Below are 42,152 nucleotides of genomic sequence, written 5' to 3' on the forward strand. Positions count from 1 at the left end.
AGCTTTCACGCAAGACAACAGGGCAAACACTTTACATTTTGGACGAACCAACAACGGGTCTTCATTTTCACGATATTTCTAAGCTTCTTGAAGTGCTCCATGAACTCGTTGAGCAAGGCAATACAGTTGCAGTCATTGAGCATAATCTTGAAGTCATAAAAACAGCCGACTGGATTATTGACTTAGGACCAGAAGGCGGAGATAGTGGAGGTGAAATCGTTGCAATTGGGCGACCTGAAGATATTATCAATGTTCCCGCTTCCTATACCGGAAAATTTCTGAAAGAAATTTTGCTACGCCGTCCTTTATGTAATTCTAACTCTTAAAAGAGTCCTCAAATTACAAAATACATACATATCTTTATGGTATAATGAGAAAAAAGAAAGCCAAAAATCTCTTATTGTATCATTTTAGTATTTTACAAGCCTTGCATCCTTTTCCCCTAAAACAACATCACTCCATATCTATACGACAAAAAAATCTTTTCAAAAAGAACACAGGAAGTACATAATTTTTGACTTTTCCGTGTAGAAAGTATCTGTTGGCACATATCACTGTTGTCAATATAATGTGGTGCAGTCTAATAAAGAAAAATAACGTTGGAGATAATTTCAGTATGAAAAAAATTGAAGCCATTATAAAACCTTTCAAACTTGATGAAGTGAAAGAAGCGCTTCAAAAAATTGGATTACATGGTCTTACCGTAACAGAAGCAAAGGGTTTTGGTCGTCAAAAAGGACATACAGAACTTTATCGCGGTGCTCAATATGTTGTTGATTTTCTACCCAAAGTAAAAATTGAAATTGTTGTTGCCGATGAAAAATTGGAAGAAGTCGTCAACACAATACGTAAAGCAGCTCAAACAAAACATATAGGAGATGGAAAAATATTCGTTTCCTCTATCGATGAGGCTATTCGTATTGGTACTAGCGAATCCGGCATTGATGCCCTTTAATATCCACAAATGTTTTTCACCCTTTTTATCCACTCAGTCCAATAAGGAAATTCAATATGACAACCGCATCAGATATTCTCAAACAGATTGCAGACAATGACGTACGTTTTGTCGATTTGCGCTTTACTGACCCACGAGGAAAGTTGCATCACGTTACAATGGATATTGCGGAAATCAGCGAAGATACATTTAGCGATGGCGTTATGTTTGATGGTTCTTCAATTTGCGGATGGAAAACAATTAATGAATCCGACATGGCATTGATGCCAGATCCAGAGACAGCCCATATTGACCCTTTTTTTGCTCAATCTACTTTGGTCATATTTTGTGACGTGCTTGATCCTGTTTCTGGAGAATTCTACCGCAGAGACCCTCGTTCTATTGCTAAAAGGGCTGAAGTTTATATGAAATCTTTAGGAATTGGAGATACAATCAATGTAGGTCCGGAAGCAGAATTTTTTATCTTTGATGATGTGCGCTATAAGACTGATCCTTACAACACCGGATTTAGACTCGATTCAAGTGAACTTCCATCGAATGATGACACTGAATATGAGAGTGGCAATCTGGGTCACCGTCCGCGAATGAAGGGCGGTTATTTTCCGGTTCCTCCGATTGATTCCTGCCAAGATATGCGCTCTGAAATGCTTACAGCACTAAAAGATATGGGGGTTCAGGTTGAAAAGCATCATCATGAAGTGGCAGCAGCACAACATGAATTGGGCATTCGTTTTGATACTCTCATTCGCGAAGCTGATAAAATGCAAATTTTTAAATATGTTGTGCATCAAATAGCAAACAGCTACGGAAAAACAGCAACGTTCATGCCAAAACCGGTTTTTGGTGATAACGGTTCAGGTATGCATGTACACATATCCATTTGGAAAGATGGCAAGCCAATCTTCGCTGGAAATGAATATGCCGGTCTATCGGAAACCTGTCTCTTCTTTATTGGTGGTATTATTAAGCATGCAAAAGCAATCAATGCCTTCACCAATCCATCCACCAATTCTTATAAGCGCTTGGTTCCTGGTTATGAAGCTCCTGTCTTGCTTGCTTATTCTGCACGCAATCGCTCTGCCTCTTGCCGTATTCCAATGAGTTCTTCACCAAATTCAAAACGCGTAGAAGTGCGTTTTCCAGATCCAACAGCAAATCCGTATTTGGCATTTTCGGCCCTCTTAATGGCTGGCCTTGATGGCATTAAAAATAAAATTCATCCTGGACAGGCTATGGATAAAGACCTTTATGATCTACCCCCCAAAGAACTCAAAGAAATCCCTACAGTCTCAGGAAGTCTACGCGAAGCTCTTGAAGCGCTTGATAAAGATCGCAGCTTTCTTAAAGCTGGGGATGTCTTTGACGACGATCAAATTAATTCTTTTATTGAATTGAAAATGCAAGAAGTTTTGCGCTATGAAACAACCCCACATCCTATTGAATTCGATATGTACTACTCTGTTTAGAAAATAAGCTATTCTTTTCAATTTAAAAATGGAGATTCTTCATCTCCATTTTTTTGTGTGGTATTCTCCCCCCCCTAAAAAAGCCCAATGGGCATTTTTCCGATGTGCTTTTATAAATTTAGTTGACTGTATCCAAAACAATAAGTTTCCAAGGCTATAAATTCGCCTCCTTTTACCCTCTTTTTATGCCATGCCTTTAAATATATCAGCAATGCAAACCATAGAGTCACCAATTAAAAACTTATATTCCTTGAGAAAATACCATCTGCTTTGTTTCAAGGTATCGATGCAAATACCATTTTAAATACTTATGCCTCCCCCAATTATTACGTCGATAGCCTAACTTTCCAAAAAACCTCAGTAAATCAAAATTCTAACCAATTATAAAAAGCCAAGGAGCCGCATTGGCAAAAAATTGTAAGATTGAAGGTATGCAAATCAACCAAAAGAAAAAAGCAGAGGCAAACCCGATAATGATATACTCCCTAATTTTACCCTAAAGAGTCGATAACCACTACAAATGCTAGAAAAAATACTCTATTGAAAGCGATAGTGCTCTTTTTTACAACCATCAATAGTATTTTATTTACGATCATATGAAGCATATCTTAAACATAACCGGTGGAAGGATTTCCTAGAGTTGAAAAAATAAAAATCAATCCTCCTAAATCATAGAAATACCGTGATTTGGCAAATGAGTGCGCATGCATAAAAAATGAAAAATTTGACTTTACAAAGTATGTTCATCGCAAAAACTCATCTTAGATGCGATAAAAAAACTACAAAAATGCTAGATAATGACTAAAAACAACGTAAATGAATCAATAATAAAAACATCCCTTTTTTTAAAATAAGTTATTGATTCAATTGTTATTTATTCCGACAAAAAAGTCGTAATAATTACAGCTGCAGCATTAAAATCAGCTTGCTTATGCGCTCGGCGCGCCATTGCTTCTTCATCAATTCCCCATTGTTCCATCATCCAATTTTCATCCAAATGCGCAATATTCCAAGCATGATCGGAATTTATTTTCCCAGCAGTAAAAGCGAGAGCAATGAGAGCTGATCCTGTTAAAGTTGTCATCGTATGAAGTGCGGCAAGCATATAAGGAGACTGTATTGTACGTAAATAATTGCTCACAGCTTGAATAGCTTCACGTGGTTGTTCAATATGCATAAGGCCTTCTGTCAAATAAAATCGTGAACCAAGTTTTTCTTCTGCCCAATCCAGTAAAGGATCCCAATTTTTACACTGCCGCTGTACCAGTTCTTTTGGTGTTTGTGCACGATAAAAGATCATATCGCAGGCAACAAAACGCAACAAGTCTTCGAAAATAACTTGCATATCATCAGCTACACCATCAATAACAGTGTTAACAAGACGCGTAATCGGCATTTTTACTGGATCAATAACTTGCTTTTGACTTTCAAATTCCTGTGCTACTAATGCAGCACATGCTTCTTTTGGCACGAGAAAAGGACGTTTTGCCGGCGTTTTAACTGGATATCCATCTAACAAGAGAGAAAAGCCCCCCTCCTCACAAGCGATCTTCACTTCTCTATAAAAGCGTTTAGGGAGTGACTGGTATGAAAGCTTTTGCGTTTTTTGAACGGAATGATTTTTCTTCAACGGCATATCAAAATGATTCAAAATTTCACGCATATCGTTTATTATTTACCTCTGCTATTTTCAAAAAATCGATTTTTTTCAAGGTTTTGTGTATTTCAATGAAGTTTAATTTGACCTCCTTCCCCACTCTAAAGAAAGAAAAAATCTTACCTGCCCTAATCTGATTTAAAATTACATTTTATGCCTATTTTACAAACAAGACAATGGCAATGCCTTGTTCTATATTTTAAACAACAACTGTCAGAATATTTTTTAAGTACTGAACTTGATTTAAAAACTGAATGTGTTGAATTTAAAGAAATTTTCCATTCCTTCTGCTGCCCACAGTGTTCGCGAAATTTTAGAAAACCGCATTGAAGCTCCATCTGTATTGATGAGATTTATATCAAAGTTAAGGGCAAGGAAAATATCTCTATTAAGCTATTGCTCAACGTGGCGTTTCCATATGATGCTTAAGGTGTCATCAAGCCATTTATGGTAATCACAAGCTTCTTCGTTTGAGGAATGAACAGAGAAAATAAAACCAGGATATCCACCAAACGCTGGTGGAGGTGGTGAAATATGATCGGTTTCAAAGAAAATTATGGTTCTAGCAGTTAATGGATGCTGTGCAACCTTATCTAGACCTAAAAATCCAGAAAACCGTCCATGACCACGAAGAGGAATGATGTAATTTGCCGCCACTTTTTCAGCTGGGAGTATATTGGGAAGATCTAAGTTTTGTTCAGCTAAAGCAGCATTCATACATAGTTTTCCAAATGAAATCCCTGTACCTTGCTCCACAATAAAATGGGAAACACCTGCCCCACCTATACGAGCACCGATCTCAATTACATAAGGTAAGTTATTGGCATCTAAGCGTAGCTCTACATGGGCAGCTCCCATGTTTATACCAAGAGCTTTAACCCCAGAGCATGCAGCCTCACATAAAGCAATAATTAAAGGATCGTCTATATCACGACGTTGACGATAAATTGTTTCTTCGAACCATGGTCCTTCAGGTTGTCCCTTGTCTCCAACGGCCAGAACGTGCACACCTGCTGTATCGACAAAACATTCCACAACAAACTCTTTTCCTGGTAAATACTGCTCTACGACTAAACCTATAGATTTATTGTTATAGCTGAAACGTGCCATATCTTTATGCTGAATATTCCATACCGCTTTGATGAGATCAGGAAATTCTTCAGAATTTTTAGCTAACATTACGCCCATACTACCAGCTCCAGAAACAGGTTTAATGACTAGCGGCCAGCCTAAAGTATGGGCTTGTGATAGATCTTCTGGATTATCTATATAAAAAAATCTTGGTGTTCTCAGCCCTGCTTTAACAAAAGCTTGACGCATGAGATATTTGTTTCTGGTTAATGCCGCTACTTCTGGCTCAATACCGGGAGTATTGATTTTTTTTTGCAGCTAACGCTGTCCAGATGATGGCTGCTTCGCAAAGGGTCATAACTCCGGCAATATTACGCTCTTTTACTCCGGCTACAAAAGCGTCTAGAGCTAACTTTGGATGATCAAAAACAGGAAGTTGCCAAGTTGAAGTTACTGCAGCAGGAAGCTGAGTAGGTGCACTTTCAGCGATATCATAAATCATGACTAATTCGATGTTAGCTGCTTTCGCAGCTTCAAATATAAAGGGGAGTTTTGCATCGCGCTGACAAACTAACGCCAGTTTTTTCATTTTATTTTCTCCTTATAATGTGGAATTTTGAGAACGGTGTTTCAGTTGCCATCTAGATACCTTTGATGCATCTATAAATAAGAGTATCATCCCTATAGCCACTGCAATCATAGCAATTACTTTGATAGCACTTAAAGAAGTGCCTGGGCCGATTATCCATTCACATGCTACGACTGCAAAAGGAGCTAATACGCCGATAGTATTGGCGTATAATACGCCTCCTTCGGCTAAAACTTTTTGCTACAATACGTAACCTGGTGCCGAGCAAACAGCTCCTAAAATCAATAATCTTAAATATGTCTTCTAACTTAAGATGTAATAGTGGGGTAGAATCAAAAATGAATAATGGCATAAATGATGCAGCAGAAATTGTAGTAATCCAAGCCTGTGCGCTTAGTAAAGGCAAATTTTTAAGATAACGTTTAGACAACAAGCCATAAAGAGAATAAGAAAGCGCTGCTGTTAAAGCAAGACCTCCCTAATATCCATCCTCTATACTGTTTATATTGAATGCTACAACTGCTACACTACAATTATCACACCGCTAAGCTTCAGCCATGAGAATACAAAACTATTAGTGAGTGTCCCCAATATATATACTTGGAATAGTAGCGAACACCATAAGTTAAATCACTGGCTTTAAGCGACTTTAATGCACCAAAGCTACATTACAAAATACAGCGAGAATCCTAAACACTGATAGAATTAAAAAAAGAAGGTATCATTGAAAGCAACGGTAGTGATCTTAAAACAGCTCTCTCACGAAACACTGCGATCAACCATAAGGCTGCAGAAGTAGCACACAACCTAAGTCCAACGGCATGCATTACCGGTATACTACTAACCACCAAATTCTTAGATAATAACCAACTTATGGAAAACAACGCTAGAATGATAAAAGTAAATAATAATAACCGCCCTTAAAAAAAACTCAATGATTCAATCTCCCAATCACTCGCCGTGCATAATATGATGTTGAAAAATCAAATCGTGACTTCGGGGGTTGCGGTTTTCCAAGATTATTTTGGATATAATCTTTAGCACCTGCTAAATAAGCATCCTCATCTAATGCTTCAAGTACTTCTATATCTAGGATTATCAATGATATTATTTCTTTAAGACGCTCCAAATCAAATTGAAGATAACCTCTCCCTGTTTCAATCAATGCTTTGTTACGCATGAATATTTCAAAAAGTAAGATACCTTTACCAACATCGAAAGTCATATGCTGATCAGAGTCTTTTGAATAACGAAATATGCATTCTAATAGGACAAACTCAGATATTTCTTTCCAAAACTTTGGACGATTTTGTAGCATAATACGCACTGTAATTAAGTCCACTTTAGTTTCTTCTAGAAGACCTGCAAACCAATTTAATTTTATATAGAGATTCTTATCTAATGGCCGCGGTCCAGTATGATGTGCATAGTCATGATAATACCCCCACAAACAGCGAACATCATCTTTAGATAAGTTACGACTACTTAATTGACCGAATAGAAATTCACTATCTAGACCGAGCAAACGTTCAGCTTCCACAATTGTCTGCTCATTGTAAATATCAAAGAATTTGCTGAAAAAAAACAAAGCAAATGTTTGCTTATCAATTTTTTTAGCAGTAGCCACAGACTCTGGAAATAGAACAATACAATTACCCTCTGAAAATCCCCTTGATGCTATTCCCATTTTTATACATTGAAACGGTGATACATAATTTTCTGTATATTCTGAAGCGTCTGTAAGATAGGCTGTTTCATGACGGGAACCTGTAACTAATTCTAGCCGAAATCCTTCTGGATCAGGCCCATTAGTTGCACGCATTGGAGCTAAGAAAAATAGGGGAGCATCCGGTAATGGCGCTTTGAATGCAGCCAAAGTGATATCAAATTTAGGGGGAGTATTTAAACCACTGAGCACCCACTGATTAAAATCATCAGAAGTAGCAGCTAAAAGTTCTGGAGATAATCCGTCAATAATATCTGCATAATGATTCAACGGAATGATTAATTCATTGATCATATCACTATCTGCTAAAGTTGGTTTTTTAATACTATCATCTAGTTCTTGGCGCACGCGTAGTTTGTCAACTAAGTTGACAATAGAAAGAAGTGCTTCAGATTGTTTCATGATAAGCTGACTTTAGCGAGTGGTGCAAGAAGGCCATTGGCACTTGCCCAAAATTTTTGACAATATTCAACGCGTAGCGCTTTGCAGCAATCGACGTCGTGATACAAGCATCTGCTCTCTCAGCTTTACAAAGAACCGCTGCGTCAGCATTACTGTTGGCAAATATTTTGTCGTACTGATAAGCCACCAGAGATTGCGGAGCAAGATGAGTAGCTACAGTTTTAATTTCATCAGAGTTATTGCGTTTAGCTAAAACCATAGGATGAGTAGGCATAATAAAGCTATCAAATAATTGCATATCACCTAAACGAGTGAATATGAGTGTATGCAAATCGGGGTAAGCAGCACAGCTCAGGCAATAACCACCCTTTTGCTGAGCGAGTTCATCAAAGGTTTCTTCAAAAGTTGCGTATAAGATAATACGCGATTTTGAATCAGCGGAAGAAATATTTTGATTATGATTGTCAGATTACCATTAAACTGCAGCTGCAGAGCCAAGTGTATAAAAAGTATTATTTTCAGGTTTTATGATACCTATTCTTTCAATTATGTGACTAAATTACTAAAACATGCAGAATAAAATCAACAATAATGAATAGAGTTTTAATTTTTATATTTATAATTAAAATTATTATTTTAAAGCAATATAATATGAATGAAAATTTTAAATATAATTCAGACTTAACAAAAAATATAAAAAATTGAAACTATGTTTTTCTTATTTTAAAGAAGTGTTCATTTCTGTTGGCTAAAGATATTAATCAAATTAACTATCCACCTAAAACAGAAATATCTATAAGTGTCAATAACTTAAAAGGTATTTCTAACAGAATGCTAAAATAGAAAAAAACTTATCAATCAAAGAAAGTTATGGAGCAATAACCTTTGATCACCACGCTACTTTGCGAGTAGCTGTAGAGGCACGCCAATTGACATTATTCGTCAATATATCCAACAACAAAATACACCTGATGTATGAAATTTATATTGTCTTATATCCTCTTAAACAATGATATTTTACGGCATAATAGAATAAAGAAACTGTAGAAAAAATTGTAAATGATATTCGCCAAATTCATAACTAAAAAACATAATTTCTAATGGCGAGCAAACTTAGCAAAAGCCCTCTTCATAACAAGTTACACCTTACAAAATTATACAAAATTTGACAGGTTAAAAAGAATAAACTGTGAAAGTTTTTCTCTTATTCTGTCTCACTATCATTCTCATTAAAAGCCAAAAGATTAAAACTTTGTACCATATGAGGAGGTAAAGGTGCGACAATATCCAATATCCCTCCTGAAGGATGAGGAATACGAATACGGCGTGCATGAAGGTGAAGTCGATTTTGAATTCCCCCTGGTAATTCCCAATTACTATCAGAAAAAAAATATTTTGAATCGCCGATGATAGGATGATTCATATGAGCAGCATGCACACGGAGCTGATGCGTTCTACCCGTATAAGGCTCCATTTCAAGCCACGAAAGAGTTCGCCCTCGGGTATCTAAAACGCGATAGTAGGAAACTGCATGGCTAGAATCTGGCTCTCCATGTTCACAAACACGCATTTTATCACCTTGCGCAGTGATATCCTTGACCATCCATGTTGAAATTTTATCCTGTTTTTTTGGAGGCACTCCCCGAACCAACGCCCAATAAGTCTTTTTCGTTTCCCGTGTTCTAAAAGCAGCCGTTAAAGCCTGCGCAGCTCCCCTTGACCGTGCAACAATAAGCACACCTGATGTCTCACGATCAAGACGATGAACCAACCTTGGCTTTTCACCTTTTTTATTGCGCCACACCTCAAGCATACTATCAACATGGCGGATCAAGCCAGATCCACCTTGTACAGCTAAACCCGCAGGCTTATTAAAAACAAAAATTTTGGGATCTTCATAGAGCAGCATTTTTTTTAAAACGACTTCATCATCCTGTCCACGGAGTGTTTTATCCGTCAAAGGAAAATTCTCCTTGTCATTCACAGGCAAAGGCGGCACACGAACAGACTGCCCCATGAGAAGACGCGTATCGGCTTTAACACGCCCACCATCAATCCGTATTTGGCCAGAACGCAATAATTTTTGTAAATATCCAAATCCAAGTCCTGGATAGTGCATTTTAAACCAGCGATCTAAGCGCATTCCGTTTTCATCTGTCTCAACCTTTTTTATTTCTATACCTGCCATCAGAGTTCCCTTATTAATATAATTTTATTTACCAATTTTTTTGCCTCTATCTTTTTAAACACAAAGCGTCATATCTTATATAGAGTTGCTTTTATCACGCCATATTACAATCAGTATCCAAAATTGCATTTTCTTACCGTTCAAATTTTATTAGCTCAAAGCTTAGTGATTCTAAGAATCGACAACCTATACTTGCAATAGCTAGTGGAGATAATCACCAGTGTCCTTATTCAAAACGTATGCTCGTGTCCTCACTTATCTAAACAAAGAAAAAAATGCATCTGTTTTAATCTGTACTGCTAATGTTATGTTGGCTATTATTACCATTGCAGAACCTATTTTATTTGGACGCGTCATTGACTCCATTGCAGAAAGATCAGCTATTATCCCTCCCCTCACAATTTGGGTATCTTTTGGGCTTTCACATATCATTGCTTATGTCCTTGTTGCCCGTGGCGCTGACCGCTTAGCACATAGGCGCCGCTTAACTGTTTTAATTGAATCTTTCGAGCGTATCATCGCCATGCCCTTAATTTGGCATCAACAGCGCGGAACTTCTAACGCTCTTCATATACTTTTGCGCGCTGTAGACTCTATGTCAACCATATGGCTTGATTTTATGCGTCAACATCTCTCAACTCTTGTTGCATTATTCGTTCTCATTCCCATAGCTTTTAACATGAATTGGCGTCTTTCAACAGTCTTGCTTGTGCTCGCTATCATCTATGTATTAATTGCACGTTTAGTGATGCGAAAAACAAAAGAAGGACAAGCCGCTGTAGAATGTTATCATCACAACCTTTTTAAACATATCAGTGATTCAATCTCTAACGTTTCCATTGTACAAAGCTATAACCGAATAAAAGAAGAAACTTCTATATTGCATCAGCATACAAATGAGCTTCTGAAAGCGCAAAACCCTGTTCTCAATTGGTGGGCTCTTGCGAGTGGCTTAAACCGAATGTCCTCAACCATTTCAATAGTTTGTGTCCTTCTACTTGGGGCTTTTTTTGTAGCAAAAGGTCAATTGCGTATAGGTGAAGTTGTTGCTTTTGTCGGATTTGCACAATTAATGATTAGCCGTTTAGATCAAATGAGCAGTTTTATTAATTTAACCGTATCCTCCCAAGCAAAACTACAAGAATTCTTTGCAATGGAAGATTCAACCCTTCATATCAACGAACCTGAAAATTTACCTTCTCTCAAAAATGTTAAAGGTGCAATAGAATTTCATCACGTTACCTATAAATTCCCAAATTCTTCTCAAGGTGTTTTTGACATTTCATTTAAGGTTAAGACAGGGCAAACTGTTGCGATTGTAGGACCAACAGGCGCTGGCAAGACAACATTAATTAATTTGTTGCAGCGTGTGTATGATCCTACATTTGGTCACATCTCCATTGACGGAATAAATATACGCTCGATTAATCGCGAATCCTTACGTAAATCTTTAGCAACAGTGTTTCAAGAGGCAGGCCTTTTCAATCGCAGTATTCACGACAATATCTCAATAGGAAAAGCAACCGCAACAGATGAGGAACTTTATCAAGCAGCAAAAATAGCAGCAGCCCATGATTTTATTCTGAAAAAATCTGATCGTTACGATACACTGATTGGCGAGCGGGGTTCTCAATTATCAGGTGGAGAAAGGCAGCGATTAGCAATCGCACGCGCTGTTTTAAAAAATGCCCCCATCCTTATTTTAGATGAAGCAACAAGCGCTCTTGATGTCGAAACAGAAGAACGCATTAAAGATGCCCTTGAGAGTATAAGTCACAACCGCACTACTTTTATTATAGCACATCGCCTTTCCACAGTACGCAATGCCGATCTTGTGCTCTTTTTGGAACATGGTCACTTAATTGAAAAAGGAAGCTTTCAAGAATTAATCGAAAGAGGCGGCCGCTTTTATAGACTCTTAAAAGCCGGTGGTTTGACAATCAATCAACCAGCGATAAAAGAAGAGAATAAAAACGTAATCCCCTTGCATGAAGCCATGGCATCATAGAGTCAACACCCCACTTTAAGGAAGAATTGCATTGAAGCCACAAAGCCTCCTCTCTTTAAGAGATCTAGGTTCAGTAATACAAATAATAAAAAAACAGATTATCCTTCAAGAAAAGCTTTTAGTGCCGCAAGTGCCTCATCGGCCTTATTTCCTTGAGGACCACCAGCTTGCGCCATATCAGGACGACCACCACCACCTTGACCTCCAAGAACACCTGAAAGAATACGAACAAGATCAACAGCATTCAGCCTATGAGTTAAATCATCCGTAACACCAACAACAGCATTCCCCTTACCATCCTCTGAAACACCGATGAAAGCAACCACTCCAGAACCAATTTGTTTCTTTCCAGAATCCACTAATGCTTTCAAATCCCGTGGTAAAACATTTCCAACAACCCGTCCCATAAAAGAAACACCATTGATGACGGCAATATCCTCTTGACCACTCTTCATGTCCCCACCATTCAGAGCAATTTTCTTGCGTGCATCACTCAACTCTTTTTCAAGTTTACGACGATCATCAAGTAAAATACGAACACGTTCTTCCACCCCAAAAGCAGAAGTTTTTAAAAGATTAGCAATTTCATGAATTCGCTCATCTTGGCGGCTAAGATGCAGGCGCGCGGCTGTTCCTGTTAAAGCTTCAATACGACGAACTCCAGCTGCCACAGAACTTTCAGAAATAATATGAATGAAACCAATATCCCCTGTTCTCTCTACATGTGTGCCCCCACAAAGCTCAATTGACCAATGTTTTTTTAATCCTCCCTGCTTACACTGGTTTCCCATAGAAACAACGCGAACTTCATCACCATATTTTTCACCAAATAACGCCATTGCTCCTTCAGAAATTGCATCATTCACGCCCATGAGACGCGTTGCTACCTTACTATTTTGCAAAACAATATCATTTGCTAAATTTTCTATTTTTTTCAATTCTTCTGAAGAAACGGGTTTTGAATGAGAAAAATCAAAACGCAACCGATCCGGCGATACAAGAGAACCTTTCTGTGTAACGTGAGATCCCAAAACTTGACGCAAAGCTTCATGTAATAAATGGGTAGCAGAATGGTTTGCACGAATTTTCTTACGACGAACAACATCAACGGTTAATTCTACACAATCAGATGTCTTTGCCTGACCAGATTTCACTTCTCCAATATGAACAAAAACACCATCACCCTTTCTCTGGGTATCATGAACTTCAAAAACAAAATTTTCACCAGAAATAATACCGCTATCACCAATTTGCCCACCAGATTCGCCATAAAAAGGTGTCTGATTCACAACGAGAATAGCTTTCTGCCCTGAAGAAATACGATCAACGAGTTTACCATCACGCACAAGAGCTGTAAGAATGCCCTCAGTCTTTTCTGTTTCATAACCTAAAAATTCTGTAGCCCCCACTTGATCATGAACAGAAAACCAGATCTTCTCTGTTGCAGCCTCTCCAGAACCAGACCAATGAGCACGCGCTTCTGCTTTCTGCCGTTCCATCGCTTTATCAAAAGCATCAACATCAACAGATATCCCACGACACCGAAGGGCATCTTGCGTCAAATCAAGCGGGAAACCATAGGTATCATAAAGTTTAAAAGCGATTTCACCATTAAAACAATCCCCCTCCTTAAGATCGTTACTCGCGTCATTCAACAAACCAAGTCCTCGTTCAAGAGTTTTTCGAAAACGTATTTCTTCTAACTTCAAAATTTCTGAAATTAAAGATTCAGCACGTACCAACTCAGGATAGGCTTGTCCCATTTCACGCACTAAAGCAGGTAAAAGACGCCACATTAATGGCTCTTTAGCACCAAGAAGATGAGCATGGCGCATAGCACGACGCATAATGCGACGTAAAACATATCCCCGACCTTCATTGGACGGAAGAACACCATCAGCAATCAAAAATGCCGATGAGCGAAGATGATCCGCAATCACACGATAGCTCGCAACAAAATCACCTGTTGCCTTAACCCCTGTTATCTCTTGCGATGCACTAATTAATGCACGAAAAAGATCAATGTCATAATTATCATGAACACCTTGTAAAACAGCGGCAATGCGCTCTAATCCCATACCTGTGTCAATAGAAGGATGAGGCAATTCAACACGCTCTCCCTTAGCAACCTGCTCATACTGCATAAAGACAAGATTCCAAATCTCAATAAAGCGATCACCATCTTCTTCCTCACTTCCAGGTGGTCCTCCCCAAATTTGAGCACCATGATCATAAAAAATCTCTGAACAAGGACCACAAGGACCGATATCTCCCATCGCCCAAAAATTATCAGACGTCGCAATACGAACAATTTTTTTGTCAGGAAGACCTGAAATTTTACGCCATAATTCAGCAGCAACATCATCACTATGATAAACGGTCACCAACAACTTTTCTTTTGGAAGACAAAATTCCTTTGTTAAAAGATTCCATGATAAAAAAATGGCTTCTTCTTTAAAATAATCACCAAAAGAGAAATTACCCAGCATTTCAAAAAATGTATGATGGCGCGCCGTATAACCAACATTGTCAAGATCATTATGCTTTCCACCCGCACGGACACATTTTTGTGCTGTTGCTGCCTGCTTATAAGGGAGCTGTTCAAGTCCAGTAAAAACATTTTTAAACTGCACCATTCCTGCATTTGTAAACATGAGTGTGGGATCATTGCGTGGAACAAGTGGACTAGAAGAAAGAACTTTATGTCCATTAACACGAAAATAATCCAGAAAAGTTGACCGAATATTATTGACACTATTCATTTTAATACCTGTAGAGTATAGCGCAAAACCATAAAAATCCCCTCGTTAAATATTCTCTTTGCCATGCGTAGAGTCAATTTAATCAAAGAGTAGAATATTTATTCTAAAAAAATTGAAAAGCAGATGATCTCAATAATTTAAATCTTTAAATAAAAAACAGAAAAAATTTTAAATGAAGGAATTGCAAGCAAACAAACATTCCAATCAAATTTCCTCATCGCTTTCTGTATTTTCCGACCCTGCATTTTCTAACAGTTCAATCGCAATCAAACCAGCATTTTGACGCAAAGCCGTCTCAATCTCTGTAGCTATTTCTTCATGTTCACGTAAAAACTGCTTTGCATTCTCACGTCCCTGTCCCAAACGCTGAGAATTATAAGAAAACCATGCACCAGATTTTTCCACAATGCCAACTTTGACACCCAAATCAATCAGCTCACCTACTTTGGAAATGCCTTCACCATAAATAATATCAAACTCAACCTGTTTGAATGGAGGAGCCAGTTTATTCTTCACCACTTTAACGCGCGTCTGATTACCAACGATCGCATCCCTATCTTTAATGGATCCAATACGGCGAATATCTAAACGAACAGAAGCATAAAACTTTAAAGCATTTCCACCTGTTGTCGTTTCAGGAGAACCAAACATCACACCTATTTTCATGCGAATTTGATTAATAAAGATCACCATACAGTTAGAGCGAAAAATCGCTGCTGTTAATTTTCGCAACGCTTTACTCATTAACCGAGCTTGCAACCCAGGTAAAGCATCCCCCATTTCACCATCAATTTCTGCCCGTGGTGTCAAAGCCGCTACGGAATCAACAACAAGCACATCAACCGCACCGGAACGAACAAGTGTCTCGGTAATTTCCAATGCTTGTTCACCAGTATCTGGCTGAGAAATGAACAAATTTTCTAAATCAACACCAAGTTTACGTGCATAAATAGGATCAAGAGCATGCTCTGCATCAATAAAAGCACAAATTCCACCACTCTTCTGTGCCTCAGCAATAGCATGAAGAGCTAATGTCGTTTTTCCAGAACTTTCTGGTCCATAAATCTCAATAATACGTCCCTTCGGTAACCCACCAACACCTAAAGCAATATCCAAAGATAACGAACCGGTTGGAATTGTTTCAATTTCAACAACCTGCTCTTTTTGCCCAAGACGCATAATTGAGCCTTTACCGAAAGAACGTTCAATTTGTGAGAGAGCAGCATCGAGAGCTTTTGTTTTATCCACGATTATATCCTTGACCGATTCATAACAACCAAATATTCAGTGTACACTGTTCTTTTAATGTAACCAAAGCCCTGAGTTTAAATTTTCACAGACTATTTCTATTACGATACGATGTCCATAACATCTCATAAACATGCGTAAATTTCCTCTTTATCTTACAACACAAATACACTTCAATAAAATACCTTCCCATAAAGGAGAGAATAATGTATTTATATCTCTCCTCCAGAGTGATAAACCTTCTTTTTATCCATGTAGCTTACTGTATTTATATATCATTTTTACGGTTCGGGATACCAAAATAAAAGTTTGGCAATAGGATTTTTAACATTGCTCTACAGCAGTAGCGTTTTCTTTTTGTTTCGTTAATCATCTCTAATATACATTTGAATCCTTCTAACTCATCTTGTGAAAGAGTATTTAGGGTTCTAGAAAACATGCCAATAATTTCACGATTCAATGGACTGGAAGTCTTTATTGTAAAACTTGTGCGGCAAGCATCTGCTTCTTTTCTCAAAAGTTCTGCTGCCTCTTGATCTAAAGCATACAACTCTATGATCTTTTCTTCCATGCCAACAGGTACAGACTTTTTGCCAATCTCAACAGAAGATAAAAATGCTACAGATATGTCTAATTTCTCAGCCATATCTAAAAGGCGTTCTGCATGATTAATGCGGAGTTTCCGTAAGGTTTTACCAAGGGTGTTAGCATCTAAAAAAAATCCTGTTAGAAGAATAATTATTTCATTGTGATTCTAGCAAAATTTTTCAGACTTTCATCTATAAAGCATTACAAATCAGGACTTTTTAACTCTTTGTTATCCACTTTTTGAAGTGTGAGAAGATATTGTCTAGCGCGTCTATAATGCGGGCAAAGTCGATAATGAACATAAAGATAAAGAAGGCGCTCCACTTCGTGAAGTGTGACATCATCTTTACACCTTTATGGTGTTAATTATTTCATGAAGCTGTTGTTCTTCTATTGCCATTTGAAAAAATTGCCCATCCTAAAATGAAATTGCTGATTTAAGCAGAATTCTCGAATAGTCGAATAGAAAGTGGATTCGGCATTATTTTTGATTGGTTTTCAAATAATTTTATTAAAAATGTTTAGAAACACATTTAAATGATTGACCTTTTGCAAGAACTTTGTAAGAAAGCATACTCAGTTTGGAGGGGTGGCCGAGCGGTTTAAGGCACCGGTCTTGAAAACCGGCGTGCAGGAGACTGTACCGTGGGTTCGAATCCCACCCCCTCCGCCACAGCACTTTTATCGTGCTATAACTTATTGATTTTGTAGGTGTTTTTTTAAGGTGCGGGATAAATAAATAAAGGTTCGGGAATAGGATTTTGCAACGTGCCTTTACAGAGCACATCTTTTTTTGCCAACTTTCTCCAACAATTTTTTCAATCTTTCTAAGTCTTGTTGTGAAAAATTCTCTAAGTTTCTGACAAACATGCCAGCAATTTCACGCCCAAATGAATCAGAAGGTTTTATTGTGAAACTCTTACGGCAAGAATCAGCCTCTTTTCTTAAAATGCATGCTGTTTCTTGATCTAAGGCATAAAGCTTTATGATCTTTTCTTCCATACCAACCGGTACAGACCTTTTGCCAATCTCGACTGAAGATAAAAATGCTACAGATATATCTAATTTTTCAGCCATGTCTAAAAGACGTTCTGAGTGATCAATACGAAGTTTGCGTAAGGTTTTGCCAAAAAATGTAAGCATTCTAAAAGTCCTGTTAGAAAAAAATATTTTTGTGATTCTAACAAATATTTTTGAGACTTTCTTCAAAAGTTGTGAATAAGGACTTCCTTTCGAAGTGCTTTTTTAGCTATTTTGAGAAGAAATTTGATTCATCTAATTTTTGGTGAACCACTGTTTTAAATGTGCAATGACATTATCTATCGCATCCATAAGACGGGCAAAATCAAGGATAAGCAAAAAAAGAAAAAATGCTATCCATTTCATAAAACGCGACATCACTTTCACACTTTGGTAGGTAATAATCATTTCTTGAAGCATTTCTTTTTCCGCTTCTGTAAGCTCTGTGTGTTTTGTCGTTTGTTTTCTTTCCATGTTTCCACCCACACAAGCGTTCACCTTGCTTATTATGTTTTAAGATCTCTCTTGCTAAGTTTGAACTGATGACCTGAACATCTCTCTTGTCTAAATAAATGGGCAACCAACCAACACAAGAGACATGTTTATTTATCGCGCACCCAACGAGAAAGTTCAGAGCGCACATCAACATCACTTTTCCGATTAACTTCATTTTCTACCTCAAACCGTGTGATTGCTGTCTTTAAAGTATTCTCTGTTTGTTTTTGCTGTTCAGCCTTTTTGCCAAGTGTAAAAACTCTCGCTAAAACTATAAAAAAAGCGGCTAAAGCCGCACCTGTTAGCATCAGATTTTTTTTTATCCATAAGATCATAAACAATGCTCCTGAAAACGTTTAGCAACAAAAAAAATACCAGCACCTGCTGCTAAAACCATAATGGCAGCGAGAGCCCATTGCACTGGACCATTGCCTGCTAAAAAACCACCAAGACCTGAGAAAGAACCAATAATGGGTGCCAATGCCTCTGCTTTAAAAAGACCTGTTGCATCCTTTGTTTCCACGGTTTGATAATTAGAGGAAACATAAGCGCCTTTCGCCCATAATCCTGCTTCTGCTGCACGCCGGTGGACAAGACCTTGTAAACGCTTACCACCTGCTTTGGTCCATTTTTGCAATTCGGCAGGTATCGCTTCATAATCACCTTTGTTGAGTCTTTTAAGTAATGTAGAATTTTGAAAAGCTGGAATGCCTACATTATAACAAAAGGAAACAAGAGCACCAAATTGCTCGTCATTTAAAATCACACCAACTGCTTTTTCTACAGCTTGTTCATATTGCCGCAAATCTGCTAAAAGCATGGTTTCAGCTTTTTTTTCTGTAATCACCATTCCCTCAATAACTGTTGGTTTGCCAGCTTTTCCCGTATGTCCATAGCCAATCGTCCAAACACCAGAGATATCTTGATAAGCCTGCAAGCGCAAACCTTCCCATCTTTTTAAACAAGCAAGACAATTTTTATTTATTTTCCGTGCCATTATTCAATTCACCTTATAAATATACCTTTATGAGTATTGCACCATCTCCACCATCGCCGCCGACTTTGTCGCCGCCGTGTTTCCCGTCGAAATATCCACCGCCACCGCCTCCACATTCTTTGCCACCTCTCCCTCCGTTACCACCTTTATAACTTTCACCACCTTGCCCCATGATAGAACCCTTGCATTGACCACCACCGCCTCCACCGCCGCCAAGAAACGAACTTCCACCAGTACCGGCTCTTTTTCCGTCAATTCCACTTCCTCCACCATTCCCACCAGAAAAAATAAAGCTCTCACCACTAATCCCCCCTCTGTTTCCTCCTCCATCCCCGCCTTTTCCTCCAAAGTTAACTAAAGACATAGAGACGGAATACCCTCCTTCTGCAGAAAGAAGTCCTTTGATAATTGTTCTGCCACCATTGCACAAAATGTTACTGTCATTGCCTTTGCCGCCACGACCAATGTAAACTGTTTTTAATTTATCTAAATCAGAGCCTTTTATTTTGATATGCACACATTGACCGCCGCCGCCGCCGCCATCTTTAACGCCTCCACCACCTCCACCCCAAGCCCATATTTCAATATCAGTGTCATCCTTGATTCCTTCTGGCCAAGGGATATCGCCACTTTCTGTCATGAGAATTTCAATGGGTTTGTTCCCCCCGCCACCATTATTGCCGCTACCACTATTGTTTGAGCTATTGGCTTTAATCGAAGCCATGAGGTCGGCAGGTGAGATAAGCGCATCTCTTGTTTTTGTGCCATCAATCCAGTCTTGTTTTTCAAGAGGTTGAATGAGCTCAACTTTTTCCTGCACATTGCGTGCTGTGTCTTGGGCTTTATCGGCTATTGTTTGCGCCTTAGCAGCAATAGCTTTTGCATCCGTAGCGCTTTTTTGTGCAACACTTGCCTCAGCTTGTGCCCTTTCTCCTGTTTTTTGTGCTGCATCAGCCGTTGTTTTTGCATCTTTCGCTGTATTTAATGCAACATCCGAAACATTTTTTGCTTCACTTGCAATATGAATCCCTTGTTGTGCACTTTCCTGTGCATGTTGGACATCATTTTCAACTTTATCAATTTTTGCAATTTGTGCACGCTCTTGAGGGGTTAAAATAAGATGCTCGCTTCCTTCTTTCATATTCTCCATATCAAATGCATCTTTTGCTATTTGATCTGGATCATAGACTAATCTTGACATACCAAAAGATTTTGATGCTACAAAATAGTGAATGGTATTTTTGAGATCTGCCGGAGATATAGGATAATAAGCGCCTTCACTTCCCTTATGCCACTTTTCTATTGTTGGCTGGGTAGGACTTAGCCACTGTAGCTTTGATCTTTCCTCTGTTGTCAAAATCTTTTTGGTAGGACCCTCATGCATATTTTCCATGGAAAACACATTTGATCTTACATTGTCGGGATCATAAGTAACCGCACTCATATCACCAATTCCTAAAGGTGATATTTTTATCCAACCATCCCCTGATAAAATCGTATTTTCATGAGGTTCTCCACTTGCTTCAATATCACAAATTGTGACCTTATCTTTGTAAGCAAGGGCTCCAATATCTCTTTTAGCTACCGCATCATCGGCTTTTTTTCCTTGAGCTGCCGTTGCAAAATATTCCACCCCATAAGCGGCTGCGCTGCCCACTGAAACGGGTGCAAGCGCCTTACTGTCTAAAACACCTTCTTTGACTTCTTCTTTTGTTGCTGGTTCAAGCTTAAAGATATGCGTGTGATAGGGTAATGGCATGGTCTTTCATTCCTTAATCCGTTTGTTCGTGAGATTGTGTGTGGAGAGTGAGATACTGTAAGCGCAAAGCATCAATGGTTTTTTGCATGATCTCAAGACGTTGTTCTGTTGCTTTTTGATACTGTGTCAAAGCGCTTAAAAGATCGTTCTGTAGGTCGTTTTTGATAAGATCAATGACCTTATTTAAAGGTGCGTGAACCATTTGATTGCTTGCATAAAAAAGGACGCGGATTTGTTCCGCGTCCGCAATATTATCAATAGCGGCTGGGTGATTGATCATCTAAAGAACTCACGATTTTATGGCATAAACAACTGTTGTATTCACAGGGCGTGTTTCGCTTTCACCTGTTGAAGATATGGTTACCTTATGGGTGTGTGCTCCAGCAGGCTCTGTTACTCCTGTGGTGTAATCGGGATCATAATATGGGTTTCTTCGACCAACTCTATTGGCTGGCCATCCGAATGTTTGATACCGAAAGTTGTGGGTATGTTCCCCCGCTTCTTCAATGGTTGCAGTGTGTGTATGTGTTTTGATAGCATCATACTGCGTTTTTGCAAATTGCCTACTTCTGTCTAAGCCGCGACCATTATCAAAGCCGCGTAAAAACATTCCTCTCAAATCTGGAACTTTAAAAGTTGTATCGCTGTCTTTTCCCCATTTATCGCCTATTGCCTTGAACAATTGCGGATACTCTTTACGTTTATAGGTTGCTCCATCACATAAAAGCCAACCATTTGGTAGTTCTTGCATAGCAAAGGTTGCAATAAACCCGCAAGGGAAAGTTTCGATCTTTGGAGGTGGAAGTGGGGTGGGATTTAAGAGATACCAACCTTCCTGTGCTTTTGTTGATACGCCATCATTATAGACGATTTCATAGATACCACCCGTTTGTAACTCACCGCCCTCTAAGGGCACTATTCCCATATTGCTTGCTTTATAGAGTGGCTTTTCGCCTATATTATTCACATTTATTGTTGCAGATCCCACATTTGTCCCACGTGCTTTAAAGCGTAGCATGATATCATTTTTATATTTTGCTATAGGTGAAACCATCGTTAACGTTATGGCTGTTGTTTTGTCTTGTCCATTCACCATAAAGTTTGCATCAAGAGAACCACCATTATCTGCAAGATATTCACGTACACGCTGCATCATGACCCGCGCACTATCATTGACAGAACTGGGTGGTTGTCCTTCTGCCCAATTAATCATGGTATCAGAATGGGCATTTTTATCAGCCATTAACGACCAATCATAAATATCAGACATTATAAACCCCCGTTCTTCTTAATAACTCTTCTCGTAATTGTTGCTTTTTTTGCTGTCCATATGAACGAACAGGATTTCTTCTTGACGGATCAATTAAGGGAGTTAAGTCTATCGGATGTGCACTTGATTGTGAAAACCCCGCCATCATTGGTTGCTGCATCATTTGTTGATGTGCCATTTGTGTTTGTTTATCTTGTGCATCTGCATTACGCCTGATCAAATCAACCAAATTCATCACACCCTTTTTAAGAGTACCAGCGTCAATGCCTTGCCCCTGCAATGGTGTATTTTCATGCAATGGCGTATTATACGCCATCAATGGTTCTCTCGCTTGAACACCTTGAATCGCCCTTTGAAATCTCTCAACACCATGCAATGGAACCTCTTCATTTGCTCTGCTCTGCCTATTGCCCCAGCTTTGTTGTGTCATACCATTCGAAGCATCTTGCGTGTTGTTGTAAAGCCCATAAATATGATTCATAAAATCCCCTGCGGTTGCTTCCAGATTTCCTCCGTTAAGGACAACTGCTTGACGCCCTAAAAGCTGGCTTGCTGGCATCTTTGGATTTTTGATAAGCTTTACAGCCCCTGCGGGTCCTTGTTGATGTGCCAGATAAAGTTCCGCTTCTGATGGTTCTCTGCCTAATGCTGTGGCTAAATAACGCGTGTTGTCTTTTGTCAATCGTGCCATAGCATCAGTTGCTTGAAAGGGATCAAACTTATCATTGAGTTGATATTGCTTTGCTGTTGAATCGAGAAATTGATACAGCCCCCCTGCACTGCTTTTGCTGTTTTTTGCATTTGGATTGCCATTACTTTCTATCATGGCTACCCGTTCAAGAAAGCTTTCTGGCAAACCATATTTTTGTGCTGCCTGTGAGATGGCATGCTTCACATTGGGATGAAAATTGATCATTAGTTCATAACCGTTCTATCAACACTACTATTCAAAATAATGCCAATAAAATTGATGAATTTTGTGTGATCTTCTTTGGTAATTAAGCGTTTCTTTTCCGCTTCATGAAACGTCTTAATTAATTCTACTGCTTTTTCTCTTGCCAACCCAAAATCTCCTTTTTCTCGTGCTGTTATGAGAGCTGCAATATCTCTTTCAGTATCTCTACGGACTGCTAAGATTCTACGTCCCCATTTTCCTGATAAAGTTTTTATAACCGCCTTGATAAGGTGAAGCTTTCCTCCACTCACAGCTTGTTCTACTGCCTTTTCTTCGACTTCACCCATATGGTTTGGCAATCGTGCAAAAAGCTTTGTTCTTTCCACTTCTGGGCGCAACACTTTCATAAGCTGTTTTGCTTTATCCTCACCAAAAATCTGCTGTAATTTTTCTTGACCATTTTTTGTGTCAAACAAACTCAAAAGACTGTGGTCAAAATTTTGTGCATTACCTGCTGCATGTTCTACTTGTGATCGCACACCCTTTTGAAAAGCCTCTTTTTCCATTAACCCCAAATCTGAAAGTTGGCTGTTGATTGTATCAAGATTAACGCTCTTCTTCAGTGCTTGCTCTCCTTGCTCTAAGGCATCACCGATAGTACGCTCGTCATAATAAATTTTTCGTGCCTTCGCATAATCTGGAGATGACGTATCCAAAATGTCCAGAATGCGTTGTTTAAAATCAGTCAAATCTCGAGCATACCCTCGTTTTCCTTTGATATGAGCAGCGTTAATTTGATCATCCAAAACCTCTTTCATTTTATGTAAAATCCGCATATTCAGCTTTGGATATCCGTTGCTTCCTATAACGGTTGCATCCACTTCATTTGGCATTTGTGCAATTGCTTTTTTGTATGCTTTTTGGAATGCGGGGGTTTCTTGCAAGCGCGATAAATCTTCACGAACAGCATTTGAAATAGGAGAAGCTTTTGCCCTCTCATAAAATGGTTCAGCCTTTTTCTGTGCTTGCTTAATAATTTCTTCTTTTAAATTGAGCGTATCGACCTTTGGACCCAACACCTCTGTCAAGGCATCACTTACTCGCTTATCACTGGCATATTGTCTTTCATTCAAACGATTACTTATGAGTGAATAGGTATCAGGATCTTTTTTTGCCGCCCTAAAAGCTCTTGCAGCAAGCCCATCATGAAGATCAATAATCATTGAATCAGGACCACGCTGCCTTAATGCTCTCTCCAGCTTATCAACCCCTTCGTCCCCTAAAGTACGACTTACATCTCTAAGCGCTCTATCGCTTATGTGAAATGCCTCTTTTTCTGGCATTTGCGCTGCTTTTGCCGCCATTTCAGCTGGACTTATAGGTCCTCTCAATACTGCTTTAAGTGATTTTGTCATAAAAGGTGTTACTTTGGATACCCCACTGGCAACAAATGGCGTTGCACCACCTAGCCCTGCACCAAACAGTGTGGTTGCTACAGTATCCTCTAACCCCTCCCCCTCACCACTGCCTGCTATCCCCCCATAAATGGCTCCGGTTTTTGCTGCACGCCCCAAGCTAAATTTTGCTGCTTCTTTGCTTGCAGCGGCTTTCATTGCCGCTTCACCTGCCGCTTTTGCCGCTGCCCGCTCTGCCCCCTCAGCCAAAGCAGATTGTACCGCCCTTTCTCCTGCTGCTAAAGCTTTACTGGTTATTTGTGCTCCTGCCAGACCTGCTCTGCTCCCCAAGACAACATCAGCCCCAATTGCTGCACGAGCTGACGCCGTCGCAGCAGCAGCCCCTCCCGCAGGAGGAAAGAGCACAGAAGCAATTATGGGTGCCGCAGCACCCGTTAAATTCCCCGCAAGAGATGCATAAAAATGATCTCGGTTTGCCGCTCTTTGATAATTTCGCCATCGCTTTGTTACTTCATTATATTTTTTGACTGCCTTATCTGTTCCATTCCACAACCCCTCCCAAAGTGCTGATGCCAACCCTGCTGCTTCATCATCATAGCCTAGGGTTAACCCATGAAGAGCCCCCCAGCCAAAAGCACCAGCCGTACTTGGATGTGGATCATCTTCTTCTGTGATCGCATTATTTTCTGCAAAAGAACCCTTTAGCCTTTCTTTATTCTTCGAGAAAAGCTCTTGCAGTTGTTCTGGTGTATAATCACTCACATGCCCTATGACTCTTGTATTTTTTCTATGAATGAGAGGGGGTATTAATTCAGCCATTGGTTTTTTCCTTAATGCGTCCATCTCGATCTATAAACAATATGCCTTCCGGCAATGCTTCTATCTGTTTTTCTAGTGAATCATTTGACTGTGCATGATTTCCCTTATTCCCCTTATAAGCATCTTCCCCATAAGCAGCGCGAACGAGTTCGCTTGTTGCCTCTGCACCACCAAAAAGGATTGCCCGCGTTGCTGCATTAGATTTATTAAAAGTCTCAATAACTGTTGTTAAAGACTCTTTCATTTGCTCTGATGAAAGATCTTGATTGAGTGCTGCTACAGAATTTTGCAATGCTTGCAATTCCATATTAGACAAATTCCCAAAGCCAGATGCACCATTTGGTGAAAATGCTTTTGCTTTTCTTAAAGCGTCAAGACCGATATTTGCCTTCAATGAATCGAGCATATGCCCAAATTGTGCAGGCCCTGTTCCAGGAATTTTTGCGAACCAATAACCAATCTTACCAACAGTGTGTGGACTTTCATCAATTATTTTTCTTAATTTCTCTGCCGATGAGATTGCCAGATTTGCTCTGGTAAGCTGGTCCGTAATTTGCAATTGTCTTTGCTGGTCTTTAATTTCCTGTTCGCGCTGCTCTTGAATTAATTTATGTTCTGCACCACTGCCTGTAATTGGCATCGCACGTACACCACCAAGAGCATTTTTATCCTTAACATACATATAGCCAGCTTCAGGCTTTGACAGCATGCTACTCATATCCCCTCCTAATCCAGAAGCAGTGGAACGTTGCCCCCCTTGTACAGGTATAATTTTCCCTGTGCTTGTTGAAACTTGGAAAGCCATATCCTCTGGCAATCCCTGTTCTGCCTTTTCTTCTGCTGTGAGTGTTCTATACCCTTCTTGAGGACTTAACGTGCTCCCTATGACCTTCTGAGCTAAATCTGGATATTGCGCAACTGCTTTTGCGTCTTCATCACTATATCCTTTTGAACGCAAGAAATCTAAAGTTTGCTGACTAGAACCTGTCTGAGGGCTTAATGTACTGCCAATAATTTTCATGGCAAGATCAGGGTATTGTACAATTGCTTGTACATCTTTATCGTTATACCCCTTTGAGCGTAAAAATTCAAAAATTGGTCTATTTTGTGCACGTACATTATTGCCTTGCCGCATAATGATCGCTGCATTTGAAAAGCTTTCTTGCGGTGTTTTTCCAGAAGCCAACCCTGCAAAAAAATCCATGAGATGTTCGGAGAATTCTGATTTTCTAAAACGCTCCCATAAGCTGCTTGGATTTGCGTCTTTATGGATAAAATTTCCAACGGCGTTTACATAATCTGTTGCCTGATTAGAAAGATCATCGGATTTTAAATATTTTTCTTCCGGCAAGTGTGCATTCAAATGTTTTTCTTCTCGTATTGGTGCCTCAAAAAAACTTTTTTCATCATTTTCTGAATCGTTTTTCAAAGGTTTTTCTGCCATAGATTTCCCATTAAATTGAGCAAGATAATCCATCGCCTCTTTTTGCTGTCGCCCTGCCTCATTCCCATCAGATTTGTCTATGTTCGCACCAAAGGAAGATTGAGAAGGCAATGTTTCAACGACTTTTTGCTCTGAAATGCCATGCTTGTCTTGCTCTACCCCCTCTTTCGCTTTGACAAAATAATTTGAATAATCCGGCAAGGGAGGCATTTGGTTTTTTAAATCATCCGTAGACATAATCAATTCTGCTGGCGTTTTTTTTCCAACTTCTCCTCCTCCTGTTTGAGCGCCACGAATAAGTCCACCAAAATTGACTTTTTCTGGATTATCAGACTCATCGCTCGCATCAAAAGGGGTTGTGCTAAAAGCAGCACGTTCTAAAAAACTAGGCTTGTATCGTCCTTCAAATGGCGTAGTTGGGGGCGTAGAATGTTTTTGAAAAAGATATTTAGGTAACTGAAGAAGACCCTGATATATTAAAGGGCGCAAAACTTTTGGATTCGTAAATAGTGATAAAGTATTAAAGCTGTTCTGTTCCATCACTGCACCCTTTCCATTTCAAATCCAAGCTTGCCATAATCAACATGTAAAAAGCCTGTGGTATTATGTAAAAAAACGGCTTCGGGCTTTAACTTCAAAACATCTTGTGCCATCACCCCGCGATAACGCTCTGGGTAGCCCTTATAGTTGTATTCATAGAGTTTATAGCCATTTTTCTGCCCTGCATCTGTGATGTTTTCTTTCGCTCTGATGTCGCTAAGTCCAGCAAAAGTACCAAGAATAGTTCCAACATTCCCAACAATTTCCCATGGATTAGGTTTTGGTTGCGGAGTAAATAGGGTTTGTTGTCCCGTTTGCATTCCGTAATTTCCAGCAGAAGCCGTACCAGCTGCAAGCAGCTTACTTAACTGGTCCCAATCAAGATTATTCTGCTGTTCCCATTTTTGTCGCTGTTCGTCTAATTGTTGTTGATGATTGGCATCAAGCAAACCGCTGCCTGCCAATGCATTGATATTTGCCTGACTTTGACCTTGAAAAAAGTTATTAGCACCAGCCAACTGATTTTGATTGGCTTGATCAATAAGACTATTGGCATTCATCATATTATTGACGTCTTGGTTATATTGCTGTGACAACGCCCCTGTTGCTATACCACCTAACTCATCTGCCAAAACACCCGTGTGCGCACCAGAACCATAACGCCCTGCACCCGCCAATGAACTATTAATTGTGTTCGTCGCTTTATTTAATGCATTTTGCAGCGCTTCGTTAAAGTAAGGATTATTGCCTATCTCGTGACCAGAAGCCATGTTTTTTAAATTTTGGCTGGTTGAATTTTGCCCTGTAGCTAATCCATTTAAAGTACTGTTCTGATAATGAGAAGCAACGTTGTTAAGCCCATTAATCGCATTTTTTGTTTGATCACTTAAACCTGCAACACGTTCACCATCATAAACGGCTTTTCCGCTGCCTTGATTATAAAACTTCATGGCATCTTGAGCTGCACGTTCAAAGATACCCTTTGCCCATTCAGGTGGTGCATTTGTTTGCGTGGTATTTTGCGTCGTTTGAATTGGTTTTGAACTTTTTCCCATGTTAAAGCTGCTTTCTATATTCTAAAAGATTCACGAAATAGCCATGCGATTTAAGGGATTTTTCCCAGCCACGCCGACCGATAATGATAAGTTCTTTTGCCCCTTTTTCTTTGTAATAGGCTTCAATTTGGGGAATAAGCTTCGTTAGGGGCGCTCCTCCTTTTCCCCCCAATGTCACAATCACGGCCCGCAAAGCGCCTGTGACAAGTTTTTGTAATTCTGTTGTGACATGTGCCAGGAAGTTTTCCTGCTCATCCACAATAATCCAGAGCAGTTTTTCTCCTTTCAAAATATCCTTTAAAATCATTTCGATCGTATAATCATCAGGGAATTTTTTCTGAAAATAAGATATTGATTTTATAACCTTATCCAAATAGGGCGCCATTTGTTCAGCACTCCATTGTTGCGTGTTATAAATTCTAAAATTCATCTTATACCTGCAGGTTTTAGTGTCACATCAAAGCCTGTTATATGAGTCCATGGTGTGCTTTCTGGTATTCTCAGTCGCAAAGCATGATAACGAGCGCGTGAGCGAATATTGTACATCCCGCTGCTATAGCCAGCGTAACGTTCTTTTGCCCAATTTAATTGATTTCTATCATCAATGATAAAAGCAGCTCCAACGCTTAAAAAACCATTTGTCGTATCTGCTTGAACAAAAGCCTCACTCATCAAGTTGATCTGCCTGCCTGTATCGCCTACAGTTTGTGAAGCAATGACAGCTTCCATAGGAGGACCAGCAAAAAAACCAAACCTATTGTCTGGAGTAAACGCTCCCAACATTGGCGCCCCATTTTGCCACATTTTACTATCAAGAGAAGCGTGTAAATCTTTCAAGCATGCTTGTACTTCGTCTAAGCCTTCTAATGTATAACCTGCCGCAAAGAGGGGAAATAAGAGAAGTGTCTCGCCTTTAATGACGCTCCATATTTGCAAGAGCCAATCATAAACATAGATATTCAAGCCCATCATATCGTCATTTATAGAAAAATAAACACGCGAATAGACTGGATCAATACAAGCTTTCATCTCATCAATGGCAAAGTTATTGTAAAGCGTAAAGATAGTTTTATCGACTTTGCCAAACCCAATAGGTAACATCTCACCTGCATTGTTGATTTGATAAAAACCATCATCAGAGACAAAAAAAGTATAGTCACCACGACTTGCAATTGCGCTGCTGCTTTTTGCTCCTATTTTGTCTTTTATTTTTACAAAACTAAATATTATTTTAGACCCTGGAACAAAGGTTGCATGATAAATGGCAGAACGCATAAAAATCAGCGGATTGGTTGCTTGTGTAGACCCTTGAACAAACTCACCATCGGGAAAATCTTGATAATCGCAACTTTTCTCACCAACCTTCCAATGTGTTGCATCATTAAGACCGGACCAGTGAACACGATTTGGTTTATCTGTTAATTTCATCAAACAGACAAAATCTCCCCAAATACGAACAAGTCCAGCACGCGGGGGATTGCCTCCTAAATCATCAAATCTATCTGCTGTTTTTAATGCCAGTATTTGCGGCGTATCATTGTTATTAACAGCAATGATGTAATCACCAAAGACAGCAAAAGACCAAGGGGCTGTTTCATTAGCATGATAGGGTTCGCCAAACTTGCTCACATCTTTCCAGCCGCGTGTGCTGTTATCATATTCATAAAGCTTTGTTGATGTTCCTACAATGATACGCACACCACTCAATGAGCGTACTGCATAGACCCCTAAAATAACATCCGGAAAAGATTCTGAAACCGGTGCAACTTTGGGAACTGGAATATAGGAATTTTGTGCAGGCAAAACGTTGACGATCTCACGAGAATAACCCGTATTAATAAATGCAACATCTGGTCTAAATTCAGCAATAGGAATAAAAGTCATCAGAAATCCGTATGTTGAATTTTCAATAAATTCTTGCGCCGTGAGGTCTCAATTTGAAGCGCATCGAGTTGCTCTTGAAACATAGCAAAAGCTGCCGCTGCCATCTGTGGTTCTTTAATAATATTCGTATAAATTTCATATTTTGCACGTGTTTTAATCAGTTCATAGGCTTCCAAAAACCATATTGAAGCTTCTTGTACACTCTCAATATCTTTTATTCTGATAGGATCAAGAAGTAGCCTGATAGAATAGATACGGTCTGGAGTTGGATACAAAATAAGCTTTTGTTCAAAATAACTGTATCGCGTAGGCATGCCATGGTTACAATCATTCTCAAGGTTCTCAATCACGAGTGGATCTGTATGCAAAAGCTTTGATTTGCTGTGATTATCCTCATAAATGTAAGCATCAACAATGCGAATAGCCGCCGGAATAACTGGATTTTCCTCGGCTCCATAACGGCTTTTCCCTTTGAGAGTGGTCAAAACAACTTCGCGACTTTCATTAAAATAAAAAGGCCATCGTTCACAAAACCGAATGGCTGAAAATATCGCCTTTTGAACTTGATCAACATATTCATCTGTTTGATCATCTATTTCATCTTGGATATCATTCACCATCTGAATGAAATTTTTGTCGTGAGGAACAAGGGTCTGTTTGTCGCCAATCGGACCACCTGTCTGTACTATTATTGTCATATTATTTTCTTCCAAACATGAGGGGGCGTGCAAAAAACAAACGTCCCCTTATGCCTTTAAATTTGTGCCTTTAACGATTGGTGTAAAACTCAACAATCACCTCAGCATCACCTTTGGTGCTTTTCTTGTCTCGTGTCATATAAATCGTATTTTCAGCTTCTAATGGAACATCTCGTACTTCCATGGGCACATACACATTGCCATCGCTAAATTGCGAAAGACCACTTGTTCCATAATCATTACTATGAGGCTCTTTTCCAAATATAGCTGTTACATCTTCAAAATTTGTTACGGCATAAACTTTAATGCTTTTGATAAAAGCCCCTCGGGGTAGAACACCAATTTTTGTGATCAACCCTTGGTCTGTACATTTAACACGTGAGCGTAAAAAACTCACCTGCTGCGTACAATTGTTGCGTCCTTGCAAAACAGGCGGCAATCCCTCATCTATCATGGCAACAGGTTCAACAGCTTCAGAAATTTCATCATTTTCCGTTGTAATGGTAGAATTTTCTGCCATCATTATCATCCTTTCATGAAATTAAAATTGTTAGCTTGCTTCAGCAAAAGAAGGGATAACAATCGTGCCAAAGTCTTGTCCCCCTTGATCAGAATGTGGGCTGCTATAGCGTGATTTTTTCATGCCGATAATGGTCTTTGCAGCCAAACCAAATTCACGTTGATAATCAAACAGTTCTTCAACAAGTTTATAACGTGTCCCGCCTTTCCCATCGCCTCCTGTTGCTCCATTGCCAACGCGCCCATAAGCCATGATGATACTTTGTGCACCAAGCAAAACAGCACGACGAACAGAGGGAACAGGCTCCCCTGTCTTTGAATTAACACCATTGGGGACATGTTCAGCTTCACGCAAAATGACACCGTTATACATACCCAGAGAGCCATCAAAAATAGGATTTTTAGACCGCGAACCATCATAAGCTGCTTTGGTAATATCCAACCATTGACCATTTTGTGTATTGGTACGCAATTGGGTTACTTGTGTTGGATGAAGATACATCACATAAGCCGATTTTCCATCAACACGAACCGGACGCAAGCGTGGATTTGCCAATTTAGCGCGTTCAACAGCTTTATCTATAAGATCTAATGTAAAAGTATCTTCTTTTGTAAGCTCTTCATCTGTTTTTTTCTTGGCAGGGCGAATAAGGCGCAATTTGCTTGGTTCTAATGGTGCATTAAAGCCATAATGAACCGGTTTAAGCGTTATGGTACGCCCCTCAAAATGAATCCATGGTGCTGTATAACCTGCTGCCTGAATAAAAAACATCAAGCTTAAACGGTCTGCATACCAATCAACCAACCCATCTTTTGCTTCTGTCCGTAGATTAAATAAAACACGTTGTTGATCAATGGTGCCTTCATATTTTACGCGGACAGCATGAGAAAGCTCATTGATGCGCACCGTTTCATTCATAAATTGCAGTGCTTCTTCATTTCCTTCGAGCGTTTGTCCCTCGCTAACGCCATCCCCCATGAGTTGAACGCGTAATCCGCTCGTCACAGAGTCACCAGCGGATTTTCCTAACATATCCAATACTTGGATAATGCTGTTTTTGCCTTTTCCCATCAGCGGTGCAATAGGCAACGCCTTTGAAGTTTCTGTGTTTAGCATCTTAGCCCAAACGCCAACGGCTAATGGGTCATTAAGATTTACCTGTGTTACTGCCATTTCAAACAATGCCTTTCTTGGTTTTAAAAAAAAACGCGCCTTGCGGCCCCCCAAACGATCATGACCATTTGGTTCTCTGTGTTGCGCTCACGCGCACATTTTCATGCTCTGCTCATAATTTGTTCAAATTTTTCGGGATTTTTCTCAACCCATATAGCAAATTCGGCTTCTGGCATGGAAAAGAGCGTTCTGACATCCATACCGCCTGTTGGAACTTGTCCGCCGCGCGCTGTAAGTGTACGTGCTGCTTGAGAGCGCTCTTGAAGAGCTCCTACTTCGTCCCTTCCCCCTACCTCATCTTTCATTGATGCTCCACTATAGCCAAAAGCCTTTGCTTTTTGCACAAGCACCTCGATTGGGTTTATGCCGGCTTTTTGGCATTGCTGACATATTTGACGCAGTTCAACACCAATTTGTTGTTGGCGTGCCATGGGGTCGTTCCATTGCGGATAAAGACCTGCTTGTGCCTGTAGAGTATTGTCTGCTATTTGATAGAGATAATCGGTGATATTGTCTAAATCCGGATATTTATCTTGCACTTGCGCTTTGGCTTCTTCAAAATAATCTCCTAATTGCTGGCGTTCATATTCTTCTTGCCTCACACGTTCCTGGCTTTCTCTCATCAGAGAAAACTCATCAAGCAATTTCTGTTGTTCCTGTACCTTATGACTAAGCCATGCCACATGTGCTCTTGGATCATCTTCTAGGGTAGGGATATTTTCATCACGGTATCTTGCTGCCTCTTCTTGCATTTGCGCATATTTTTGTGCAAACTCAATGGCAAGTTCACGCGCTTCTATGGCATTTTGCTCTGCCTTTTGGCGTGCTTGTCGTTCTTGCTCTAGTTTATCATCACTTGGCTGCTGTTGAGCTGGTTCTGCTAATGGCTTTTCAGAACTTTCCTCTGCTTCAAACACCTCTTCAACTTGCTCTGGCTCAACCAACTCAACAGGATGATCACTAGTGAAATGTTCATCATAGATTGCTTGCTCTTCAGGTGTAAACTCTTCTTCCATATTCTCTTTTGCTCCTTTAATAGATTCGCGCTCTTTCGGTTGTTGCTCGATACTGTTCCAACTGCGCTCGATACGCTTTTCGCTCTAGGTCACGCTGCTCTATCTCGTTTTTTGCCCGTTGAAGTTCGAGCTGCATGCGCGCTTGTTCTTGTTTCAAGAAAAGCTCAATATTTTTCTGCTGCAACGCTGCTTGTTTCTGCTGTGCATCAAGTTGATAAAGTTTGCCCTTTGCTTGGCACTCCTGTTGTAAAGCTGCAATCTTTGCTTGTTGTTCTGGCGTTAATTGTGCTCCTTGGCTTTGTTGCATCTGCTGCTGTTGCTGTTGTTCTTGTTGCGCTTGCTGTGCTTTTGCCGTTAAATTTGCCACCAATGTTGCCGGTAATGGCGAAAGCTTTAAAAGATCTGGAATCATTTCTGGTGTTAAGAAACCACCAAGCAACGGCAACATCTGCGTAATTGCTGCAAAAGTTCTCTCTTTTTCATTGGGGCTTGTTGGTGAATCATCAACAATAATATCGTATTCAAGCGTCGTTACAGCTTCACGTGTTAAGGGCACATACTGCGCATTTTCTGGTCCAGAAATACGCACCAAACGCCCATCTGAGAGGTAATTCTGGATAAGATAAAGAATAATCTTTCCCTGTCTGCACCGATAAAGCTTGAGATTGTCAAAAAGCCCTGCAAGCAAATTAAGCGTTGATTGCCGGCGTGTATTTTCCAGCACATTTGCTTGGTTGACCTCCCGTGTTCCGATAAACTCAGCCGATAACCCTGTTACATGCGTTATCGCCTCACGCGATTCATTAAACAGCTGGAAAAATCCACTGGGAAATTGTGCACTTGGCTTTGGTTGAATTTTTCCAGTTGTAAGTGCTCCCTTCTCTAACCACGTAATGGTATCCGTTCGCGCCCAACTTTCTAACGCTTGGCGCTCATCATCAAAAGCACCTCGCTCTGCCATCAAACCGCCCTTAGACTGGCTATTGAGGATATACATCACTTGGCTAAAATATTTATTCGACCATTTTTGCGGATCTTTTGCGGGGCGAACAATCCCGTAAAACTGGTTTTTAAGCTTATCCAGCGTGCCCGTGATGCATTCCCAGCCTAACTGCCCATCAGGTGCTAACGGCTTATCGGGCTTTGCTAAAAGGCGCCGTCCCAGAAAGGCGCGTCTAACCACTTTTTTATTAAAACGCACACCTTGTAGCTGTGGCATCACTCTTTGAAGCTGTTCAAACTCTTGTTTGCTATAGTTGCGCATTTGACCGGTTTGAAGATCACGCGCCTTGTAAGTGGTCTCATATTCAAACCAACGGCATTCAACCAGCGTAACATAGCGTTTTCCAAAACACGGCTCTGATAGAGAAGCTGCATTGGGGTCATCATGATACGCATCAAGCGACACATGATAATCCTCAGAAGCGGTTGTACTATCGATAGCCCAATCGGCGTTAAGATCTTCAACAGCCACATCAGGAAAAAGACTTTTCGCATCCTCAACGGATTTGCGATCAACATACCACATGCGCTGTGCATCAACGAGATTTGGTCTGATAGCATTGGCATCCCAAACCATTTTTAAGGGATCTAAACGTTGAACAGCAGGTATCCCTTCGGGATTTGTTTCATAATCAAGCCGTGTATCTGTCCAACCCATACCGCAAATAACCATATCTTGAAAAGCATCAGAATCGGCATATTCCGCCTCTGCCTCATCACGAAACCATTCTGCTGCTCCAGTAAGCAATTCATTCGGTATTGCTGCTCCCAGTTGCCGTGGTTGAAACTGCACTTCGCGCTTATTATTACGCTCTGCACCAACAATTGCATTCACAAGTGGCGCAATGCGGTTAAAAGTCATGACAGGACGGCGTTGCTCTTTCAAAACCGCAAGATCTTCTTCCGCCCATTGACGACCATTATAAAAATCAAAATCTTCACGCGCCTGTTCACGCCATTCATTGACATGTTCAATATCTTCTGCGTACCAAGACTTTAAACGCTTATAGAGTTCATACTCATCGAGGATTGTCGTTTTTTGAAAGTCCTGACTTAGAATGCCATCCATGATGCCGCTTCTCTTTCCATAGTGCGATAACGCTCTTGCTTGGGTTTAACGCGTGGTGCTTCATAGACAATGCACATTAAACCAAAGGCATCTGCCCCATGGCTGGACCAATCATGCTCTGCCCCCAAACCAATACCGCGCTTCTCATCCCATTTTTCGTGATACCAATTCAGTGCCTTACGCCCTGCTACTGTCATCTCTTCATTGAACCAAACAGAGGGTAAAATACGACGCACTGCCTCTATGCGCATCTTCACCGCCCCTGCTCCCTGATTAGGGATCACTTGCGTTTCAAAGCCCGCATCATTCAAGGCACTCTCAAAACTCACATTGTGCACACGGTCTCTCGTCGCACCATCATGGGGTAACACCATCAATGCCTTCTCATAACCGTTTTGACGCAACCAGCCTACATGCTCTGATAGCGGTTGTCCCTGTGCTTCATAGTAATCAAGCACTCTGATTTCCCTACCAACAAACTGTGCTATCCATATTGCCGTCGCATCTGCCTTGGCTCCCGTGCCCCCAATGTCCCAAAAAGCACGTATTTGCATCAAGGGGTCCCTTGCAACACGCCCTATCCGCCCCTCTTGCTCGGCTGCCAACATTTCCTTTTGATAATAAGCGCCTTGAACCGCTTTCAGATAATCCCCTTCCCAGATATGCTTATAGGTCTCGGGGCGGTTTCTCAGATCATCAAGTCGTGCTTCATTCAAGATCTTGGGAAACTTCGGATTATCTGACCAGTTGATCTCAACACGCTTAATTGCCTCATTGTCTGAAAAGCGAAACCGCTTCTCAACGGGGGCATTCTCTCGCAATGGGTTCCATGTCACCCATAACTCTGCTCTCCACCCCTCTCCCTCTTCACGCAAAGTCGGTATAAGCGTTTGCCAAGCCGTCTCTGTAACCGGCTCCGCCTCATCAACCCAACAAAGCAATATACGCCCCATGGATTTGATACTTGCAATATTCCGGTCAAGACCAGAAAACTGAAAGGCTATACGACCATCAATCGACTTAATCGAAGACTCCCCAACCTTGTAATAGTCTTTTAAAAAGTCATGCGCTTCAATAGCGCGTTTAATTTCCTCCAAAGAGCTTTCTGCTAGCGAATTTTGAAACTGCCGTGCACAAAGAATAGTCCCCGAAATCCCCCCCATGCCAAATTGATAGCCTTTTAAAGCCGCCATCAAGGCAAATGATCTTGTCTTACCAGACCCTCTTCCTCCCCAAGCCGCACGCACCGCCGCCTTACCTGTAAATATCGGTATAAGCTTTGGAACAATATTAATCTGTCGTGTCGTCATTGACCAAAGGCGCTATTTCCACACGCCCTATCATTTTAATCGCCCCGCCATCTTCCCCTGTCACTTGAAGAGGCAAAATCTTTCCTAACAATGACAGATAAGCAGCGGGGCATTTGAGTGCCTGTTTTTCGAGATAAGAGACCAAACCATCATCACCATATTTTTTACCAGCACGCTCTGCTGCTTTAAGCACTGCCTCTTTCAGAATACGTGTTGTTTTATTTGGCACACCTTTTACCCGCCCCTGACCTGCTTTTGGGGGCGTTCTTTTTGCAAGTTTTTCAGTGGTTTTCATGTGTGTTTCTTTTTCTAAACAAGACAATAAAAAACCCCGCAAAAGCAGGGCTCTGAACAATCATATAAACTTATAAGAGAGGTTATACCTTCACCGTAATTTTAGACGCAATTCGACTAGTACAGCAACACCATAAAACACTATTCTTCACATCCTGTCAACAAAAAAAATCACGATATTGTGTATTTTTTTATTTTTCACCTAAATCTAGTGTCTTTAACAAGCAACCACTCACAATTGTATCCTCTCAACGAATCAATTATAGGGAAGCACTAAATTATTGATTAGCAAAAAGTGGGGGGAATAATGGGAATAATCATAGTCATAGGAGGAATATTAATAATAGCAACTTTGCTGTCTTTTAGGGGCTATTTAAGAATGAATGACTATGAAGAACAATTCGAGTTACTTCAGGAACAGAAAAATCGAGAAATAGAAATATACAAAGAACAAATTACGAAATGGGATAGAAGTCTTTTAAAGAAGGCTCAAAAAATATCGCAAAAATGGATTAAGCAATGGAATAAAGAAATTAGACAGTGGGAAAAGGATATACTAAGAATAAAAGATCCCATAATGATAGGTGAAGATTATGAACATCACCATCCCATCATAAAAGATATCTGTACTCAAGGATATAAAGAAATACCGTTTCTCTATAAGAAAGCTTTGGAAACAGAACCTTCTGCTGAGCATTGCGAAAAAATCAATGTATTCAAGAAACACATAGCTTTTAAGAAAAGCTATCTAAAAACAATGCGACTCATGAAAAAAAACGGGATAGTTATTGAAAAAATCGTAGATCCCCTTACAGAAAAAACATGTCATAAATCTACAATGTTTTTGTTGCATTGGTGGTTATATGTGGTTGATGATATGATCATAGCCGAGTACGAAAAACAAGCGTTACATGGGTTTTATAAAAATGATAAATCGCTTGACATCTACTGGGATGAAATGTCTAAAAATACAGAATACGAAGGGATAGAAGAAATACTGAAATTATGGCATTTGCCTCCTAAGTATGAATGCCTAGTAGGGATAAAAAAATATTTACTGACATTGTTGTATGACATTTCGGATGACTATAGAATAGCAAGAAAAATGTTTATTCATTATAAAAGGCTTTTTGAAGCTGTTACAGAAGGATATATTGCTTTAGATGAGGATTGCTCTGCCGACGAGGTGAAATGGCGACTAAATGAGTATAAAGAAAAAGATAATCTACAAAATTCTGAAGATATTCCAACATTTGAGAGAGCTTATCAACTAGGAGCAATAGAAAGAATTAAATCAATGCTATGATAGGTTAAGCTATTGGAATACACTTATAGGACAAGAGAAGCTAAATATAATCTTCAGTGCTGAAAAAATGAAAACATTGAAAGAGGCTTTCAACGAAGAAAGCAGACAGTTTAATATTCAAATGCGAGAGGCGATTTTTAAAAATAAATATTTTAATTGCGACAGATCTTACGGACACTTGATACAGTATCTATTATGATATCTAAGCAGTTGTAAATTTTTCTAAAAAACATTTATGCAAATTTTTTCTTAGTTTTTCATATCTAATCGTCCAAGCCAAGCTCTTTCCTCACCTCTTCAGAGCTATAAAAAGCTGCCTCTCCTCTTCGAACGCGCTCTCTTACTTGTGAGGCTAGATAATAATCCTCTGCTTCCTCTATTCCACGTTCAATAATCTCGCGTAAATAAAAAGACTTTGTACGTCCTGTCTTAGCAGCTAAATTATTCAAACGCGTTTCAAGATCACTTGGCAACCGAATAGATATCGTCATAACGCAATCCTCTTTCCCCCCTCTTCATTACAAGAGCTCTCTGCCAACAGGCTTAGCATCCAACCATTCCATATCTTCATCTGCTAAATCATCTGAAGAATTACATTGTGCTAACAATTCTCCAAGAGTATAGCTAGGGAATGTCTGTGGTTTTACAACCAATTGTCCATTCTCAACAGCCAAACCCACTTGCGTATTTTCAGTAAGGTGAAGAACATCAAGCAATGCGGGCGGGATTGAGAGCATAACTGACCCTCCAACTTTACGTAATTTTGTTATATACATAAAATGCTCTCTCTAGAACTTATCCTTCAATAACTTTCCATATTTTATAGGAAAATAACAATAAAACATTTACCATTTAGTTTTTCTGTCAAAATATTTATGAAGCGCATTAAGAGCGACCCGCAATGAATTCACAAGATGTGGTAATGTTTGGTCTTCGACAACAATATATTGTATTGCTGCATAAAGATTATACTGTCTATAGAGATGTTGTGTTTCTTTTATCGCCTCTTGCATATTAGAAAACTGTTCTGTTGCAAATTCAACCCATTTCTCTCTTGCTTTGTCATCAGAAGATGATGGTATTTCATCATAAACAGCGCTTGGTAAACCTTTTGCACACGAATAGTCATTTTTCACTTCAAGATATTTTTGCGCAGCATCATACTGGTCTTGAGTAAGCACGCCTTGCAAACACAGCCGCCCAATATAGGTACCAGCAAGCGGATTTTTAGCCTCTTCTATGGTCAAGCAGAAGCGTTTAGCACGCATTTCAATTGCCAATTGATTAACAGGATCTTGACGTACTTTCACTTGTGAAATGTAAGCATTTTTCTCTCTCATACATCCCCTAATCTGTGGGATCCCACATTTTTCTTTTTGTTATATTTTTTTCAATCAAAATGGCATGTTGTCATGAGCAGATATGCCATAATCATCAGCACCTGAAGCGATAGCATAACTTTGAGAAGTGACATGTGAAGGAGTGGATTGTTCTTTCTTTGCATCAAGCAAATACAATTCGCCTTTAAATTGTGGTAAAACAATCTCTGTTGTATAATGTTCACCACCGTTTTTATCTTGCCATTTGCGTGTCTGTAATTTTCCTTCTATGTAAACTTTTGAACCTTTGCCTAGATACTGAAGTGCAATTTTTGCCAAATGTGGATTAAAAACCACTACGGAATGCCATTCTATTTTCTCTACTTTTTGGTGTGTGTTTTTATCTGTATAGTTCTCAGAAGTGGCCAGCCGAAAATTGACTATTTCTGCTCCAGAATTCATTGTTTTGCTTTCGGGATCAGCACCTAAACGCCCGATTAACATCACTTTATTTAGCATGTTTTTTCTTACCTTAAATTTGTATTTTAATACATACTAAATCTTAGCATGATTTGCATATTTTTTCAATTATTTCAAAATGATATTGTTGTTTTTTAACATATAAAATTATGTTTAATATACAAAAAACATAGATATTTCAGTGTTCATTTAAAACTCTTGATATACATACATAAATGTATTAACATAAGATATGAAAATAAGATTTGAATGGGATGAAACTAAAGCAAAAAGTAATCTTAGAAAGCACCGTGTAAGTTTTGAAATAGCTGCACGTGTTTTTGCCGACCCATTCGCCATGGTTAAACAAGACCGTATTGAAAACGGCGAATATCGTTGGCAAACTTTGGGACTTGTGGATGGTTTTTTACTGCTGCTCGTAGCGCATACTGTCCATGACGGTAGAGATGGCATAGAGGTAATCCGTATTATTTCAGCGCGGCGAGCCAACTTGAAAGAGAGGAAACGTTATGAAGAAGAAAGTTTGTTATGAAATTGATGTAGGTAACTTACCACCTTTGACAGATGAACAGAGAGTTGAAATTGATAAACTAGCTGCAATGCCGGACAGTGCAATTGATCATAGTGATATTCCAACACTCAATGATGCGTTCTGGAAAAGCGCCGTTCGCAATCCATTTTATAAACCAACGAAAACTGTCACAACTGTGCGTGTGGATTCAGACGTGCTAGCGTGGCTTAAAAGTCAAGGGAAAGGATATCAAACGCGGATTAACGCCATTTTACGTGATGCCATGCTTCGTTCAATGCGATAAATACTAATATTATGATGTACAATCCCCCACACCCTGGTGGTATTTTGAAAGAAGAATTGCTTGATGAATTAGGCTTAACAGTAACAGAGGCTGCAAATCATCTTGGTGTTGCACGTTTAACTCTATCGCGCGTCTTAAACTGTCATGCAGCGATGAGTATTAACTTAGCTTTACGGTTAGAAAAAGCGGGTTTAAATGATGCGGAATTTTGGCTTAAATTACAACAAAAACATGATCTGTGGCAAGCACGGCATAATAATCCCATACCGGATATTTCGTCTTTAGAGCAAGTAAGCCTCCTTAGCAATTAAGACTTGGCTTGACCGATTTTTCGCTTAAAATACATCAAATGGCTTTTGATAATTTTTTGATTTTCTTGTTGATCTCATCAATGAGCGGTTCGTAATTGAGAACGCTTTTCGGAATAGCACCACCGTAAATCCATGCTTTTACTTGTACTTGCGCTTTGGTACTAAAATCCGCATTCTTAGGTATTTCGTAATACTGACCACCATCAAACTTTTCACACTCTCTCCTGCCATCTTCATATTCGTAGAGGTTGTAAAAATACTCTGCTGCTCCGTCTCCCCAAGGAACATACCCAACAGCCGTTGCAATAAATTTTTTGTGCATTATTTGCATAGACTGTTTACGTTTTTTAAAGAATCGTCGTTTTAATATTTCCATGTTTTAATTCCTATTTTTACCAATAGGTTAATTTACCTCAAATTTGACCGTACAGAGCATTTTGTATTACAAATATAGATTTCATCATAAAATCTTTAAACCGCTTTGTACGGTACCTTTTTATCGATTTAAATGCATATCTAATTACAAAACCATTAGCACTTTTCACTATTTTGCTGGTTTAAGCCGCTTTACCACGCTGCCCTTCAC

Annotated in this window: 42 protein-coding genes, 1 tRNA gene and 2 pseudogenes (1 of these 45 cut by a window edge); 9 read left to right on the forward strand and 36 right to left on the reverse strand. The window is 39.7% G+C overall.

Annotation, left to right across the window (positions count from 1 at the left end):
• From uvrA to glnA, 3 genes are all read left to right on the forward strand, one after another.
• Window positions 1-326: the end of an excinuclease ABC subunit UvrA gene (uvrA, locus tag ABD915_RS02440; protein WP_345114785.1), read on the forward strand. The gene continues 2,590 nt to the left of window position 1, outside the view; 326 of the gene's 2,916 nt are visible here — the last part of the coding sequence; its start codon lies off the left edge, out of view; its stop codon occupies window positions 324-326.
• A gap of 290 nt (window positions 327-616) precedes the next feature.
• Entirely contained in the window at window positions 617-955 is a 339-nt protein-coding gene (locus ABD915_RS02445) for a P-II family nitrogen regulator (RefSeq protein WP_345114673.1), read from the forward strand.
• A 56-nt stretch (window positions 956-1,011) separates the two neighbouring features.
• Window positions 1,012-2,421, forward strand: coding sequence for a type I glutamate--ammonia ligase (gene glnA, locus ABD915_RS02450; RefSeq protein ID WP_345114675.1), 1,410 nt, complete (start codon window positions 1,012-1,014; stop codon window positions 2,419-2,421).
• Between the two features lie 874 nt (window positions 2,422-3,295).
• On the opposite strand, the gene ABD915_RS02455 is transcribed toward glnA, so the two are convergent.
• The 6 genes from ABD915_RS02455 to ABD915_RS02480 all read right to left on the reverse strand — a co-directional run bounded on the left by ABD915_RS02455 (window position 3,296) and on the right by ABD915_RS02480 (window position 10,054).
• Window positions 3,296-4,084, reverse strand: a complete 789-nt coding sequence (locus ABD915_RS02455; protein ID WP_345114678.1) for an ATP12 family chaperone protein — start codon at window positions 4,082-4,084, stop codon at window positions 3,296-3,298.
• 387 nt (window positions 4,085-4,471) lie between these two features.
• Window positions 4,472-5,398 carry an ATP-grasp domain-containing protein gene (locus tag ABD915_RS02460; protein ID WP_345114680.1) on the reverse strand — a complete coding sequence of 309 codons (927 nt, stop codon included), beginning with the start codon at window positions 5,396-5,398 and terminating at the stop codon, window positions 4,472-4,474.
• A 37-nt stretch (window positions 5,399-5,435) separates the two neighbouring features.
• Window positions 5,436-5,738, reverse strand: a complete 303-nt coding sequence (locus ABD915_RS02465; protein WP_345114683.1) for a hypothetical protein — start codon at window positions 5,736-5,738, stop codon at window positions 5,436-5,438.
• 931 nt (window positions 5,739-6,669) lie between these two features.
• Window positions 6,670-7,866, reverse strand: coding sequence for a DUF6421 family protein (locus ABD915_RS02470; protein WP_345114686.1), 1,197 nt, complete (start codon window positions 7,864-7,866; stop codon window positions 6,670-6,672).
• Window positions 7,853-8,164: a hypothetical protein gene (locus ABD915_RS02475; protein WP_345114689.1), complete on the reverse strand. Its 312-nt coding sequence runs from the start codon at window positions 8,162-8,164 to the stop codon at window positions 7,853-7,855. The genes ABD915_RS02470 and ABD915_RS02475 overlap by 14 nt, the downstream gene beginning before the upstream one ends.
• 906 nt (window positions 8,165-9,070) lie before the next feature.
• Window positions 9,071-10,054 carry an RluA family pseudouridine synthase gene (locus ABD915_RS02480; RefSeq protein WP_345114692.1) on the reverse strand — a complete coding sequence of 328 codons (984 nt, stop codon included), beginning with the start codon at window positions 10,052-10,054 and terminating at the stop codon, window positions 9,071-9,073.
• Between the two features lie 220 nt (window positions 10,055-10,274).
• Between ABD915_RS02480 and ABD915_RS02485 the strand changes: the two genes are divergently transcribed.
• Window positions 10,275-12,062, forward strand: a complete 1,788-nt coding sequence (locus ABD915_RS02485) for a glucan ABC transporter ATP-binding protein/ permease (protein WP_345114695.1) — start codon at window positions 10,275-10,277, stop codon at window positions 12,060-12,062.
• Between the two features lie 98 nt (window positions 12,063-12,160).
• Here ABD915_RS02485 and alaS read toward each other — a convergent pair whose 3' ends face one another.
• The 4 genes and pseudogenes from alaS to ABD915_RS02505 form a co-directional block, all read right to left on the reverse strand.
• Complete coding sequence (gene alaS, locus ABD915_RS02490; RefSeq protein ID WP_345114698.1) at window positions 12,161-14,824, reverse strand: alanine--tRNA ligase; 2,664 nt, start codon at window positions 14,822-14,824, stop codon at window positions 12,161-12,163.
• 204 nt (window positions 14,825-15,028) lie between these two features.
• Window positions 15,029-16,072: a recombinase RecA gene (recA, locus tag ABD915_RS02495; protein ID WP_345114701.1), complete on the reverse strand. Its 1,044-nt coding sequence runs from the start codon at window positions 16,070-16,072 to the stop codon at window positions 15,029-15,031.
• A gap of 268 nt (window positions 16,073-16,340) precedes the next feature.
• Window positions 16,341-16,808 (reverse strand): helix-turn-helix domain-containing protein, encoded by a 468-nt coding sequence (locus tag ABD915_RS02500; RefSeq protein ID WP_345114787.1) that lies wholly within the window; start codon window positions 16,806-16,808, stop codon window positions 16,341-16,343.
• A 70-nt stretch (window positions 16,809-16,878) separates the two neighbouring features.
• A pseudogene (locus ABD915_RS02505) lies at window positions 16,879-17,060 on the reverse strand (hypothetical protein).
• Between the two features lie 183 nt (window positions 17,061-17,243).
• Here ABD915_RS02505 and ABD915_RS02510 point away from each other — a divergent pair.
• A tRNA-Ser gene (locus ABD915_RS02510) sits at window positions 17,244-17,333 on the forward strand.
• Window positions 17,334-17,434: 101 nt separating this feature from the next.
• Here ABD915_RS02510 and ABD915_RS02515 read toward each other — a convergent pair.
• The 21 genes and pseudogenes from ABD915_RS02515 to ABD915_RS02615 all read right to left on the reverse strand — a co-directional run bounded on the left by ABD915_RS02515 (window position 17,435) and on the right by ABD915_RS02615 (window position 37,336).
• Window positions 17,435-17,803 (reverse strand): helix-turn-helix domain-containing protein, encoded by a 369-nt coding sequence (locus tag ABD915_RS02515; RefSeq protein ID WP_208441652.1) that lies wholly within the window; start codon window positions 17,801-17,803, stop codon window positions 17,435-17,437.
• Between the two features lie 132 nt (window positions 17,804-17,935).
• A complete protein-coding gene (locus tag ABD915_RS02520; RefSeq protein ID WP_345114709.1) occupies window positions 17,936-18,154 on the reverse strand; it encodes a hypothetical protein in 219 nt (72 codons plus the stop codon).
• Window positions 18,144-18,350, reverse strand: a pseudogene (locus tag ABD915_RS02525) (hypothetical protein); the annotation flags it as partial. The gene ABD915_RS02520 and the pseudogene ABD915_RS02525, both read right to left, overlap by 11 nt.
• Window positions 18,283-18,510 carry a hypothetical protein gene (locus tag ABD915_RS02530; RefSeq protein ID WP_345114712.1) on the reverse strand — a complete coding sequence of 76 codons (228 nt, stop codon included), beginning with the start codon at window positions 18,508-18,510 and terminating at the stop codon, window positions 18,283-18,285. The gene ABD915_RS02530 and the pseudogene ABD915_RS02525, both read right to left, overlap by 68 nt.
• Complete coding sequence (locus ABD915_RS02535) at window positions 18,507-19,172, reverse strand: lysozyme (protein ID WP_345114715.1); 666 nt, start codon at window positions 19,170-19,172, stop codon at window positions 18,507-18,509. The genes ABD915_RS02530 and ABD915_RS02535 overlap by 4 nt, the downstream gene beginning before the upstream one ends.
• 13 nt (window positions 19,173-19,185) lie before the next feature.
• Window positions 19,186-20,931, reverse strand: a complete 1,746-nt coding sequence (locus tag ABD915_RS02540) for a glycine-rich domain-containing protein (protein ID WP_345114718.1) — start codon at window positions 20,929-20,931, stop codon at window positions 19,186-19,188.
• Between the two features lie 13 nt (window positions 20,932-20,944).
• The gene (locus ABD915_RS02545) at window positions 20,945-21,211 is read right to left on the reverse strand and encodes a hypothetical protein (RefSeq protein ID WP_345114721.1); all 267 of its coding nucleotides are present in this window, start codon (window positions 21,209-21,211) and stop codon (window positions 20,945-20,947) included.
• A gap of 9 nt (window positions 21,212-21,220) precedes the next feature.
• Window positions 21,221-22,201 (reverse strand): tail fiber protein, encoded by a 981-nt coding sequence (locus tag ABD915_RS02550; protein WP_345114724.1) that lies wholly within the window; start codon window positions 22,199-22,201, stop codon window positions 21,221-21,223.
• Window positions 22,194-23,117 (reverse strand): transglycosylase SLT domain-containing protein, encoded by a 924-nt coding sequence (locus tag ABD915_RS02555; RefSeq protein WP_345114727.1) that lies wholly within the window; start codon window positions 23,115-23,117, stop codon window positions 22,194-22,196. Before ABD915_RS02555 ends, ABD915_RS02550 begins: the two co-directional genes overlap by 8 nt.
• Window positions 23,117-25,330 (reverse strand): hypothetical protein, encoded by a 2,214-nt coding sequence (locus ABD915_RS02560; RefSeq protein ID WP_345114730.1) that lies wholly within the window; start codon window positions 25,328-25,330, stop codon window positions 23,117-23,119. The genes ABD915_RS02555 and ABD915_RS02560 overlap by 1 nt, the downstream gene beginning before the upstream one ends.
• A complete protein-coding gene (locus ABD915_RS02565) occupies window positions 25,323-27,314 on the reverse strand; it encodes a ubiquitin family protein (protein WP_345114732.1) in 1,992 nt (663 codons plus the stop codon). Before ABD915_RS02565 ends, ABD915_RS02560 begins: the two co-directional genes overlap by 8 nt.
• Complete coding sequence (locus ABD915_RS02570; RefSeq protein WP_345114734.1) at window positions 27,314-28,369, reverse strand: tail fiber domain-containing protein; 1,056 nt, start codon at window positions 28,367-28,369, stop codon at window positions 27,314-27,316. The genes ABD915_RS02565 and ABD915_RS02570 overlap by 1 nt, the downstream gene beginning before the upstream one ends.
• Before the next feature lies 1 nt (window position 28,370).
• Window positions 28,371-28,754 (reverse strand): hypothetical protein, encoded by a 384-nt coding sequence (locus tag ABD915_RS02575; RefSeq protein ID WP_345114789.1) that lies wholly within the window; start codon window positions 28,752-28,754, stop codon window positions 28,371-28,373.
• Between the two features lie 41 nt (window positions 28,755-28,795).
• Window positions 28,796-30,253, reverse strand: a complete 1,458-nt coding sequence (locus tag ABD915_RS02580; protein WP_345114737.1) for a hypothetical protein — start codon at window positions 30,251-30,253, stop codon at window positions 28,796-28,798.
• A complete protein-coding gene (locus tag ABD915_RS02585) occupies window positions 30,253-30,951 on the reverse strand; it encodes a phage adaptor protein (protein ID WP_345114739.1) in 699 nt (232 codons plus the stop codon). Before ABD915_RS02585 ends, ABD915_RS02580 begins: the two co-directional genes overlap by 1 nt.
• A gap of 70 nt (window positions 30,952-31,021) precedes the next feature.
• The gene (locus ABD915_RS02590; RefSeq protein ID WP_345114792.1) at window positions 31,022-31,471 is read right to left on the reverse strand and encodes a hypothetical protein; all 450 of its coding nucleotides are present in this window, start codon (window positions 31,469-31,471) and stop codon (window positions 31,022-31,024) included.
• Between the two features lie 30 nt (window positions 31,472-31,501).
• Window positions 31,502-32,644, reverse strand: a complete 1,143-nt coding sequence (locus tag ABD915_RS02595) for a N4-gp56 family major capsid protein (RefSeq protein WP_345114741.1) — start codon at window positions 32,642-32,644, stop codon at window positions 31,502-31,504.
• Window positions 32,645-32,745: 101 nt separating this feature from the next.
• Window positions 32,746-33,660, reverse strand: a complete 915-nt coding sequence (locus tag ABD915_RS02600) for a hypothetical protein (protein ID WP_345114744.1) — start codon at window positions 33,658-33,660, stop codon at window positions 32,746-32,748.
• A gap of 16 nt (window positions 33,661-33,676) precedes the next feature.
• Entirely contained in the window at window positions 33,677-35,731 is a 2,055-nt protein-coding gene (locus ABD915_RS02605) for a portal protein (RefSeq protein ID WP_345114747.1), read from the reverse strand.
• Complete coding sequence (locus tag ABD915_RS02610; protein WP_345114749.1) at window positions 35,716-37,041, reverse strand: PBSX family phage terminase large subunit; 1,326 nt, start codon at window positions 37,039-37,041, stop codon at window positions 35,716-35,718. The genes ABD915_RS02605 and ABD915_RS02610 overlap by 16 nt, the downstream gene beginning before the upstream one ends.
• Window positions 37,022-37,336 (reverse strand): hypothetical protein, encoded by a 315-nt coding sequence (locus ABD915_RS02615; protein WP_345114751.1) that lies wholly within the window; start codon window positions 37,334-37,336, stop codon window positions 37,022-37,024. The genes ABD915_RS02610 and ABD915_RS02615 overlap by 20 nt, the downstream gene beginning before the upstream one ends.
• A gap of 378 nt (window positions 37,337-37,714) precedes the next feature.
• Between ABD915_RS02615 and ABD915_RS02620 the strand changes: the two genes are divergently transcribed.
• Window positions 37,715-38,641 (forward strand): hypothetical protein, encoded by a 927-nt coding sequence (locus tag ABD915_RS02620; RefSeq protein ID WP_345114753.1) that lies wholly within the window; start codon window positions 37,715-37,717, stop codon window positions 38,639-38,641.
• A 263-nt stretch (window positions 38,642-38,904) separates the two neighbouring features.
• Here the strand turns inward: ABD915_RS02620 and relB are convergent, their stop codons facing one another.
• The 4 genes from relB to ssb form a co-directional block, all read right to left on the reverse strand.
• Window positions 38,905-39,132 carry a type II toxin-antitoxin system RelB family antitoxin gene (gene relB, locus ABD915_RS02625; protein ID WP_345114756.1) on the reverse strand — a complete coding sequence of 76 codons (228 nt, stop codon included), beginning with the start codon at window positions 39,130-39,132 and terminating at the stop codon, window positions 38,905-38,907.
• 27 nt (window positions 39,133-39,159) lie between these two features.
• The gene (locus tag ABD915_RS02630; protein ID WP_345114758.1) at window positions 39,160-39,417 is read right to left on the reverse strand and encodes an AbrB/MazE/SpoVT family DNA-binding domain-containing protein; all 258 of its coding nucleotides are present in this window, start codon (window positions 39,415-39,417) and stop codon (window positions 39,160-39,162) included.
• A 69-nt stretch (window positions 39,418-39,486) separates the two neighbouring features.
• The gene (locus ABD915_RS02635; RefSeq protein WP_345114760.1) at window positions 39,487-39,981 is read right to left on the reverse strand and encodes a hypothetical protein; all 495 of its coding nucleotides are present in this window, start codon (window positions 39,979-39,981) and stop codon (window positions 39,487-39,489) included.
• A 54-nt stretch (window positions 39,982-40,035) separates the two neighbouring features.
• Window positions 40,036-40,479 (reverse strand): single-stranded DNA-binding protein, encoded by a 444-nt coding sequence (ssb, locus tag ABD915_RS02640; protein WP_345114763.1) that lies wholly within the window; start codon window positions 40,477-40,479, stop codon window positions 40,036-40,038.
• Between the two features lie 193 nt (window positions 40,480-40,672).
• Here ssb and ABD915_RS02645 point away from each other — a divergent pair, with 193 nt between their 5' ends.
• The 3 genes from ABD915_RS02645 to ABD915_RS02655 are packed head-to-tail and all read left to right on the forward strand — an operon-like array spanning window position 40,673 to window position 41,566.
• Window positions 40,673-40,972, forward strand: coding sequence for a BrnT family toxin (locus ABD915_RS02645; protein ID WP_345114766.1), 300 nt, complete (start codon window positions 40,673-40,675; stop codon window positions 40,970-40,972).
• Window positions 40,950-41,255: a BrnA antitoxin family protein gene (locus ABD915_RS02650; RefSeq protein WP_345114768.1), complete on the forward strand. Its 306-nt coding sequence runs from the start codon at window positions 40,950-40,952 to the stop codon at window positions 41,253-41,255. Before ABD915_RS02645 ends, ABD915_RS02650 begins: the two co-directional genes overlap by 23 nt.
• 11 nt (window positions 41,256-41,266) lie before the next feature.
• Window positions 41,267-41,566 carry a HigA family addiction module antitoxin gene (locus ABD915_RS02655; RefSeq protein ID WP_345114770.1) on the forward strand — a complete coding sequence of 100 codons (300 nt, stop codon included), beginning with the start codon at window positions 41,267-41,269 and terminating at the stop codon, window positions 41,564-41,566.
• A gap of 34 nt (window positions 41,567-41,600) precedes the next feature.
• On the opposite strand, the gene ABD915_RS02660 is transcribed toward ABD915_RS02655, so the two are convergent.
• On the reverse strand, window positions 41,601-41,942 hold the full coding sequence (locus tag ABD915_RS02660; RefSeq protein WP_345114773.1) for a hypothetical protein: 342 nt from the start codon (window positions 41,940-41,942) through the stop codon (window positions 41,601-41,603).
• Between the last annotated feature and the right edge of the window lie 210 nt (window positions 41,943-42,152).

The organism is Bartonella jaculi, assembly GCF_039543045.1.
In the GTDB taxonomy this organism is placed as follows: domain Bacteria; phylum Pseudomonadota; class Alphaproteobacteria; order Rhizobiales; family Rhizobiaceae; genus Bartonella; species Bartonella jaculi.

Coding starts and splice junctions, on each gene's coding strand:
- ABD915_RS02445 (WP_345114673.1), top strand. CDS start 617: ATGAAAAAAATTGAAGCCATTATAAAACCTTTCAAACTTGATGAAGTG.
- glnA (WP_345114675.1), top strand. CDS start 1,012: ATGACAACCGCATCAGATATTCTCAAACAGATTGCAGACAATGACGTA.
- ABD915_RS02455 (WP_345114678.1), bottom strand. CDS start 4,084: ATGCGTGAAATTTTGAATCATTTTGATATGCCGTTGAAGAAAAATCAT.
- ABD915_RS02460 (WP_345114680.1), bottom strand. CDS start 5,398: ATGCGTCAAGCTTTTGTTAAAGCAGGGCTGAGAACACCAAGATTTTTT.
- ABD915_RS02465 (WP_345114683.1), bottom strand. CDS start 5,738: ATGAAAAAACTGGCGTTAGTTTGTCAGCGCGATGCAAAACTCCCCTTT.
- ABD915_RS02470 (WP_345114686.1), bottom strand. CDS start 7,866: ATGAAACAATCTGAAGCACTTCTTTCTATTGTCAACTTAGTTGACAAA.
- ABD915_RS02475 (WP_345114689.1), bottom strand. CDS start 8,164: ATGCAATTATTTGATAGCTTTATTATGCCTACTCATCCTATGGTTTTA.
- ABD915_RS02480 (WP_345114692.1), bottom strand. CDS start 10,054: ATGGCAGGTATAGAAATAAAAAAGGTTGAGACAGATGAAAACGGAATG.
- alaS (WP_345114698.1), bottom strand. CDS start 14,824: ATGAATAGTGTCAATAATATTCGGTCAACTTTTCTGGATTATTTTCGT.
- ABD915_RS02515 (WP_208441652.1), bottom strand. CDS start 17,803: ATGCTTACATTTTTTGGCAAAACCTTACGCAAACTTCGTATTGATCAC.
- ABD915_RS02520 (WP_345114709.1), bottom strand. CDS start 18,154: ATGGAAAGAAAACAAACGACAAAACACACAGAGCTTACAGAAGCGGAA.
- ABD915_RS02530 (WP_345114712.1), bottom strand. CDS start 18,510: ATGATCTTATGGATAAAAAAAAATCTGATGCTAACAGGTGCGGCTTTA.
- ABD915_RS02535 (WP_345114715.1), bottom strand. CDS start 19,172: ATGGCACGGAAAATAAATAAAAATTGTCTTGCTTGTTTAAAAAGATGG.
- ABD915_RS02540 (WP_345114718.1), bottom strand. CDS start 20,931: ATGCCATTACCCTATCACACGCATATCTTTAAGCTTGAACCAGCAACA.
- ABD915_RS02545 (WP_345114721.1), bottom strand. CDS start 21,211: ATGATCAATCACCCAGCCGCTATTGATAATATTGCGGACGCGGAACAA.
- ABD915_RS02550 (WP_345114724.1), bottom strand. CDS start 22,201: ATGTCTGATATTTATGATTGGTCGTTAATGGCTGATAAAAATGCCCAT.
- ABD915_RS02555 (WP_345114727.1), bottom strand. CDS start 23,117: ATGATCAATTTTCATCCCAATGTGAAGCATGCCATCTCACAGGCAGCA.
- ABD915_RS02560 (WP_345114730.1), bottom strand. CDS start 25,330: ATGGCTGAATTAATACCCCCTCTCATTCATAGAAAAAATACAAGAGTC.
- ABD915_RS02565 (WP_345114732.1), bottom strand. CDS start 27,314: ATGGAACAGAACAGCTTTAATACTTTATCACTATTTACGAATCCAAAA.
- ABD915_RS02570 (WP_345114734.1), bottom strand. CDS start 28,369: ATGGGAAAAAGTTCAAAACCAATTCAAACGACGCAAAATACCACGCAA.
- ABD915_RS02575 (WP_345114789.1), bottom strand. CDS start 28,754: ATGGCGCCCTATTTGGATAAGGTTATAAAATCAATATCTTATTTTCAG.
- ABD915_RS02580 (WP_345114737.1), bottom strand. CDS start 30,253: ATGACTTTTATTCCTATTGCTGAATTTAGACCAGATGTTGCATTTATT.
- ABD915_RS02585 (WP_345114739.1), bottom strand. CDS start 30,951: ATGACAATAATAGTACAGACAGGTGGTCCGATTGGCGACAAACAGACC.
- ABD915_RS02590 (WP_345114792.1), bottom strand. CDS start 31,471: ATGGCAGAAAATTCTACCATTACAACGGAAAATGATGAAATTTCTGAA.
- ABD915_RS02595 (WP_345114741.1), bottom strand. CDS start 32,644: ATGGCAGTAACACAGGTAAATCTTAATGACCCATTAGCCGTTGGCGTT.
- ABD915_RS02600 (WP_345114744.1), bottom strand. CDS start 33,660: ATGGAAGAAGAGTTTACACCTGAAGAGCAAGCAATCTATGATGAACAT.
- ABD915_RS02605 (WP_345114747.1), bottom strand. CDS start 35,731: ATGGATGGCATTCTAAGTCAGGACTTTCAAAAAACGACAATCCTCGAT.
- ABD915_RS02610 (WP_345114749.1), bottom strand. CDS start 37,041: ATGACGACACGACAGATTAATATTGTTCCAAAGCTTATACCGATATTT.
- ABD915_RS02615 (WP_345114751.1), bottom strand. CDS start 37,336: ATGAAAACCACTGAAAAACTTGCAAAAAGAACGCCCCCAAAAGCAGGT.
- ABD915_RS02620 (WP_345114753.1), top strand. CDS start 37,715: ATGAATGACTATGAAGAACAATTCGAGTTACTTCAGGAACAGAAAAAT.
- relB (WP_345114756.1), bottom strand. CDS start 39,132: ATGACGATATCTATTCGGTTGCCAAGTGATCTTGAAACGCGTTTGAAT.
- ABD915_RS02630 (WP_345114758.1), bottom strand. CDS start 39,417: ATGTATATAACAAAATTACGTAAAGTTGGAGGGTCAGTTATGCTCTCA.
- ABD915_RS02635 (WP_345114760.1), bottom strand. CDS start 39,981: ATGAGAGAGAAAAATGCTTACATTTCACAAGTGAAAGTACGTCAAGAT.
- ssb (WP_345114763.1), bottom strand. CDS start 40,479: ATGCTAAATAAAGTGATGTTAATCGGGCGTTTAGGTGCTGATCCCGAA.
- ABD915_RS02645 (WP_345114766.1), top strand. CDS start 40,673: ATGAAAATAAGATTTGAATGGGATGAAACTAAAGCAAAAAGTAATCTT.
- ABD915_RS02650 (WP_345114768.1), top strand. CDS start 40,950: ATGAAGAAGAAAGTTTGTTATGAAATTGATGTAGGTAACTTACCACCT.
- ABD915_RS02655 (WP_345114770.1), top strand. CDS start 41,267: ATGATGTACAATCCCCCACACCCTGGTGGTATTTTGAAAGAAGAATTG.
- ABD915_RS02660 (WP_345114773.1), bottom strand. CDS start 41,942: ATGGAAATATTAAAACGACGATTCTTTAAAAAACGTAAACAGTCTATG.